Source organism: Fibrisoma montanum (assembly GCF_003583365.1).
Taxonomy (GTDB): Bacteria; Bacteroidota; Bacteroidia; order Cytophagales; family Spirosomataceae; genus Fibrisoma; species Fibrisoma montanum.
The window spans coordinates 115343-173013 of record NZ_QXED01000004.1 but is presented as its reverse complement, the minus strand read 5'-3'; the positions used below and the strand labels follow the sequence as shown (position 1 = coordinate 173013).

At 52.1% G+C, this 57671-nt stretch carries 50 protein-coding genes and 2 tRNA genes (2 of these 52 running past the window's edge); 18 read left to right on the top strand and 34 right to left on the bottom strand.

Features of this window, described 5'->3' with window-relative positions; all coding sequences use genetic code 11:
* Together DYU11_RS14750 and DYU11_RS14745 are read right to left on the bottom strand one after the other, a co-directional pair.
* Nucleotides 1-194, bottom strand: the beginning of a protein-coding gene (locus DYU11_RS14750) for a glycerophosphodiester phosphodiesterase (RefSeq protein ID WP_119668462.1). The gene continues 1072 nt to the left of window position 1, outside the view; 194 of the gene's 1266 nt are visible here — the first part of the coding sequence; its start codon is at nucleotides 192-194; its stop codon lies beyond the left edge, outside the window.
* Complete coding sequence (locus DYU11_RS14745) at nucleotides 191-913, bottom strand: hypothetical protein (RefSeq protein ID WP_229365843.1); 723 nt, start codon at nucleotides 911-913, stop codon at nucleotides 191-193. Before DYU11_RS14745 ends, DYU11_RS14750 begins: the two co-directional genes overlap by 4 nt.
* A gap of 294 nt (nucleotides 914-1207) precedes the next feature.
* Between DYU11_RS14745 and DYU11_RS14740 the strand changes: the two genes are divergently transcribed.
* Nucleotides 1208-1711, top strand: a complete 504-nt coding sequence (locus DYU11_RS14740; protein ID WP_147367942.1) for a hypothetical protein — start codon at nucleotides 1208-1210, stop codon at nucleotides 1709-1711.
* A gap of 163 nt (nucleotides 1712-1874) precedes the next feature.
* Here the strand turns inward: DYU11_RS14740 and DYU11_RS14735 are convergent, their stop codons facing one another.
* Both DYU11_RS14735 and DYU11_RS14730 read right to left on the bottom strand, forming a co-directional pair.
* Nucleotides 1875-2543, bottom strand: coding sequence for a hypothetical protein (locus tag DYU11_RS14735; RefSeq protein WP_119668460.1), 669 nt, complete (start codon nucleotides 2541-2543; stop codon nucleotides 1875-1877).
* A 446-nt stretch (nucleotides 2544-2989) separates the two neighbouring features.
* Nucleotides 2990-3062, bottom strand: a tRNA-Met gene (locus DYU11_RS14730).
* A gap of 137 nt (nucleotides 3063-3199) precedes the next feature.
* Between DYU11_RS14730 and era the strand changes: the two genes are divergently transcribed.
* The 4 genes from era to DYU11_RS14710 all read left to right on the top strand — a co-directional run bounded on the left by era (nucleotide 3200) and on the right by DYU11_RS14710 (nucleotide 7065).
* Nucleotides 3200-4132, top strand: a complete 933-nt coding sequence (era, locus tag DYU11_RS14725) for a GTPase Era (protein ID WP_119668459.1) — start codon at nucleotides 3200-3202, stop codon at nucleotides 4130-4132.
* 98 nt (nucleotides 4133-4230) lie between these two features.
* On the top strand, nucleotides 4231-5538 hold the full coding sequence (gene der / locus DYU11_RS14720) for a ribosome biogenesis GTPase Der (RefSeq protein WP_119668458.1): 1308 nt from the start codon (nucleotides 4231-4233) through the stop codon (nucleotides 5536-5538).
* A 33-nt stretch (nucleotides 5539-5571) separates the two neighbouring features.
* Nucleotides 5572-6525 (top strand): DMT family transporter, encoded by a 954-nt coding sequence (locus DYU11_RS14715; protein WP_119668457.1) that lies wholly within the window; start codon nucleotides 5572-5574, stop codon nucleotides 6523-6525.
* 231 nt (nucleotides 6526-6756) lie between these two features.
* A complete protein-coding gene (locus DYU11_RS14710) occupies nucleotides 6757-7065 on the top strand; it encodes an ArsR/SmtB family transcription factor (RefSeq protein WP_119668456.1) in 309 nt (102 codons plus the stop codon).
* A gap of 80 nt (nucleotides 7066-7145) precedes the next feature.
* Here the strand turns inward: DYU11_RS14710 and ruvB are convergent, their stop codons facing one another.
* Both ruvB and DYU11_RS14700 read right to left on the bottom strand, forming a co-directional pair.
* Nucleotides 7146-8177, bottom strand: a complete 1032-nt coding sequence (ruvB, locus tag DYU11_RS14705) for a Holliday junction branch migration DNA helicase RuvB (protein ID WP_119668455.1) — start codon at nucleotides 8175-8177, stop codon at nucleotides 7146-7148.
* A gap of 100 nt (nucleotides 8178-8277) precedes the next feature.
* Nucleotides 8278-11934 carry a PKD domain-containing protein gene (locus DYU11_RS14700; RefSeq protein WP_199736727.1) on the bottom strand — a complete coding sequence of 1219 codons (3657 nt, stop codon included), beginning with the start codon at nucleotides 11932-11934 and terminating at the stop codon, nucleotides 8278-8280.
* Between the two features lie 331 nt (nucleotides 11935-12265).
* On the opposite strand from DYU11_RS14700, the gene DYU11_RS14695 reads away from it, so the two are divergent.
* On the top strand, nucleotides 12266-13297 hold the full coding sequence (locus DYU11_RS14695; protein ID WP_119668454.1) for a PorP/SprF family type IX secretion system membrane protein: 1032 nt from the start codon (nucleotides 12266-12268) through the stop codon (nucleotides 13295-13297).
* 37 nt (nucleotides 13298-13334) lie between these two features.
* Here DYU11_RS14695 and DYU11_RS14690 read toward each other — a convergent pair whose 3' ends face one another.
* The 6 genes from DYU11_RS14690 to lpdA all read right to left on the bottom strand — a co-directional run bounded on the left by DYU11_RS14690 (nucleotide 13335) and on the right by lpdA (nucleotide 22193).
* Nucleotides 13335-14609: an aspartate kinase gene (locus DYU11_RS14690; RefSeq protein ID WP_119668453.1), complete on the bottom strand. Its 1275-nt coding sequence runs from the start codon at nucleotides 14607-14609 to the stop codon at nucleotides 13335-13337.
* A 96-nt stretch (nucleotides 14610-14705) separates the two neighbouring features.
* Nucleotides 14706-16640, bottom strand: coding sequence for a 1-deoxy-D-xylulose-5-phosphate synthase (gene dxs / locus DYU11_RS14685; RefSeq protein ID WP_119668452.1), 1935 nt, complete (start codon nucleotides 16638-16640; stop codon nucleotides 14706-14708).
* A gap of 186 nt (nucleotides 16641-16826) precedes the next feature.
* Complete coding sequence (locus DYU11_RS14680) at nucleotides 16827-17750, bottom strand: rhomboid family intramembrane serine protease (RefSeq protein WP_119668451.1); 924 nt, start codon at nucleotides 17748-17750, stop codon at nucleotides 16827-16829.
* 3 nt (nucleotides 17751-17753) lie between these two features.
* Nucleotides 17754-18533 carry a rhomboid family intramembrane serine protease gene (locus tag DYU11_RS14675; protein WP_119668450.1) on the bottom strand — a complete coding sequence of 260 codons (780 nt, stop codon included), beginning with the start codon at nucleotides 18531-18533 and terminating at the stop codon, nucleotides 17754-17756.
* A 35-nt stretch (nucleotides 18534-18568) separates the two neighbouring features.
* Nucleotides 18569-20602 carry a DNA mismatch repair endonuclease MutL gene (mutL, locus tag DYU11_RS14670; protein ID WP_119668449.1) on the bottom strand — a complete coding sequence of 678 codons (2034 nt, stop codon included), beginning with the start codon at nucleotides 20600-20602 and terminating at the stop codon, nucleotides 18569-18571.
* 193 nt (nucleotides 20603-20795) lie between these two features.
* Entirely contained in the window at nucleotides 20796-22193 is a 1398-nt protein-coding gene (lpdA, locus tag DYU11_RS14665; protein ID WP_119668448.1) for a dihydrolipoyl dehydrogenase, read from the bottom strand.
* Between the two features lie 318 nt (nucleotides 22194-22511).
* Between lpdA and prfB the strand changes: the two genes are divergently transcribed.
* Nucleotides 22512-23592 (top strand): peptide chain release factor 2 gene (gene prfB, locus DYU11_RS14660; protein WP_119668447.1). Its coding sequence is split into 2 segments (ribosomal slippage): nucleotides 22512-22571 and nucleotides 22573-23592, totalling 1080 coding nucleotides; the frame shifts between segments, so codons are not numbered across the junction.
* A gap of 86 nt (nucleotides 23593-23678) precedes the next feature.
* Nucleotides 23679-24383 (top strand): SGNH/GDSL hydrolase family protein, encoded by a 705-nt coding sequence (locus DYU11_RS14655; protein ID WP_119668446.1) that lies wholly within the window; start codon nucleotides 23679-23681, stop codon nucleotides 24381-24383.
* On the opposite strand, the gene DYU11_RS14650 is transcribed toward DYU11_RS14655, so the two are convergent.
* The 11 genes from DYU11_RS14650 to lipB form a co-directional block, all read right to left on the bottom strand.
* The gene (locus DYU11_RS14650) at nucleotides 24384-25241 is read right to left on the bottom strand and encodes a carboxypeptidase-like regulatory domain-containing protein (protein ID WP_119668445.1); all 858 of its coding nucleotides are present in this window, start codon (nucleotides 25239-25241) and stop codon (nucleotides 24384-24386) included.
* A 54-nt stretch (nucleotides 25242-25295) separates the two neighbouring features.
* Nucleotides 25296-25991 carry a DUF2306 domain-containing protein gene (locus DYU11_RS14645; protein ID WP_119668444.1) on the bottom strand — a complete coding sequence of 232 codons (696 nt, stop codon included), beginning with the start codon at nucleotides 25989-25991 and terminating at the stop codon, nucleotides 25296-25298.
* A 144-nt stretch (nucleotides 25992-26135) separates the two neighbouring features.
* The gene (locus DYU11_RS14640; RefSeq protein WP_119668443.1) at nucleotides 26136-27041 is read right to left on the bottom strand and encodes a LytR/AlgR family response regulator transcription factor; all 906 of its coding nucleotides are present in this window, start codon (nucleotides 27039-27041) and stop codon (nucleotides 26136-26138) included.
* 22 nt (nucleotides 27042-27063) lie between these two features.
* Nucleotides 27064-27684: a rhomboid family intramembrane serine protease gene (locus DYU11_RS14635; protein WP_119668442.1), complete on the bottom strand. Its 621-nt coding sequence runs from the start codon at nucleotides 27682-27684 to the stop codon at nucleotides 27064-27066.
* A 2-nt stretch (nucleotides 27685-27686) separates the two neighbouring features.
* On the bottom strand, nucleotides 27687-28658 hold the full coding sequence (locus DYU11_RS14630) for a polyprenyl synthetase family protein (RefSeq protein WP_119668441.1): 972 nt from the start codon (nucleotides 28656-28658) through the stop codon (nucleotides 27687-27689).
* A gap of 60 nt (nucleotides 28659-28718) precedes the next feature.
* The gene (locus DYU11_RS14625; protein ID WP_119668440.1) at nucleotides 28719-29546 is read right to left on the bottom strand and encodes a hypothetical protein; all 828 of its coding nucleotides are present in this window, start codon (nucleotides 29544-29546) and stop codon (nucleotides 28719-28721) included.
* 141 nt (nucleotides 29547-29687) lie between these two features.
* Nucleotides 29688-30122, bottom strand: coding sequence for a nucleoside deaminase (locus tag DYU11_RS14620; protein WP_119668439.1), 435 nt, complete (start codon nucleotides 30120-30122; stop codon nucleotides 29688-29690).
* A gap of 52 nt (nucleotides 30123-30174) precedes the next feature.
* Entirely contained in the window at nucleotides 30175-32610 is a 2436-nt protein-coding gene (rnr, locus tag DYU11_RS14615; RefSeq protein ID WP_119668438.1) for a ribonuclease R, read from the bottom strand.
* Nucleotides 32611-32685: 75 nt separating this feature from the next.
* Nucleotides 32686-33429: a 3'-5' exonuclease gene (locus DYU11_RS14610; RefSeq protein WP_119668437.1), complete on the bottom strand. Its 744-nt coding sequence runs from the start codon at nucleotides 33427-33429 to the stop codon at nucleotides 32686-32688.
* A gap of 14 nt (nucleotides 33430-33443) precedes the next feature.
* Nucleotides 33444-33848, bottom strand: coding sequence for a hypothetical protein (locus DYU11_RS14605; protein ID WP_119668881.1), 405 nt, complete (start codon nucleotides 33846-33848; stop codon nucleotides 33444-33446).
* A gap of 42 nt (nucleotides 33849-33890) precedes the next feature.
* The gene (lipB, locus tag DYU11_RS14600) at nucleotides 33891-34661 is read right to left on the bottom strand and encodes a lipoyl(octanoyl) transferase LipB (protein WP_119668436.1); all 771 of its coding nucleotides are present in this window, start codon (nucleotides 34659-34661) and stop codon (nucleotides 33891-33893) included.
* Nucleotides 34662-34750: 89 nt separating this feature from the next.
* Here lipB and DYU11_RS14595 point away from each other — a divergent pair, with 89 nt between their 5' ends.
* Both DYU11_RS14595 and DYU11_RS14590 read left to right on the top strand, forming a co-directional pair.
* Complete coding sequence (locus tag DYU11_RS14595) at nucleotides 34751-35104, top strand: YraN family protein (RefSeq protein ID WP_119668435.1); 354 nt, start codon at nucleotides 34751-34753, stop codon at nucleotides 35102-35104.
* Between the two features lie 167 nt (nucleotides 35105-35271).
* The gene (locus DYU11_RS14590) at nucleotides 35272-36780 is read left to right on the top strand and encodes a S41 family peptidase (RefSeq protein ID WP_119668434.1); all 1509 of its coding nucleotides are present in this window, start codon (nucleotides 35272-35274) and stop codon (nucleotides 36778-36780) included.
* 63 nt (nucleotides 36781-36843) lie between these two features.
* Here DYU11_RS14590 and DYU11_RS14585 read toward each other — a convergent pair whose 3' ends face one another.
* Nucleotides 36844-37356 carry a gamma-glutamylcyclotransferase family protein gene (locus DYU11_RS14585; protein ID WP_119668433.1) on the bottom strand — a complete coding sequence of 171 codons (513 nt, stop codon included), beginning with the start codon at nucleotides 37354-37356 and terminating at the stop codon, nucleotides 36844-36846.
* A 50-nt stretch (nucleotides 37357-37406) separates the two neighbouring features.
* On the opposite strand from DYU11_RS14585, the gene DYU11_RS14580 reads away from it, so the two are divergent.
* Nucleotides 37407-38894 carry a TonB-dependent receptor gene (locus tag DYU11_RS14580; RefSeq protein WP_119668432.1) on the top strand — a complete coding sequence of 496 codons (1488 nt, stop codon included), beginning with the start codon at nucleotides 37407-37409 and terminating at the stop codon, nucleotides 38892-38894.
* Nucleotides 38895-38947: 53 nt separating this feature from the next.
* Here the strand turns inward: DYU11_RS14580 and DYU11_RS14575 are convergent, their stop codons facing one another.
* The gene (locus tag DYU11_RS14575; RefSeq protein WP_229365840.1) at nucleotides 38948-39529 is read right to left on the bottom strand and encodes an HdeD family acid-resistance protein; all 582 of its coding nucleotides are present in this window, start codon (nucleotides 39527-39529) and stop codon (nucleotides 38948-38950) included.
* Between the two features lie 223 nt (nucleotides 39530-39752).
* The gene (locus DYU11_RS14570; protein ID WP_119668430.1) at nucleotides 39753-42377 is read right to left on the bottom strand and encodes a DUF7133 domain-containing protein; all 2625 of its coding nucleotides are present in this window, start codon (nucleotides 42375-42377) and stop codon (nucleotides 39753-39755) included.
* A 645-nt stretch (nucleotides 42378-43022) separates the two neighbouring features.
* On the opposite strand from DYU11_RS14570, the gene DYU11_RS14565 reads away from it, so the two are divergent.
* Together DYU11_RS14565 and DYU11_RS14560 are read left to right on the top strand one after the other, a co-directional pair.
* Nucleotides 43023-44636 (top strand): T9SS type A sorting domain-containing protein, encoded by a 1614-nt coding sequence (locus DYU11_RS14565; RefSeq protein ID WP_119668429.1) that lies wholly within the window; start codon nucleotides 43023-43025, stop codon nucleotides 44634-44636.
* A 268-nt stretch (nucleotides 44637-44904) separates the two neighbouring features.
* Entirely contained in the window at nucleotides 44905-46794 is a 1890-nt protein-coding gene (locus DYU11_RS14560; RefSeq protein WP_229365838.1) for a beta strand repeat-containing protein, read from the top strand.
* Nucleotides 46795-46976: 182 nt separating this feature from the next.
* Here the strand turns inward: DYU11_RS14560 and DYU11_RS14555 are convergent.
* Nucleotides 46977-47049, bottom strand: a tRNA-Gly gene (locus DYU11_RS14555).
* Nucleotides 47050-47181: 132 nt separating this feature from the next.
* Between DYU11_RS14555 and DYU11_RS14550 the strand changes: the two genes are divergently transcribed.
* Entirely contained in the window at nucleotides 47182-49242 is a 2061-nt protein-coding gene (locus DYU11_RS14550) for an OPT family oligopeptide transporter (RefSeq protein WP_119668428.1), read from the top strand.
* Between the two features lie 96 nt (nucleotides 49243-49338).
* On the opposite strand, the gene DYU11_RS14545 is transcribed toward DYU11_RS14550, so the two are convergent.
* From DYU11_RS14545 to DYU11_RS14530, 4 genes are read right to left on the bottom strand one after another with little or no spacing between them, the layout of a single operon-like run.
* Nucleotides 49339-49809: a hypothetical protein gene (locus tag DYU11_RS14545; protein ID WP_229365837.1), complete on the bottom strand. Its 471-nt coding sequence runs from the start codon at nucleotides 49807-49809 to the stop codon at nucleotides 49339-49341.
* Between the two features lie 17 nt (nucleotides 49810-49826).
* Entirely contained in the window at nucleotides 49827-50120 is a 294-nt protein-coding gene (locus tag DYU11_RS14540; protein WP_119668426.1) for a DUF6510 family protein, read from the bottom strand.
* A gap of 13 nt (nucleotides 50121-50133) precedes the next feature.
* Complete coding sequence (locus DYU11_RS14535; protein WP_119668425.1) at nucleotides 50134-50874, bottom strand: ferredoxin reductase; 741 nt, start codon at nucleotides 50872-50874, stop codon at nucleotides 50134-50136.
* A gap of 17 nt (nucleotides 50875-50891) precedes the next feature.
* Entirely contained in the window at nucleotides 50892-51503 is a 612-nt protein-coding gene (locus DYU11_RS14530) for a sulfite oxidase-like oxidoreductase (protein WP_119668424.1), read from the bottom strand.
* Nucleotides 51504-51651: 148 nt separating this feature from the next.
* On the opposite strand from DYU11_RS14530, the gene DYU11_RS14525 reads away from it, so the two are divergent.
* Together DYU11_RS14525 and DYU11_RS14520 are read left to right on the top strand one after the other, a co-directional pair.
* Nucleotides 51652-52818, top strand: coding sequence for an esterase (locus DYU11_RS14525; protein ID WP_119668423.1), 1167 nt, complete (start codon nucleotides 51652-51654; stop codon nucleotides 52816-52818).
* A 250-nt stretch (nucleotides 52819-53068) separates the two neighbouring features.
* On the top strand, nucleotides 53069-53551 hold the full coding sequence (locus DYU11_RS14520) for an SRPBCC family protein (RefSeq protein WP_119668422.1): 483 nt from the start codon (nucleotides 53069-53071) through the stop codon (nucleotides 53549-53551).
* Between the two features lie 38 nt (nucleotides 53552-53589).
* Here the strand turns inward: DYU11_RS14520 and DYU11_RS14515 are convergent, their stop codons facing one another.
* The 3 genes from DYU11_RS14515 to DYU11_RS14505 all read right to left on the bottom strand — a co-directional run bounded on the left by DYU11_RS14515 (nucleotide 53590) and on the right by DYU11_RS14505 (nucleotide 55873).
* Entirely contained in the window at nucleotides 53590-53877 is a 288-nt protein-coding gene (locus DYU11_RS14515) for a chaperone modulator CbpM (protein WP_119668421.1), read from the bottom strand.
* A gap of 12 nt (nucleotides 53878-53889) precedes the next feature.
* On the bottom strand, nucleotides 53890-54795 hold the full coding sequence (locus DYU11_RS14510; RefSeq protein ID WP_119668420.1) for a DnaJ C-terminal domain-containing protein: 906 nt from the start codon (nucleotides 54793-54795) through the stop codon (nucleotides 53890-53892).
* 103 nt (nucleotides 54796-54898) lie between these two features.
* Nucleotides 54899-55873, bottom strand: a complete 975-nt coding sequence (locus DYU11_RS14505; RefSeq protein WP_119668419.1) for a YihY/virulence factor BrkB family protein — start codon at nucleotides 55871-55873, stop codon at nucleotides 54899-54901.
* 216 nt (nucleotides 55874-56089) lie between these two features.
* Here DYU11_RS14505 and DYU11_RS14500 point away from each other — a divergent pair, with 216 nt between their 5' ends.
* Nucleotides 56090-57454 (top strand): M28 family peptidase, encoded by a 1365-nt coding sequence (locus tag DYU11_RS14500; protein ID WP_119668418.1) that lies wholly within the window; start codon nucleotides 56090-56092, stop codon nucleotides 57452-57454.
* Nucleotides 57455-57515: 61 nt separating this feature from the next.
* Nucleotides 57516-57671: the 5' end (the start) of a DUF6265 family protein gene (locus tag DYU11_RS14495; protein ID WP_119668417.1), read on the top strand. Its footprint extends 342 nt past the window's final position; 156 of the gene's 498 nt are visible here — the first part of the coding sequence; it begins with the start codon at nucleotides 57516-57518; its stop codon lies beyond the right edge, outside the window.

The window sequence follows — 57671 nt, the reverse complement described above, 5'->3', positions numbered from 1 at the left end:
GCCACCTGACTACCAAAACGGTCGGCCCCGTTCGTCACGGCATACACCCCCTCCATAGCCCGCCGGGTCGTAGTCGAAAATAGTCCGGCTCCGGGTAGGCTGACAAACTGATACGGCACCAGCACTTCGTATTCTTTCCGGCAACCGAAAACGAGCGCACACAGCCCTAAACACAGGTAAGCCAATGCTTTCATAGCATGAACCCGAATAGTAGTTGCGGATAGAACAGATTCCGGTCAAAGGTTTCGTAGAGCGACCAAAACTGCCAGTTGAAATCGGCATACACCGCCCGAAGGCCCAGCGTTACGTGCCGGCGGTTGTAAAAAGGCTGCTCCAGTACGAACGTCAGCGCAGCCCCGTTCACTGTCCGGGGTTTGTATTCAACAGCCAGACTACCTACCTGCGACCGGTAATACCAATCAATGATAGCCTCCGCACGTACCGCCAATTGTAGATCGCGCGTGAGTCGATAACCAATGGAGGCATTTGGGTAATTAACAAGCCCATACGCCTGGCTGTTGAATACATCTTTAAGTCTGAGTGCTCCAAACCATCCGCTTATGTCATCGCCCACCGACAGATGGAGCCGGTCGTTAAGTGGTATGGCCCACCGCAATCCAAGCGTCAGATTGCTTTGCACAATCTGCGTTTGCAACCGACTAACGATGTACAAATGCTTTGACAAACCTCGCTGCAGGTTTACATCAATGGCCGGAATGGTGATCCGGATTTCTTCGGTTATTTCAGGAGGGGTTGTTGTAAATACCACCCCCACCGAACTTCGCCACTGACCGGGTTCGGGAGCCTGGGGGAAGTAGATGCTGGGCTGAGCAGGTAACGCCTGTGCATTAGCCGCCAACGTACCGAAAGCGAACCAGGCGTTCACCAGAAAGATGCGCAGACGGATAACCACGACAAGGTAAATTGAATGAGGGATGTGTTAACGGATTGTTAACTCATGACCTAACCATAATGTTACGCGCTCGTCAACACGGCTGGCAGGGCTGAATGAAGAAATTAGTCGGTTCTGGGTTATAAAAAGTACTTAACGCAAAAAAGCCACTGATTATCAGTGGCTTTTTTGCTAAGTAGCGGGAGCTGGACTCGAACCAGCGACCTTTGGGTTATGAGCCAAACTATGTTGACTACTAAACATTTAACTTTGTGTACCCTACCCTTTCCAATGATTAAAAATTACTTCAACGTCATGAAGAGTCTATTAAAAAATCTTTGCATCGTTGGGTTCATTTTGTTGAACGCAGCTTGCCAGGAGGAGTTATTGCAGCAATTAATTCCCCCTGGCAACCGTCCTTCATCTTTAGAGGATACAAATAAGTGCCAAGCCCCTCCTATTGCCCAAAATATCATTGGCGAATGGAAATTTTTTACGCTAGATGCTATAGGGCGATCAAAAACCGGAAGTTTAACTTTTAATCAAAATCAAACTTTCACTGATTCAGATACGCTATTTTCTGTGTCACTTCCAGAAGATTATGAGAAGAGAATTTATTTGAAGTGGAGCGTAGAAACTGATGAATTTGGAGAGTATAAACCTTACGGCGAGATGGTCTGGTTAAAACTCTATGCTAAAAATCAAAGCGGTGTAACCGAATACGTACAGGGCAATTTCTTCCAAGTCGCCATCAATGAATGCAAACGGATCGAACTAATACGTCCCAACGATAAATTCAAGCTAGTTCTATTTAAGTAGTCTAAAGGTTTTGCACGTCACTTGTGTAGATCTGGACTCACAGTTCATCGCAGGTTATGTTTCAACATGAATAACTGCACAATGGTCCAACTAAGGAACGCCCGTTACCTGACGATATCATTGAAGAATTATATTATACATGTTATTATGTAAACTAAAACATTTATTTTGTATAAGGACCTTTGAAGTTTCCTTGCATACAGATCTGAGTAGGGTAAATGAGGCTATAACTGACATCTTTGTCAACGATCATAAAGTTTAAATTAAAACTTCCTTCTACTTGATGAGCTTGCGTATCCAAACGAGTAATATTGACCCAATTGTCAGCCTTTTGATCAAGGGTAATACGATCTTTTGGCGCATCACAGTCATAGGTACGAAAAGTAGGCATGATTGAAGCATCATACACTGACTGTTCAAAACGAAAACGACCAACTTGGGCTGGAACAATAAAGTGAACACTTTCCATTGAGCACTCAAAACCGTCCATCGCCGTAAAACCTATTCCCAAAATATTGGAACCAATCCGATCAAACGGAGAGGATGGGTTTTCAACAATTCGTTGGCTAATATTAGTGTAGGGCCAGTGATTCCAATTGTGTCCTTTGAATGTAAATGCATATTCTCCCATGGCCAGCACAGGCATAGGCATGTTAGTAACCAGAGGACCTTGCCAGGAGGAGATAAAAACGGGCTGATAGGTTGAAATAGGTTTGCCCGTACTTTTTATGTAAGGATACTCGCCATTATACTCTTCATGTGAAACCGTCTTATCGCTCGTGCATGTGCAGAGCGATAAGACGACCAGAAAACATAAGCCTACAAATTTCATTTGTTTGCTACTTGCTGAGTAACACTCTTAGGCATGCGTCTTGGCGAACTCCGCTTTTTGACTTATGATCTTGATCATAGGCCCGTCCAACAGCCTTTCACTCTTTCTGATTTGCTTAAATCAACTTCCATTGAAAGGCTAACGCCTTCATCAGTGCCATACAGTTGATAATTACCATATTTGCTTTTAATAGAGACGGACAACTTCTTTTCAAGTACACTTCACGACACTAAGGGGATTTCAATTACTTCCCCACCTTCAACGTCGCTGACAAATGGCTTGAAGCTATCGAGTAAAACAAGAAACTATACAAACGGCCTCTACAGGCAGAAAAAAAGAACGAACTGTTAGAGAGGTTTTTAGATATGAAGCAGTAACTGCCAGAATTGTTGTACCTAATAAAAAAGCCGTTACAGTTTTTAAGTGTAACGGCTTGACCTTCATTGTAGCGGGAGCTGGACTCGAACCAGCGACCTTTGGGTTATGAGCCCAACGAGCTACCAACTGCTCCATCCCGCGATGTTTGGACTGCAAAGGTACGACAGTTTTCAGAAAAAACAACTACCTTTGTAAAAAATTTTTTGTGACAGGCACTCTTTTGCCTGAGATCAAGTTGAGTTACCAAGCCGTTGCTATTGTCAGCGGGATCACCTAACATGAATACAGACCTTGAAAATCCGCTGATCGGCGAATTATCGCCCGATCATAAAGCCGGCTTCGTCAGCATTGTGGGTAAGCCCAACGTGGGCAAATCTACGTTGATGAATCAACTCGTCGGCGAACGCCTGTCCATTATTACCTCGAAGGCCCAGACTACCCGTCACCGCATCATGGGTATCCTGAACGGCGTGCACAACGGACAGGAGTTTCAGCTCGTTTACTCCGATACGCCGGGCATCATCAAACCACAGTACAAGCTGCATGAGTCGATGATGAGCTTTGTACGCGGATCACTCGAAGATGCCGACGTTGTTTTGTTTGTGACGGACATTTTTGAGCAGCATGACGAAAACGACGTTATCGAACGACTGCAGCGCACCGAAACACCCATACTGCTCTTAATCAATAAAATAGATTTAGCTACGCAGGAGCAGGTAACCGAAAAAATTGCGTACTGGCAGGAGCATTTTAAGGCCCAGGAGATCATACCGATTTCTGCGCTGAATGCTTTTAACATCGACAGACTGTTCGAAGGTATCATCAGTCGGCTGCCCCAGCACCCTCCCTACTTTCCGAAAGATGAACTAACGGACAAGCCCGAGCGCTTTTTCGCTTCTGAAATCATTCGGGAGAAGATTTTCCTGAACTACAAGAAAGAAGTCCCTTATAGCTGCGAGGTTGTCATTACGTCCTTTAAAGACAAGGATGACATTATCGTAATTCAATCCGAAATTTTGGTTGAACGGAGCACGCAACGCGCCATCTTATTAGGCGAGGGCGGTAAAATGATTAAGAAAACGGGGATTATGGCCCGCGAAGAGCTCGAACGGTTCTTCGGTAAAAAAGTATTTTTAGACACATTCGTCAAAGTAGAACCTGACTGGCGGCAGAAAGAGCGGACGCTCAAGCGGTTGGGATATGACGAATAAATTTTAGAGGAGGACGAAGAGGAAAGGAAGAAAGGAGAAAGGCGTACCCTACTTTCTGTTTTATTCCCTTCCTCCTTTCCTCCCTTCTCCTTTCAATTATGGCAAATATTGTAGCAATTGTTGGCCGCCCGAACGTCGGGAAATCAACGCTGTTTAACCGACTAACGGAACAGCGGCAGGCCATTATGGATAACCAGAGCGGTGTCACGCGCGACCGGCATTATGGGTATGCTGAGTGGACCGACAAACGATTTACGGTGATTGATACCGGCGGATACGTCGTTGGTTCGGAGGATATTTTTGAAGGGGCCATTCGGGAGCAGGTGGAAATCGCCATTGAGGAAGCTACCGTCCTGTTGTTTGTTGTCGATACCATGACCGGGCCAACCGGCCTTGATCACGACTTCGCCAAAGTGCTGCGCCGGTCCAAAAAACCAGTGTACGTTGTGGCAAACAAGGCCGAAACGTTTGAGCGGCAACAGGCGGCTTCTGAGTTTTATGCACTCGGACTGGGCGACCCATTCCCGATTTCGTCGCAAACGGGTAGTGGCACCGGCGACCTGCTGGACGAGGTTATTAAACATTTTCCGAATGAAGGCGTCGAAGATCCGGAGGGCGGCATTCCGCGCATTGCAATCCTGGGTCGGCCAAACGTCGGCAAATCGTCCTTCCTGAACGTACTGACTGGCAAGGAACGTAGCATTGTAACCGACATTGCCGGTACCACCCGCGACGCAATCAACACCCGCTATAAGGCGTATGGTAAAGATTTCATCCTGACCGATACGGCCGGAATCCGGCGTAAAGCCCGAATCAGCGATAACATTGAGTTCTACTCTGTTCTGCGCTCGATAAAAGCGATGGAGGAGTCGGATGTCTGCATCATCATGCTCGACGCCACCCGGGGGCTTGAAGCACAGGATATGAACATCATTGGCCAGGCGGTTCGGGCGAAGAAAGGCGTGGTCATTATGATAAACAAGTGGGATGCCGTTGAGAAAGACCACCGCACCGCCGACGTACTGCGGAAGGAGATGCTGCAGCGGATGGCCCCAATCGATTATCTGCCGATTATTTTCGCTTCCGTCCACGAAAAGCAGCGCATCTTCCAGGTGATGGAGAAGGCGATGGAGGTGTATGAGAACAAGCACAAGAAGATTACTACGTCGAAGCTGAACGAAGCCCTGCAACCGGTAATCGAAGCGTATCCGCCCCCGGCTACCAAAGGCAAGCAGATCAAGATCAAATACATGCTGCAATTGCCGACGCCTTCGCCGACGTTTGTCTTTTTCTGCAACCTGCCGCAGTACATTAAGGAGCCTTACGAACGCTTCCTGGAGAATAAGATCCGGGAGAATTTTGGATTCGATGGCGTACCCATCACAATTTTTTTCCGCCAGAAATGAACCAAACCCTCCCCACCGGAGGGTTTTTTAACTATGAACGTTCCTGCCGAAACCTCAACGACGGGCTTCTCATACTGGCTGGGTGCTTTGTTCGTCTTTCTGGCGGCATTTTGCTTTGCCATGAAAGGCATCCTGATCAAACTGGCGTATCAGTATCACATCGATTCGATCACGCTGCTGACGCTACGGATGCTGTTTGCGCTGCCGTTCTACATCGGTATTGCGTTGAATCTGTCGCGCCAAGCGGCCGGCCAATCGGCAGGGGGTTCATCTTCAGTAATGGGCAAGCTTACGCTGCGCCAGTGGGCAACGCTGGCTATGCTTGGCATTACGGGCTATTATCTGGCCAGCTTCTTTAATTTTCTGGGCTTGGTTTATATCACCGCCGGTCTGGAACGCATTCTGCTGTTTGTGTACCCAACGTTCGTGCTGCTGATGAACGCCGTTGGGTTTGGCCGTCGCATCACCCGGCTCCAGGTGCTGGCGCTGGCCTTAACCTACGCGGGCATTCTGATTGCCTTTATCGGTAATATCGAAACATCGGCCCAGAAGAACGTAGCTCTGGGCGCGCTCTGGGTAATCCTGAGCGGCCTTGTCTATGCCATTTATCTGGTTGGCAGTGATTCTATGATTTCGCTTGTCGGCTCACAGCGCTATACCTGCTACGCAATGATGGCGGCTACGGTTCCGACTGTTCTTCACTGTGCGGCTGCCAACGGTCTTCAGCTGACGGGTTATCCCCTGGCTGTGTATGGCCTGGCGCTGGCCATGGCTCTGTTTGTCACCGTCATTCCAACGTTTATGATCGCCGAAGGCATCAAGCGGGTCGGCTCGGGAAATGCATCCATTGTTGCCAGTGTTGGTCCAATTTTTACGATCGTGCTGGCCACAACCGTGCTGAATGAAACCATAAGCGTAGCCCAAATTTTTGGCACCTTGCTGGTACTGACCGGTGTCTTTTTAATCAGCTGGCGAGGTAAACGATAGATGGAATAAGTAAACTTATGAAGATATTAGCTTGCCTCTTGACAATCAAGGCGTTATTTTATTTTTGAACAATAATCGAATTTATTGATCTATAAAAGTAGCTACATTTTAGAATAGGATTACAAAATGAACCTTTGGATAAATTAAGATTCAAATCTATCAATTTACAGATTCACAACTATTGAAATTAGAGTATCTTTCACGGTACACGCACACCTAACAGTATACTGTATGGCTACTGAAAAACTAATGGACGATGAAAAGCGCATCGACAAAGCAGCTTACGTTTTGAAAGCTGTGGCGCATCCTCTGCGCATCAAAATCATTCAAATGCTGAATGATAGCAAGGAATTAAATGTCTCGACGATTTACAAAAACCTGAACGCCGAGCAATCTCTGATTTCACATCACCTGATTAACATGCGTGATAAGGGAATTCTGGACATTCGTCGGAGCGGCAAGAATATCTACTATTTTCTGGTGGATACGGCAGTTGCAGAGGTGATCGATTGCATCTACAAGAGTAAGATCCTGGCTTAAAACTAGCCGAACGGAGAGGGCCGGTTATCAATCTGAACGTAACGCATTACGTTCAGATTGATAACCGGCCCTCTTACGTATCAGTTACCGAATAATTCGCCGGTTTTGTAGTTCGGCATAATGCCAAGGTGATGGTAGGCCTTTTCGGTAGCCTCCCGCCCCCGCGAAGTCCGCTTCAGAAATCCCTCCTGAATCAGGAACGGCTCATATACCTCTTCAATCGTTTCGGCTTCTTCACCGCAAGCCGTTGCGATGGTAGTCAGACCAACCGGCCCCCCTTTAAACTTCTCGATAATAGTCGACAAAATCCGGTTATCCATTTCGTCCAGCCCGTTCTGATCCACATCGAGTGCGCTAAGGGCCATCTCTGCAATATCCACATTGATATAGCCATTGCCTTTCACCTGCGCAAAATCGCGGGTCCGGCGCAGCAGGTTGTTGGCGATCCGCGGAGTGCCCCGGCTTCGGCGGGCAATTTCGAAGGCGCCTTCCTCATCAATCGGTGTGCCCAGAATAGCTGCCGACCGCTGCACGATAGTCGTGAGCAGCTTGGCGTCGTAGTACTCTAACCGGCAGTTGATACTGAACCGCGCCCGGAGCGGGGAAGTTAGCATTCCGGCGCGCGTAGTGGCACCAATCAGCGTAAAAGGATTCAGTTTGATCTGCACCGATCGGGCGTTCGGACCCGAATCGAGCATGATGTCAATCTTGTAATCCTCCATGGCTGAGTATAGATACTCCTCCACGATTGGATTCAGTCGGTGAATCTCGTCGATGAAGAGGACGTCGTTAGGCTGCAGGTTGGTCAGCAGGCCGGCCAGATCGCTCGGTTTGTCAAGCACCGGTCCGGACGTCATCTTGATATTCGCGTTCAGTTCGTTGGCAATGATGTGCGACAGCGTCGTTTTACCCAGTCCCGGAGGGCCATGAAGCAATACGTGGTCGAGCGCATCGCCCCGCTGCATGGCAGCCTTCACGAACACTTCGAGGTTTTCGAGCACTTTAGCCTGCCCCGTGAAGTCTTCAAACGAAAGCGGTCGAAGCGCCCGTTCAATTTCCTTATCGGTGGCCGTCATCCCATCTCCCGTTCCTTTCAGAAAGTCGTTTCGCATGATGATCAGTTGGTCAGAAACCCCCGAAATAACCCATTGAAAACGGGTTATTTCGGGGACCTGTTTTGGTCAAATTTACGAAAAAAACAGGAGAAAAGCACTACCGAATAACGAGTACGGAGCCCCGTTTTGTGGTCTTTCCGCGCTCTGGAAACGACTCACTTTTATAGGAAATAACGTAGGGGTAAAGCATCGGCGGATAGGCCGTTCCTTTGTAGGTGCCATCCCATTTTTGCTCGGGACTATTGCTCACAAAGATTACTTCGCCCCAGCGATTATAAATGCGCAGTTCGTAGTCTGTTACGTATGAAGTATAGACCTGCAGCAGGTCGTTCACCCCGTCGCCGTTCGGTGTGAACGCATCCGGAATATTAACCCGTGGTTCACAACGATTAACAACACGCGTAACTACGGTGGCCGTACAGCCTGCCGGGTCTGTTACCCGAACAGCGTATTCACCCACCCGGCTGACCGTAATCGACCGGGTTGTATCACCTGTCTGCGGCCAGATGTACCTCAGGTTTGATCCACCATTCGGCGTGAGCTGAATACGGCCGTTGTCGCCTTCGCAAATGGAGGCTTCCGGAACAAGACTCACAGGCGGAGCCGGTCGGTCGCCTACCTGTACGCTACTTCGTCCAACACAACCGGTTTGCGGGTTTCGTACGACAACGCTGTACGTTCCGGGTTGATTGACGATAATTAGCCGACTGGTCTGGCCGGTGCTCCACTGGTATTGATTACTAGCCAGGGCCCCATCCTGAGGTACCAACTGCACGGTGTCGCCGACGCATCGCAGGCGGTTTGGCCCCAGACTGGCAAAGCCGGTACTGTCGAGTCCCACCCGAATGCTGTCTGAAAAGGCTTTACAGCCGCGACTGTCGGTGACCTGTACGCCGTATAACCCCGGTGCTGCCTGCCCGAACACGGCACTGGTACTTACCGGATTATTGTTCTGATCGAGCCAGATGTACCCCACCGGTGTTCCACCCTGCACGGTGACGTTGATGGTCCCGCTATTCGGAATGCTACACAGTGCCGGCCGTACGGCCGGAGTGATAGCCAGGTTATTGACGGGCGATTTCAGCGAAAACAACGTATCGGCCTCACAACCCCGTAAACTATCGGTCGCGTTGATGGCGTACGAGCCTTCCGGCAAGTTAGCCTGTCGGTTTGTTGTTCCCGGCAGTACAGCCCCATCAGCCCGGCTCCAGACGTAGATATACCGGCCGGCCGGCGTTGGCGTCAGTTCGATCACACCATCAGCCGTCGTACAGGCCGATGGGCCGGTCAGGGCTGCCCGCAGGTTGAGCTTCGGCAGTTCTGTTACGTTGATCGTGTCTGAGTTAATGCACCCCCGGAAATTCTTGGCCGTTACGTAGTATTCACCTGCTTTTGACACGGTAGTCGAGCGGTCTTTACTACCCGTACTCCATTCAAACTCCGACCAGGTTTGTTGCGGTACCGTCAGATTAACGCTGCTTCGGTAACAGAATACCGTATCGGGTCCCAGATCAAGTGGTGGCGGGGTAAAGATGCGAAGTTCGATCGTATCGCTTTCAAAACAGCCGCCATTGGCCGCAATCCCGACGACGTAATAGTAGCCCGGTCGAGTGAGGGTTATGGTCTTTTGCCTACCCGCCACAGCCCCATTGATCACCCAGACGTAGTTCCGGGCCTCTACCTGGGCATCCAGCGTTACCCCTCGTTTGTCACAGACATCCCGATTTTCCCCGAGTTCCATCTTGGCGGGGGTATCAACAATCGTGATGGTGTCTCGGATGGTTGTATCCTTACAAATTGCCCCCTGGGCGGTTCGCGTGGTGATCTGAAGACTCACCGGATAGTCGCCCGCTCGCTGATACGTATGCAATTGAGGCTGCAACGCCGTAGTCGACACCGGACGGCTGCCGTCGCCGAAGTTCCAGGTGTATGTTTCCTTTAACTTCGGACAGTTCGGACTGGCCTGAAACGTAGTAGGCGACGTGGCACAGGTATCGGCGTATGTAAATCCCGGTCCGCTGGACTGATCATTGAAGTTGTCGACCAGGTTCGGCAAACCCAACTGACTGGTTTTCCCACCTAGCGACTGGCCGTTCGGGATAAACTGCAGGCTGTCGAGCAGCCCCCCGTTCGGGTTTTCGATGGTTCCCAGCGACGTACTGCCTTCTATAGCTACGTAAATCCGGCCGTCTGGGCCGATCTGTAGCGAACCGTACTGGCGCGTGGTACTACTATCGACCACCGTTCGGGAGCCGGTTAGCAAGGAGTCTCGCTGGTTCAGATCATATTTTAGAATATACGACGCCCCCTTCTGACTCCCATCTGCGTTCGTGTCGGCCAACATCGTTACGTATAACGACTTACCGTCGGGCGAAAACTCTACGCCGTAGGCCTTGGGTGGCGCCGGCCCCAAGTCTATTGTTCGTTCAAATTTTATCGTTCCCAGCGAATCGTTGAACGTGAAGAGATCGATGGAGTTTTTGGGCGGACCGGGTACCACAACCGCCATCGGCCGGTTTCCTTCCTGACCGCCTGTTGTATCGGCCGGTCCAATTTTGATATATCCCTCGCCTTTTGCCAGCGAGTCGATTACCTGCCCCCCCTCGTAGGTTTTTGGAGTTGTGTCTTCGCTGCGGTTCAGGTTCCGGACTTCAAACCGGTTCGTACCATAAATTCGCGTAATGACCCAGTAGGTTGAATCACGCTCGTTTTTTACGGACGCCGACTGCTCGGTGCCGTTTTCCGTTACCGGAATGTTTTTCTCAACGATCGCGCCTTTGCCCTGGCTCTCCCGCATATCGACCACGCTATAGGTCAGCGTACGCTTTCCCCGAATTTCGGCGGTGGTGTAGACGTAGTAAAGGTATTCGCAGCCACGACACGTCGGTTTCGGTACGATCAGCGCCGATTGCGTCGAATTGCGGTTACCACCCAGCGGAATGCCTACCTGCGCCGTATCGCCCGGAACCAGCGACCGCATAGGCTTGCCATCAGCGTCGTAGATGGTGATCCCGTCTGTATAAAACAGCAGTTCACCTTTCGTATTGGCAATGGACGAAGACCCCTCAATCGTGCTCAGCTTACCGTCGTCGATTGGTGATGGCGTACCGCCCCCACTGAAATCCAGACCGGCATTGTTCCCAAAATACCACTTCACCCCCTGCGATTGCTTTTGCTCACCGCAGACATCCACATTGATCCGGTCCTGGTATGAACAACCCGTAGTGGGGTCAATGGCTTCCACTGAGTAACAGCCGGAACTGTCAACCTGAATGGTCTGCGTCGTGTCGCCCTTAGGATACCATTTGTAGATCAGCCCAGCCGGGGCGCCGTTCGGATACGGATCCAACGTAATAACCTCCCCCTGACAAATGGTGGTATCTGTCCGCCAGTTGCTGAAGGGCTGCGGTCGGGGAAATACGCTCACAAACTTTTCGACGGTCTGCGTCACACCATTCACAGTCCGGGTGAGCCGAACGGTAAATGTACCAGGCTGCTGATATACGTGACGAGCTACTGAATCCCGCTGCTTTGTCACGGTAGAGCCATCGCCAAAGTCCCAGACACGGGTGGTGACCCCCGCCAGGGCGCTATCCGTAAACGTGACCGAATCAGCTTTACACTCCTGATCCGGCACACACGTTCTGCCACTGAATCGAAAGCCTGTCTGCCCATACGCCGACGGAATGTTCGCCAGCATGAGCAACACGGCCCACAGCGCAACTAAATGCCTATAGTGAATAAAAATGAACATGGAGAAACATTGACTAAGCCCACCTATCAAATTCATCCCCGAGCATAACAGACTAAGGGGGCGTTACGTTATTGTAAACGAAAAGGCCGCACTAAAATTTTATCGCCTGACAGCCTGAAAACCATCCAGAAACCGGCTAAATTTATAAAAGCAGAAACGGCCTGAACCCGAGGTAGCAACAAAGGATAAGAACGGGGTCTGCTTTTACTGGCTAATGGGAGTTAACTGGTTTGTAAGAAACGATTTTAACTGTAATTCGTTTGGCTTTCGTTTCTCATAGACCCATAAACAGGTGAAATAGTTGGCCCATTCTTTGCACTACAACGTCATTATGAGTAAGAAATACATTTTTGCCGGTTTACTAATGGCTGTATGCCAACTGGCAATTGCTCAGGATCCTCAATTTACGCAGTTCTACGCGGCTCCTCAATACCTGAGTCCTGCCTTTGCAGGATCGGCGCTGGCTCCGCGTCTTACGGTCAATTATCGCAACCAATGGCCGGCCATTACGAACTACGTAACCGCTCTGGTTGGGCTCGATCATTATTTCGAGCGCTTCAACAGTGGCGTAGGTTTATTGATTCAGTCCGACAATCAGGGCCAGGGCCGTATCCAGTCGACGGATATTGGCCTGCAGTATTCGTATCAGTTCCAGGTAGGGGAACAATCGTTTGTGCGGCTCGGCCTGCAAGGCTCCTACGTCAATCGGAACATCAATTATTTCGGCTTGACGTTCGGCGATCAGTTTAACGACCGGGGGTTCATCACCGGCAGCGCAACAGCGGACCCAACCGCCCAGGGCGGATCGCCACAAAATCGCTACCTCGATTTCTCAACTGGCGGCCTGGTGTATTCCGACTGGTACTGGGTAGGCGTATCGGCCCACCACATTAACCGCCCAAACCAAAACTTTTTCGTGGGAGACCAGAGCCGCCTGCCGGTTAAGGGTAGTTTCCACGCCGGGCTTCGGATTCCGTTGGGCGGTTATACCGGCTACGGCGATGAGTGGGACCGGGAAATCAGTTTTTCGCCGGTGGTCATGTACAAGTTTCAGGGAAAATACGATCAGCTGGATCTGGGGGCATACCTGACGTATTCGCCAATAACTATTGGTGCTTACTATCGGGGTATTCCGTTCAAGCGGTATAACCAGACGATCAACAACCACGACGCCCTGGCTGCGCTGGTTGGCTATCGGATGGATAAGTTTTCGGTCGGCTACAGCTACGACGTAACCGTTTCGACGCTCGGTGCCAGCGGTGGTTCGCACGAGATTTCACTCTCATACATTTTTGAAAAACCGGAAGCTCGTCGCGGTGGCGTTCGTCGGCGGGATAAAAGACTGCCTTGCCCCAAGTTCTGACGGAGCAACGAGCTATGTAGTTCAGGCTTTCACTGTGCTACATAGCTTGTCCTAAATCCTTAACTACCAGTTGCACGGTATAACGGCTTTTCTGCTCCAGCAAAAGCTTCTTATTAATCAGCACCCGATCGACAGTACTTTGGTCGTAATACCGGATCGTGATCAATTCCAGCCCTTCGTTATAATTCACGCGAAAACTCTGACGTAGCTGTTCCAAAAGGGCCGGAACGCGACTGGGATTCTGGTCGATAACTACTGAAAAACTGATGGCGGTGTTCTGCATCAGGTTGATCTTTACTCCCGCCTGGGCAAACTGCCCGAAGACAAGGCTCAGATTATCTTCCGCAATAAATGAGAAATCTTTCGGGTGCAGCGAAATAAGAACCTGATTGATCTTGAAAATAAACGACGGGATAAGTAGATGTTGCTCGAAGTCGCCAATGGCCGTTCCTGGCTTTTCTGGTTCAACGAACGACCGGACGTACAACGGAATCCCTTTATTCTGAAGCGGTTTAATGGTTTTAGGATGAATCACTGTGGCCCCGTAGTAGGCTAGCTCAATGGCATCCTGATACGTTATTCTTTCCAGCAATACGGTGTCATCAAACCACTTTGGATCAGCATTGAGTACCCCTGGTACGTCTTTCCAGATCGTAACGCTTTCGGCATCCAGGCAATAGGCAAAAATAGCGGCTGTGTAGTCGGAGCCTTCGCGGCCAAGTGTTGTTGTCAGACCGTTTGGTGCCCGACCAATGAACCCCTGCGTGACGATCACCTCCTGCTTCGGTCTGGTGGCCACCAACGACTGGATCTGTCGGCTTGTCTGCTCCCAATCTACTTTTCCTTCCCGGTACGTTGCATCGGTGAAAACAAGCTCCCGGGCGTCTGCCCAATAAGCACTCACAGCCTCCACGTTCAGAAAAGCCGCTACGATCTGGGTAGATACTACTTCGCCGATGGAAACGATCTGATCATAAATCTGGTCAAAAGAGCCGGTAGCCGACTGGTGCAGATAAGTTTCAACACCAGCAAAGGTGTTCAGCACCGACTGAAAGTTCTCTTCGACATGGTTGCCCGCCAGGTCGCGCATGATGCCTTCATGGTACGCTCTGACGTCACCCCAGCGCCTGACTGCTTCATCGGTATCACCGCCGGCATACGCCCGCACCACTTCTTCCAGCGCATTCGTGGTTTTACCCATCGCCGACACGACAACTACCGCGCCCTCCCCCTGCGTCTGGATTATACGAGCCAGGTTACGTACACCAGCCGCTTCCTTTACCGACGCTCCACCAAACTTAAATACATTCATACTGGTACCTATATAAACGCCACAGATTACACGAACTTACGCAGAGGCCATCTGTATAAGTTCGTGTAATCTGTGGCAATGTCAAATCAACGTGTTTCAGACCGTTACTGTCCGTCCGGCAAACAACAGTTCGCGCACGGCTTCGGCTATACCCTGCGGATCAAAACCGCACTCGTGCTGCAATTCAATCTGCTCACCGTGTTCGACAACAGCATCAGGAATGCCCAAGCGCTTCACGCGGGCAACGTAGCCATGGTCGGCCATAAATTCCAGCACGGCGCTGCCGAAACCACCCATTACACAACCGTCCTCAACCGTCAGTACGCGGTCAAAGCGCTGGAAAATCTGGTGCAGCAACGCTTCGTCAAGTGGCTTTACAAAACGCATGTCGAAGTGCGCGGGCTGTATGCCCTCGCTGGCCAGCATGGTGCAGGCATCAACGGCGGAATTACCGATGTGGCCAATGGTCAGAATAGCCACACCTTCGCCATCCTGAATCAGACGACCTTTACCAATCGGCAGTTGTTCCAGGGGCGTCCGCCAGTTCGGCATAACTCCTTCCCCACGAGGGTAGCGGATGGTAAATGCCTGTTTGCCCTGCTGAATTTCGTCCGACTGAGCCGTAAACATCATGTTACGCAGTTCCTGCTCGTTCATCGGAGCCGCCACAATCATATTCGGCACGCAACGCATATACGCCAGATCATAGGCGCCATGGTGCGTAGGTCCGTCAGCACCGGCAAAACCAGCGCGGTCGAGGCAGAAAATAACCGGCAGTTCCTGAATGCAAACGTCGTGAATTACCTGATCGTAGGCCCGCTGCATGAACGTTGAGTAGATGTTGCAGAACACAACTTCCCCCTGCGTTGCCATACCGGCTGAGAACGTAACAGCATGCTGTTCTGCGATACCCACATCGAAGGCCCGATCCGGCATCACTTTCATCATGATGTTCATCGATGAGCCCGACGGCATGGCCGGCGTAACACCCACGACCCGAGGATTCTTCTCGGCTAGTTCAACCAGTGTATGCCCAAACACATCCTGATACTTAGGCGGCTGGGGCGTAGTAAACGTCTTTTTCTTGATCTCACCGGTAACCTTGTCGAACAGTCCGGGCGCGTGCCACTTGGTCTGATCTTTTTCGGCGGGTGCGTAACCTTTTCCTTTTACCGTCAGGCAATGCAACAGCTTAGGTCCGGGAATATTTTTAAGGTCGTCCAGTACGCTGACCAGATGATCGATGTCGTGCCCGTCGATCGGGCCGAAATACCGCAGGTGCAACGACTCGAACAGGTTACTTTGATCCAGCAACGACGCTTTGATACCCGATTCAACTTTCGAAACAATATCCTGCGCGCTCTTACCAAACTTGCTCATCTTGCCGAGCAGGTTCCAGACCTCATCCTTAACCTTGTTGTAGGTCTGAGACGTAGTGATGTCGGTCAGGTATTCGCGCAGCGCCCCTACGTTGGGGTCGATGCTCATGCAGTTATCATTCAGGATGATAAGCAGGTTGCTGTCGGTAGCCCCGGCATGGTTCATGCCCTCAAAAGCCTCACCGGCCGTCATGGCACCATCGCCGATGACGGCAATGTGATTGCGCTGGCGGTTACCCTGCAACTGCGACGCCACGGCCATGCCCAGAGCGGCCGATATTGACGTTGATGAGTGGCCTACGCCAAACGCATCGTATTCACTCTCCTTGCGCTTCGGGAATCCCGAGATGCCTTTGTAGAATCGATTGGTATGAAACCGGTCGCGACGGCCCGTCAGGATCTTGTGTCCATAAGCCTGATGGCCTACATCCCAAACCAGTTGATCATCGGGCGTATTAAAGACGTAGTGCAGCGCTACCGACAGTTCGACAACACCGAGGCTGGCACCAAAGTGGCCACCATACACGGATACGTTATCAATTATAAACTGGCGGAGTTCATCGGCGACACGCGGCAGGAGTGATTTATCAAGTCGGCGGAGGTCGTCAGGGGTATTGATGGTGGCTAAAAGTTTACCGGGGGTAATCAGCATGGCTGGTAGCAGAAAATCGTCTGTGTTACAACAACAAACGTATAAAGTACAATGTTTCCGTAGCTGGTGGTCCAATACCTGGGCTGCGAAGCTACTACATTTTTTAGCATTTATAAAAAAACTAAGTCCTTAATCATCCGCTATATACGCAGTTGATCAAGGACTTAGATTTTTGCAAGATTTGTTTTAATTCCTCTGACTTGCGCGGAAGAGCTTTTGCTTCTCTTCGCGGGTCAAACTCTCATAGCCGGACCGTGATATCTTGTCGAGAATGGCATCGACTTCATCCTGATCGGGTGCTGAAACAGCTGATGAGCTGCTGCCCGCCGATGCATACGTACTGGCGTGAGCACTGGTGCTGCTACGTTGACGGTACGAAACTTTCACGGCCGGTTTCGGCTTGACCAGACTCTGCCAGCCATCCATAACCCAATAGATTGGCCGCCCTAAATCAGTACCGTTCTGAAGCAGCTTCACAAAAATAAAGCCGAGGAACGTTCCGCCGAGGTGCGCCAGGTTACCGCCGGCATTAGGACCAGCCGACTGCGCAATGGATAATACAATGAAGAAGAAGACAATGTACTTAATCCGAACCGGGCCAAAAAACAGGAGGTGAAACGTATAGTTTGGCAATAAAGTGGCGGCTCCAACCGCTACCGCGAAGGCAGCCCCCGAAGCGCCCAGCATCTTAGCCGATTCGGCCTGGTCCTGAAAATAGGGGACCAGATTGTACATGAGCAGGTAAAGCACCCCACCGGCTAAACCACCGAGGAAATACAAGCCCACAAGTCGGCGGTTACCTAAGTATTCATCGATCAATCGGCCAAACCAGTACAAAAACAGCATGTTGTACAGAATATGAAAAATATCCTCATGCGTGAAGAAGTAGGTAAACAGTGTCCAGGGTTTATGCAGAAAGGCACTTAGTGTAGCGGGAATTGTTAACTGCGCCAGAATGAAATTGTACGTACCCGGCTGATTGGCCATAGTCAATCCTACTCTGGCCAGCAACAGCGCCAAAAAAACAACCGTATTCACCAATATCAATTGCACCAACGTGTTGTTGGGCTTGTTGAATTCGCTTCGAAAATCATCAAACAACCCGCTCATTACTCAATAGAAAGTTTTTCGTTGTGAACCCCAGTATTTTATCAGTATGAATGCAAACAACATGCCTCCAATATGTGCGAAGTGCGCTATGTTGTCGGCTTGCGCCCGATACACACCTGAATATAACTCATAGGCCCCGTAAAAGATAACGAGATACTTCGCCTTGATTGGTATAGGTGGAAACAATAAAAACAACTCAGTGTTTGGGAACAACAGACCAAATCCCATAATCACGCCAAAAATTGCTCCCGATGCGCCAACCATCGGCTGGTCAACCTGATTCAGATAATATCGATTAATAATCTGCAAACTTCCTTCCACAAAACGGGGGTTGTTTGGCTGTTGCTCATACTGCTCTATAAACCCGGCCACCTGATCGTAAAGCGAACTGGCCTGGGTGGTAAAAAAGCCAAGAAATTTTTCCGGCGTCGGTTCAGCCCGGTACTCCCTGACAGCCTCATATACGTCGATCATCTCATAATAGTTTACACCCGAGAATAACAACGCAGCCCCTATGCCACAGAACAGATAAAAAAACGTAAAGCGCCGGGGCCCCCACGTACGCTCCAGCATGGGCCCAAACACGATCAGGCCAATCATGTTGCTCAGCAAATGCATAAACCCGCCGTGCAGAAACATGTGCGTCAGGAACTGAGTCGGGTTAAACAGGTCTGACAGAAATGAGTGCAATCCGAATTGTTCAATAATCTGCTCGTTCGTAACAAAGTACACAAGGACATTAATCAACAACAGGGCACGGACAACAGGCGTTAGCGCAAACATGATTGTGTTTCGACAATTTACTATTAATAACCCAATTACGACTTAAATAGCCCCGCAATTTTATCCAGTGTGAGCACAGTCGTAATTGGTTCTCCGCCGGGCGTATAGCTCGGGTTCGACGATGCAACTAATTGATCTACCAATGCTTTACGTTCGGTTACGTTCAACCGGGTCACGTGCCGGGTCGACGAACGCCGGGCCAGTGACCGGGCCAACGCTTCAGACCGATCCAGTTTCAGCCGGCCGTTTCGGTCACGGGCCGTATCCTCACGAAGCTGCGCCAGCAGGTTGGCAAACAGTTCTTCTTCGCGCTCATCAGATGTCTGCACCGGTACGCCCCGAATCACGAACGTATTAGCTCCTAATTCATCAAACTGAAAGCCGAGGCTGGTTAGTTCATCGCGTAGCTCAAGAGCGAGTTGAAAGTCAACCGGGGTCAGCGTTACCGTCTTCGGAAACAGTAGCTGCTGCGAGGCTCCATTGTGCTTTGTCAGGGCGGCATGAAACTGATCGTAGAGAATCCGCTCGTAGGCACCCCGCTGGTCAATGACCATCAATCCTGATTTGACCGGCGCTACAAGGTAACGGTTCTGTACCTGCACGATCGTTTCTTCTTCCATCTCAACCGACGCCATCTGATCGCCCGGCAGGCGATTGACCCGGCTCCCGAGCGTTACGGATTCGGCCGATTCTTCCGGAACGGTAGCCGGCGCTTTGGCCGGTCCCAGCCAGTCGCCGGTCTGCTCGCCCTGAAACAATGCCTGATTCTGGTCAGGTTCATCGCTGGTGGCCAGTCCGTCGAACAGCGCCTGCCAGTTGTTGGCCGACGGCTTGCGGGGCACGTCAAAACTACCACCAGCCGCCCGGTCGAGGGACACCGATCTCGTGGCCGAACTACGTTCACTAACAGACCGCTCAGCATTAGACGCACCCGTTGCCCATGCGGGCAGCACTGGCTTCGGGCCAACGGAGTCGCCCGACCGGGATTCGATCTTTGGCGAACTCATTTCCTGCTGCGATATGCGCTGCCCACCGGACAGGAAATTCACGTCTGACTCAAAATCGAGCGAAGGAGCCAGGTTATATACGCCAACCGCCTTCCGGACGGCGGCCATCATAATGGCATACACCGACCGTTCATCGTCAAACTTGATTTCGGTTTTGGTAGGGTGGATATTGATATCTATGTGGGACGGATCAATCTCAACAAACAGTACGTAGAACGGGTGGCTGTTGTCGGGCAACGTACCCTCATACGCCCCAATTACGGCGTGATGCAGGTAGTTATGCCGGATAAACCGGTTATTGACAAAGAAAAACTGTTCGTTACGGGTTTTCTTGGCCGATTCGGGCTTACCAATGTAGCCTTTAACGGTCACGTACGGCGTCTGCTCTTCGCAGTAGGCCAGTTGTTCCCGATAGCTTTTGCCGAACATATCAATGATCCGGCGGCTCAGCTTCCCCACGGGCAGGTTATAAATCTCCTGATCGTTGTGAAACAGGGAAAAAGCCACCTCAGGATGAGCCAGGGCCACCCGCTGAAACTCATCGATGATGTGCCGCATCTCAACGGAGTTAGACTTCAGGAAGTTTCGCCGGGCCGGTACGTTAAAAAACAGGTTTTTCACCAGGATATTCGTGCCGGGCAGACACGACACGGCTTCCTGGGTTTTCAGGTCGGAGCCTTCAATACGGATCAGTGTGCCCAGTTCGTCGGCGGCCCGCCGGGTGCGCATCTCAATCTGCGCTACGGCCGCAATGGACGCCAGCGCTTCGCCCCGGAAACCCATCGTACGAATACGAAACAGATCGTCCGACGAGCGGATTTTCGACGTAGCGTGCCGTTCAAAACTCATACGGGCGTCGGTTTCCGACATCCCTACACCATCATCGACAATTTGGATCAGGTTACGCCCGGCTTCCCGGACGATCAGCTGTATTGATTTTGCGTGTGCGTCTACCGAATTTTCGAGCAACTCCTTTACTACCGAAGCCGGCCGCTGCACCACCTCCCCTGCCGCAATCTGGTTGGCGATCGAATCCGGTAACAATTGAATTACGTTCAACATGGTTGATTAGTCTCCCTGACGGCCGCTTGCCGTACTTTACAATGTACAACAAAATTAGGGATAAAAAAAGCCCCCGTCCAACGCATTTCGGTTGAACGGGGACTGTAGTTTACAGTTTGTAGTTCGTGGTTTGTAGTTTATTGTTCTTCGGACGCTAACCAGCAACGAACCACAAACTCCGAACCACAAACAACTACAAATGGATCGCTTCGCCGTAGGCAGCTTCCGTTGCGTCCTTGATCGCTTCCGACATGGTCGGGTGCGGGTGAACCGCTTTCAGGATTTCCTCGCCGGTTGTTTCGAGCTTACGGGCCGCAACTACTTCCGCAATCATCTCGGTTACGTTGTTGCCGATGAAGTGAGCACCCAGGAACTCGCCGTATTTGGCGTCAAAAATCACCTTAACGAACCCTTCCGGCGCGCCCGATGCTTTAGCTTTTCCCGAGGCCGTGAACGGAAATTTACCCACTTTCAATTCATAACCAGCTTCGCGGGCGGCTTTTTCGGTATACCCCACCGACGCAATTTCAGGCGTACAGTACGTACAGCCTGGAATGTTGTTGTAGTTCAGCGGCTCAACGTGCGGCTGACCGGCTATTTTCTCGACGCAGATGATGCCTTCAGCCGAGGCTACGTGCGCCAGTGCCTGCCCTTTCGTTACGTCGCCGATTGCGTAATAGCCTTCTACGTTGGTCCGGTAGTAATCGTCCGTTACGATTTTACCGCGGTCGGTTTTGATGCCAACGTCTTCCAGACCAATGTTTTCGATGTTGGCAACTACGCCGGCTGCCGACAGCACCACCTCCACGTCAAAGGTTTTTTCACCATCGGGCGTTTTAACGAACACCTTGCAGCCGTTGCCGCTGGTGTCGACCTTCGTCACTTCCGATTTAGTGAAAATCTCAATACCTAATTTCTTGTACTGCTTGGCCAGTTCTTTCGAAACCTCTTCGTCTTCAACCGGCACAATGTTCGGCATAAACTCAACGATGGTCACCTTGGTGCCCATGCTGTTGTACACGTAGGCAAATTCGACCCCGATGGCCCCCGACCCAATAATGAGCATGGTTTCCGGGCGCTTTTCGAGCACCATAGCCTTGCGGTATTCGATCACCTTCTGGCCGTCGATGGGTACGGCCGGTAGTTCGCGGGCGCGGCCACCGGTAGCAATGATGATGTGTTTGGCTTCGTACTCGGTAGCTTTACCATCCTGGCCTGTCACCTCAACTTTCTTACCCGGTTTTACTTTCCCGACGCCGTTGATCACGTCGATTTTGTTCTTTTTCATCAGGAACTGGACGCCCTTGCTCATACTGTCGGCAACGCCCCGGCTCCGTTTGATAACCGCATTAAAATCGGGAGCCGCTTCGCCGACCGTAATGCCGTAATCTTTTGAGTGTTTAATGTATTCAAAAACCTGCGCACTCTTCAGCAGGGCTTTGGTTGGGATACAGCCCCAGTTCAGACAGATACCGCCAACGCTCTCGCGCTCGATAACGGCCGTTTTCATGCCTAATTGCGAAGCCCGGATGGCGGCTACGTAGCCACCTGGCCCGCTACCCACGACGATTACATCGTATTGTGAAGCCATTAGTCAGATTTGTTTAGTCATTAATCGGTCAATGAGGCTCATCAGCAGATATGGCTGTTGTTCCTGACGAGAACAGACAGGAGACAATGACCACTGGATGGCCATCAATGACCCTATTTGGCGAACGCAAAGGTAGGCTGAAAAGTTGATTCCGTTACCAAACCTTCAGGCGGTCTGCTTTTGTTCTATCTTTGTTGATTAGCCGACGCCGGGCGTTCGTTCAGTGAGCGTTACCCCTTTTGTGAGGCCTGTGCGCTCAAGTGTCCGGCGACCGGTTACCATAAAAATTCAGTTTTAACACCTACAGAAGACAAGTTCATGACAACTGACCAGTTGAACGACTTGAGGGCCAGAGTAGAGGCCCTGAGGAGATATCTTTGACTACGACGCCAAGAAAGAACAACTAGCTGACCTTGAGCAGCAGACGTTCCAGCCCGAATTCTGGACCGACGCCGACCGGGCGGAGGGCGTGATGAAGCAGGTCCGGGCGCTGAAAGGCTGGGTGGGCGGTTACGACCAGCTAAAAAGCCAGTTCGACGACCTGGAAACCTTGTTTGAGTTTTACGATGCGGGCGATGTATCCGAAGAAGAAGTTGATGCAGAAGGCCGTAAGGTAGCTCAAACGCTGGAAGAACTGGAGTTGAAAAAGATGCTCAGCAACGAGGAAGACCAGCTCAGTGCAGTGCTGGAAATCAACTCGGGCGCGGGCGGTACCGAAAGCCAGGACTGGGCCGACATGCTGTACCGGATGTATATGCGCTGGGCCGAAAAACACGGCTACAGTGTCAAACAGGTCGATTATCAGGAAGGCGATACGGCCGGTATCAAGTCGGCTACGATTGAGGTCGACGGCCCGCTGGCGTATGGGTACCTGAAATCTGAGAATGGGGTTCACCGCCTGGTGCGGGTTTCGCCGTTCGACTCCAATGCCCGGCGTCATACGTCCTTTGCATCGGTGTTTGCGTATCCCCTGGTTGATGATACCATTGAGATTGACGTAAATCCGGCCGACATTGACTGGGACACGTTTCGCTCGGGTGGGGCCGGTGGTCAGAACGTAAACAAGGTTGAAACGGCCGTGCGACTACGTCACAAGCCGTCCGGTATCATCATTGAGTGCCAGCAGGAGCGGAGTCAGCTTCAGAATAAGGAAGTAGCGATCCGCCTTTTGAAATCAAAGCTGTATCAGATTGAGGTAGAGAAACGAAACGCGGCCCGCGCCGAGGTGGAAGCCGGCAAGAAGAAGATTGAGTGGGGCTCACAGATCCGCAGCTACGTACTGGACGACCGGCGCGTGAAAGACCACCGAACGGGCTACCAGACATCGAATACCGAGGCCGTGCTGGATGGGGACCTGGATGAGTTCATTAAAGCGTTTCTGCTGGAACAGGAATCGTAATTAATAATCCGTTAGGTCGAATGGCGTTACTCCCGACATCCGTTCGGGAGCGCCGTTCGTACATCAGCCAGGTTATTGTCCGGCTTATGAAGCTTTTTCTCATTCTTGCGTCCCTCCTGCTGGCCTGCGGTCAGCGCGCTGACGATCCTATCATGATTTCGACCCAGCCACCGTCCTCTCCGGCACAGACCTACTCGTTTCTGTCGCTGGGCGATTCGTACACAATCGGCGAGAGCGCATCTGAATACGAGCGCTGGAGCGTTCAACTGGCCGATATGCTCCGTCGGGACAGTGTCAGCATTGCCAATCCAGATATTATTGCCCGAACCGGCTGGACTACAGCCGAACTACAGGCCGCGATCAAGGCCAGTGGTAATCAGAAAACGTATGATCTGGTTTCGTTGCTGATCGGTGTCAATAACCAGTACAGGGGCCAAAGTACCGACCGGTATCGGACCGAATTTCGGGAGTTGCTGCAAACGTCCATCCGCTTTGCAGGCGGCCGACCGAACCGCGTTTTTGTGCTGTCGATTCCTGACTGGGGACAGTCGCCCTTCGCTAAAAACCGCGATGCCAGGCAGATTGCTACCGAAATAGACGCCTTCAATGCCATTGCCCAGGACGAATGCCGCAAGGCAACAGTTGCCTTTGTGAACATCACGCCGATTACCCGCAAAGCGGCCGGCGATGCAACGCAGTTTGCCAGTGATGGCCTGCACTATTCGGGCCGACAGATGCAGCAGTGGGCCGAAGCCGCCCTGCCGGTTGCGGGCAAGTTGCTGGCTCAGTAGTTATGAGCGGCTCCGGGTAAACGTCAGGTTCATGGACGTGGTCATACCCCGAAACTTTTTCCACCGATCCTGACTACCATAGCGGTAATAATGCGTCGCGGCCGCAGGCATTTGAATTGGCATCTGTACGGCCGAGCCTTTACCGGTACTGTCTATCCATTGCACCGACACGATAACATCGTCAGACGTTATGATCTGATACGGCAGCAAATCCACTTCCACCCATTTCCGCACGTTGCCAGCCATAGAAACGTAGATGTTCTGCGCCAACAGATTCTGCATAGTCTTCGCCCGGTACACATTGATCCGAAACCGAACGCTGTCGTAGTTCGTGATGACGTAGAACTGGTATTTTTCCAGGCGATTAATTCCTTTCGATACGTTGAACCGGCGACCTATTTCAGACCCCAGGTTCTGCCGGGGTAGCTCACTCAACGCAAAATTGGTGACCATACTGGTTCGATGACCGGTTTTTCCGAGGACCCTGACCTTACTTGACGACGCATCAATACGTACTTCGCTGAGCTGATGTACCTCTTCCTCCATCAGCAAAGGTTCACCTTTAGCCATTCGGTCAGTAAACGCGGCTATTGTTACATTCAGGGGGCGGTAACCAATCAGGCTGATTCTGACGGTATCGGTTTGTTTTACCTTGTCGGGGATGTACAACGTAAAGCGTCCTTGTTCATCGGCTACCGTACCAACCGGTGTATTCACCACGCCGATGCTCGCGTACGCAACAGGCCGCTTGTCGGTATTCATAACCTGACCACTTACAGAGGTCGTTGAATTTGCCGCTACCGAACGTATCAGCAGGGTATTTACACAAAATACTATAGCAAGCAGAACCGTTTTCATACGTCTGGCAGGGTCAATCGGTTACGGGTAAGAAGAGATAAGTTGAAAGCCTGATTACTGCACTGATGGCTTCAGACTGAACTTCGCGATGTAATAGCGTACGGTTCGGCCAATCAACATACCACCAATGATCGACGGTGCAATCCAGCCGATCATACTGGCCCACTCGGGCGCATCCGGCGGCAGTATTCGAGCCATGTTCGTGACCAGAGCCGCCGTAAACGTAGCAATGTAAGAGCCCCCCATCCGGGTAAAGTGCTGAAAAAACCAGTGAAGTTTGGGGCTGGGTTTGTCGAATTCACGCGCATCTTTCACCGCAAAAACGCCCGTCAGAATACCGAAGAAGGTGAATACGACCGCGAAAAACGAGCCCATCCCGTTTTGCATCAGCAGGTAAACACCAAAGCCGGCCATGGCTGAACTAACGAGGATGGTTACGTAGCTCAACCCGCGATCAAAAGCTGTCGGGCCCGACTTTTTTTGTTTTGTTGCCCGCCAGCCCGTCATGCTCAGATAAAAACTCAGTACGGCAATACCCGTCAGAAACAGCCGCATCATCTTGAACGGTTGCAGAACGCACAGCAGCAAAGCGGTGATGGCTACCGTAATCATACAGTAGACGTAGATGCGTCCGGCGCGGTTGTGAAGTTTACCTCCCTTGTGTGAGAACATGGGAATCAGACCAACCAGCAGGGCCGTAAAGCCGGTCGCGATGTGAGTAATCAGCAGGATTGTCAGCAGCGTTTTCATACCTGTTTTGCTTGTTCGTGTCGTCGTTGCGATGGAACAAACGTACAGCGGCTGCCCTGTTAACCACAAATCAAAGGGCTGACCTGCAACGTTTTGGGACGTTTGGCAACCCCGCAGGCTGTTTGGGAACGTAGTTGGGACGTTTTACAAGGCTTTAAGTTCGGCTACCAGCGTATCATTGTACTTGCGGGCCACCGGAATCTGAAACTGTCCGCCCAGCAGATGAAGCTTGTATCCCTGCGCATTACCCGTTACGCGCTCCACTCTATCAAGATTAACTATAAACGATCGGTGGCATCGAACAAACGGTTTGCGGGCAATGGACAGTTGGTTGATCTGGCTTTCCAGTCGGCTCAGGCTGCTTCGCAACAGGGGCTTTACCGGCTGTAACGTACCGGACGAGTCGGCTTTGAGGTAAACAACGGTGCAATAATTATCGCTGGATTCGATATAAATCAGATCGGCAGCCGGGAAGGTAAGTGAGTCCTTTTCATTTTCAGCAACCAGGTTCAGTGCTGGCCCGGAAACCGGAAGCGCTTCGCCCGGTGGCTTTTCGTCGACAACCTGAACTGGTAATCCGGCAGCAGCGCGGGTATACTTCCGCAGTCGGGCAATGTAACTGAGCAGCACCGCGCCGGTTGTTGGGAAGAGACCAATCAGAAACGTGATCAGGATCATTCCCAACCAGCCCACCCCACTATCTTCTCCTTCGTCCAGCAGCCATTCCAGGTAGAACCGGTTGCCGATAGCAATTAAAAGAATATTGCCCGTGACCAGCAGAATTTCGCGCCAGACGGTCCAGCGGTTTTCGGCAAATTGGCGCGGGAACACCCGCTGCCAGACAATAAAGTTGAAGGCTGTTATGACAAACGTAACCAGGCCAAAACCGGCTATTTTGAATAGTTTAGCCGGTGTTTGCCAGTTGCCCAGCCCAAACGGTTGAAAAACGACGAGAAACAGGCCTATAAAAAGGCCAATAGCAGCGGCCCTACGGAGTTGCCGCAACGGGTCATCATCAATCGGATAGGGCTGACTGAACAAACTGACCATACACAAACAACTACCTTACCGGTCAGAATAAGCGCCAGTTGGCAATCTGCTCAAAAAACTGCGGGACCACCGGCGGGTAGATCACGACCATGAACAGAATACCAAAAATGGCGCCGTAAAGGTGGGCATCATGGTTAACGTACCCCCGACCCCGGCGCGATTCATAGTACGAATAGGCAATGTACAGCAGGCCAAAGATGAAGCCCGGAATGCAGAAGGCAAAGTACAGACAAATGTCGGTCAGCGGACGAAACATGATACCCGCAAAGATGATCGCCGACACACCACCCGATGCACCCAGCGAATTATAGCCGGGATCGTACCGGTGTTTCAAATAGCTGGGAATGTCAGACACCAGAATACCAATCAGGTAAAACCCAATCAGATAAACAGACCCACTTCCGGGAAATAAGGCCCCGAACACCATCTCGACAAAACCGCCAAAAAAATACAGACTGAGCATGTTGAAGAACAAATGCCCCCAGTCGGCATGTAAAAACCCGGATGTCAGCAGGCGATAATACTGCCTTTTGCTGGTAATCTGGTAAGGATTCATGATCCATCGGTCCATAACGGCGGGGTCGTTCCAGCCCCAGACACTGACGGCGACGGTAACCAATATGATTATTAGGGTCGTACTCATCATTAGCTTTCTCTTTCGGCCAGTTGTCTGGCAAATTCTATTAACAGTGACTTCCGGGTCGGTTCGGCGTTAATCTGTTCGAAGTTAGCAAACCCCCGGGCAAAGTACTCATTTATGCGTGTCTCCGTAACCTCCCGAATTCCGAGCTGGTCATAGATGGAGGTAACTGCCTGCACTTTCTCGGCTTTGTCGAACGTAGTCTGATTCAGCCAGCCGATCAACTCATCCCGGATGGAGCCGGTGGCTTTCTCGAGCGCTTCAATCAGCAGAAACGTTTTCTTGTTGGCAATGATATCGCCCCCCACCTGCTTGCCGAACTTCACCGGATCGCCGTAGACATCGAGCAGATCATCTTTAAGTTGAAACCCGATGCCGATATTGATACCGCCTTCGCGCAGGTGGTCAGTCGTGGTTTCGTCGGCCCCGGCGATTAGTCCGCCCAATTCGAGCGCGAAGCCCAGAAGCACGGACGTTTTCAGCCGAATCATGTCAATATACTCGGTTTCGGTTACGTCCCAGCGCGTTTCGAAATTCATATCAAACTGCTGCCCTTCACAAACCTCGGCCGCCGTACGGTTAAAACGAGTCAACACCCTCTTCAGCTTATCGGCATCAACATCAAGCAGCAGTTCGTAGGCATTGACCAGCATCACATCACCCGACAGGATGGCAATGTTATGATTCCATTTTTCATGAACAGTCGGCTGACCACGACGCAGGGGTGCCTGATCCATAATATCGTCGTGCATCAGGGTGAAGTTATGAAACACTTCCACCGCCAGGGCCGGACGTACCGCCTTACGCCAATCGTCCGTAAACAGATAAGCCGCCATCAACGTCATCAGCGGACGTAAGCGCTTGCCACCCAGACTCATAATGTACCGAATGGGGTCGTACAGTTCGGGCGGACGTTGACCGTATTGAGTAGTTTGAAGTTCGTTCTGTAAAGCGTCAATGAAAGTGGCAGGACTCATGCAACTGGGCGGCATTCCGCTGGGTTATGGGCCAAAAATAAGGTAAAACGGCCCAAAACCCTAACCGCGCATACTCAGGCGGTAGTTTCGCTGAGCTTTTGTGCTGATGAGATGGATAAACCGCACAGACAGAATAAAATAACCGTCATTTTTGCTACTGTTTCCTCGCTGCGCACCGGCTTTGTTGAGTGGCAAACCAATTTCCGACCGCCGATCCGACAAGGCAACGGCCAACGGGCTCCTGCCGTCCTGAACGGCATAGCTCGTACTAACGTCGTCGACGTAATCGCTCATTACGTGGGTATAGCTACCTTCGAGGTGGATTTTAAATCGATCGGTAACAGCAATGGGCAAGCCGGCCCCATAGCGAATGATTACGGGCAGGCGGTTATACGTTACGCCTTCCGTCTGCAAGGGTGCTAAGCTATACGTTTCGCCTTTGTAGGTTGCTTTGGGGGTAATGTACGTAAACCCAATACCCGCAAATCCGTACGGAATGGCTTTGCGGGTGCGATGATTAACCGGCCAGGCGTCAACCTGCAGGCCAGCCCACACATCGGGGTTCAGGCTTTTGAACGACAGATTGTTGTAGGCCAGGCGCGTATTCTGCTGGCTGCCGCGAAGCGTATAGAGTTGGGTTTCAGCCCGTAGTACCAGCCGGTTTGACATGCGGTAAGCGAATGCTACGTTCAGCGCAGCTCCCAATCTGGGCTTAGCGAGAAAATCGCCTTCGTTCAGATCCCCGGCGTAGCGCGTAACGCCAACGCCCGCGTTCAGCACCCAGGTACCGGGCTTTTCCTGCCAGATGGCCGATCGTTGTGCAAACGTAGTGGATAGAGAACCCAGCCATAAAGCCCCCGAGAAGGTGGCAATCCAGTAAATCTTCATGTTTTTTAGTTACGGTTACTTTGAAAGGCGAAAATTAGCCCGCAACTGAAACACATGAAAAGATTTGGATTAAAGCCGAATTATAATCGACTAAGGCTTTACTAAACGGTGTAGTATGCTCTTTCTTACTAGATTTAACACCTACAATTCACCGATATCTTCGTTCCAGATTTCTGGCTTTTGTGCAATAAACTGGTTCATCATCTCAACGCATTCGGGCAGGTCGAGATCAATAACTTCGACGCCGTGCTGTTCCATAAATTCCCGCGCCCCGGCAAACGTCCGCGATTCGGCCACGACGACCTTCGGGATTTTGAATTGCACGATCGTGCCGGCGCACATGTAGCACGGCATCAGCGTTGAATAGATTACCGTATCGCGGAATGAACCAACCCGACCGGCATTATTGAGGCAATCCATTTCGCCGTGCAGAATGGGATTATTCTCCTGCACCCGCTTGTTATGGCCTGACGCCACCAGCTGGCCATTCTTTACCAGCGCTGAACCGATTGGAATGCCACCTTCGTCCATACTCTTTCGGGCCTGCCGAATGGCTTCCTGCATGAATTCATCCATACGATTGAGTATAAAATGAGTCCGGCCAGTTGCTTGGCCGGACACCTGTTTCTTACCGCCGTCCCCGACCACCGCGCCGGTTTTCGCCTTTGGCGGCCGTACCTTCCTTCCGTCTGGAGCCGCTGCTGCGCTGGGACGACCGGCTGCCACGAAGACCGCTTTCGTCGCGGTGGCTGCGGCTTTTCCGGTCAAAGCCAACGTTGGCAATTCGCGAAGGTCGGTCGGTCACGAGCTCAAAGTCAATACTGCGACGGGCCAGGTTCGTTTCTTTTACGCGAACCTCGACAGCGTCGCCGAACGTATACATCTTTTTGTTCCGCTGGCCAATGAGTCGGTAATTCTCTTTGTCGAACTCGTAGTAATCATCGCTCAGATCCTGCATCCGGACGAGTCCTTCGCAGTTATTCTCAATGATTTCAACGAAGATACCGAACTCCGTTACGCCCGAAATGACGCCCTCAAATGTTCGATCGGGCTCCATACGGCTCATAAACTCCACTTGCTTGTACTTGATGCTGGCCCGCTCAGCTTCGGCAGCCATCCGCTCCCGCTCTGATGAGTGGCGGCATTTGTCCTCGTACTCGTCGCGGTCGGCAGGTTTTCCTTTATCGAGGTAGTGCTGCAGCAGGCGGTGCGCCATCATATCCGGATACCGACGAATAGGCGACGTAAAATGCGAGTAGCGCCGGAATGCCAGACCGAAGTGACCTAGATCTTCTGTACTGTACCGAGCCTTCGACATGGTCCGGACGGCCAGTTGCTGCAGCATATTCTGCTCAGGTTTACCTTCGATGCTGTCCATAAAGCGGTTCATCGAATTCGACAGGTGATCGCCGTCCAGCTTGAGCTTGTAGCCCAACCGGCCGGCAAAATCAGCAAACTGCTGCAGTTTCGTTTCATCCGGTCCTTCGTGGATCCGGTAAACCATGGTATTTTCCTGCCCCGGCTTCGACAGCGAGTGGACAAACTCCGCGACACGCTTGTTAGCCAGCAGCATGAATTCTTCAATCAGCTTGTTGGTGTCCTGCCGGAGTTTTGGATAGACCGATAGCGGCACACCGTTTTCGTCCAGTTTGAACCGTACTTCAACGGTGTCAAAGTTGATAGCTCCATTTTTGAAGCGCTCATCCCGAAGCTTGTAAGCCAGTTCGTTAAGCAGTCGTAATTCTTCAAGGTAGTCGCCCTGGCCAGTGTTCAGAATATCCTGGGCTTCTTCATAAGAGAAGCGCCGATCCGAATGAATCACCGTCCGGCCAAACCATTGCTTCACCACCTTAGCTTCCGGCGTCATTTCAAAAACGGCCGAAAACGTGAGTTTATCTTCGTTTGGCCGCAGCGAACAGAGGTTGTTCGACAATTTTTCCGGCAGCATCGGCACTACCCGATCAACCAGGTATACCGACGTAGCCCGCCGGAAGGCTTCTTCTTCCAACTGCGTACCGGGTTTAACGTAGTGCGTTACGTCGGCAATGTGAACGCCAATTTCGAAGTGGCCATTGTCAAGAATCTGCACAGACAGCGCATCGTCAAAATCTTTGGCATCTACCGGGTCGATGGTGAACGTAGTGACCTCGCGCATATCGCGCCGGCCCTTTAGGTCGGCACCGGTCAGCACGGCCGAAATGGCTTCTGCTTCCTGTTCAACCTCCGCCGGGAAGGTGATCGGCAGCCCAAATTCGGCCAGAATGGCGTGCATTTCGGTGTTGTTCTGCCCGGCAATGCCCAGTACGGTTATGACTTCACCTTCATAACGCCCCCGGCTGCCGCGTGGATCAGGGTATTTGGTAAGCCGGATAATGACCTTGTCGCCATCGTTGGCATCGCCCAGTTTTTCTTTCGGAATGTAGATATCCTCATAGAGTTTTTTGCTGTCGGGCACAACAAACCCGTACGTTGGCCATACCTCGATCCGGCCGACGAGTTCCGTACGGCCGCGTTCAACCACTTCTACCACTTTCCCCTCGGTACGTCGGCCGCGGTTGCTGGAATCGGTATAGGTCACAACCCGTACCCGGTCGCCGTCGACGGCACCAGCCAGATCATCGGTAGCAACCCAGATGTCGTCATTCCGGTCTCCGCGAACGCCATTGACCGTAGTGGGCACCACAAACGCAAACCGCTGGTTCACGTGGTCAACAACTCCCTCAATGGTTCCGGCGGTTTCGTCGGCGCGGTAGCTGCCGTCTGGCAGGCGGGTCAGGGCACCTTCGTCGGTGAGTTCACCGATCAGCCCCTGCATAATCAATTTCATCTTGCGGTCGCCCACGCTGAAGTGGTCCAGCACCTGCTGGAACGTGAACGACTCATCACCGTTGACCCGGAAGAATGCCACCAGGTCATTTTTAAGTTCATCCAGGAAGGAGTCCGCTTTCTGAACGGCCTTTGCCTGGCCAGAGCGCTCCTTGCCCCGCTTCTCCAAACCCTGCTCACGGGGTCGGGTTGCAGCGGTTTTAGTCGGTTTATTTTGTTTTGGTTTTCCGTTTCTCATGTGTGTAACGCGGGCTTAGACCCGCGCTTTTTGGTAGCCAGTGTTGGCCTTCTTCGCGGGTTCTGGCCCGCATTACTATGCCCAGTCAGTCTGAACAATATGCTGCTCGTCGACAATTGGCGCACCGATCATCCGGAGGTAGACCTGTACCAGCATAGCAATTGAATCGCGGGCATACTGCCGGATTCGGTTTATGTCGCGCTCCTGATGATACACCAGGCTGGTCTGATCGCCGGTCATGTCAAGCGGTTTGGCCGGAACGCCAAGCACAGCTGCCAGCAGATCGAGCGGCACAAAATGGCGGCTTTCACCAAATCGCCAGCGATCGAGCGTATCCTGATGAGGAATATCCCAGGGCTTCTTTCCGGCCAGATTAAGCGCCGACGGCAACGTAAAGCCGTTTACCATAAGCCGACGGCATATGTACGGAAAGTCAAATTCCTTGCCATTATGTGCACACAGCACTAACTCATTGGGTGGGTAGCGGTTAACAATCTGGAGAAAATCTTCCAGAATGGCCCGCTCATCGTCGTCGGCGAGCGTTTTAATTTTCAGAAAGGGCTGATCCGACTCATCCCAGTACAATCCGCCGATTCCAATGCAGACGATCCGTCCGAACTCTGCGTAGTAGGAAGCCCGGTTATCGTACCAATCGGAGGTTGTCCAGTTGTCCTCATTGCGGAAATAAGCCGCTTTCTGTTCCCATTGGCGTTTCAGGCGTGGGTTGACGCGCTCATACGCCGACTCGGCCGCAACAGTCTTCAGATCAATAAACAGGAGGTTCTTTAACTTACGCTTCCAGGGAATAGGCTGTTGCATGGTGAAATAAGGAGCTACTCGTGCAGAATACCCTCCAGCCCCAGTGCCGGAACGGGAATCAGGTTTTCTTCGACGATGCTATCCGGCACGAAAATAAACTTTTTGTCGAAAACCTGTTCGCCAATGAAGTAACTCACCCAATACTCATTATTAAGATGAAATACATCGGGCATGATGGTTTCAATTACCTGATGCTCGCCCGGCTGCAACTCGGTAAAAAAATGCCGCAGCGTCGAGGTTTTCTGTTCTTCTTCGTCTTTCAGGCCGTACCCTTTTGAGGTCACAAACACTGTTTTGATGGGAACATCATTCTGGTTGAGCAGAAACACCTGCCAATCGTATTCGTTCATGGCGTTCAGTTTACGGGCAATCACGACCTGAACGCCTTCAACGGGCAAAAATTGAATGTCTTTTTTCATAATCACTGCAAAGACGCGGGCCTGCACCCACGCCAAATTCGCTTATAGGTGAACCTGGGCCGGCAGACCCGATTCATTCATCAGTACTTTAAATTCAAACAATGCGGTCAGGTGTTTCAGCACCTTCCGGCTTACATCGCCGAGCGGCACTTCATAGCCAAGCTCCTGCGCCAGCGACGTAACGGCTTTGTCGGTGATGCCGCAGGGAACAATATGACCAAAATACGACAAATCCGTATTTACGTTCAACGCAAACCCATGCATCGTTACCCAACGGCTAGCTTTAACGCCCATTGCGCAGATTTTGCGAGGATTTGGTCCAGCCTGACCGGTTCCATCATCGGCATCGAGCCAGACGCCCGTCAGGCCGTCGATCCGGCCGGCTGACAGGCCGTAGTCGGCCAGTGTCAGGATAATGGCTTCTTCCAGCAGCCGCATGTAGCGGTGAATATCCGTAAAGAAGTTATCCAGATCCAGGATTGGATATCCCACCAGCTGACCCGGGCCGTGGTACGTTATGTCGCCCCCGCGCCGGATTTTAAAGAATGTAGCGCCCAGTTCAGTGGCCAGTCGCTGCTCATCCACCAGCAGGTTGCTTTCGTGCCCGCTCGTACCCAGCGTGTAGACGTGGGGGTGTTCGCAAAACAACAGGTAATTGGGGGTGGGTTGCTGTTCGGCAATGGGCAGGGTCCGGTTGGCTACTTTCTGAGCCACCACCCGGGCGAACAACTGCTCCTGATAATCCCAGGCGGTTTGGTAATCAATACGTCCTAACTCCTGAACTTCTATTTGTTTATTTGAGCGACTGTTCATTGCTTTATGGCAAAGCGAAGCATCCTTCTGGTTAGAACAACAAAAAAGGCGGTTTTCGTTCGATTTTACACCGTAACTCCACTATCATCATGGCCCAGCACAACGAAACCGGCAAACAGGGTGAAGCCGAGGCCGTCCGCTATCTGCAGGACAAAGGCTACCAGATTCTGGAACGCAATTACCGCCACCAGCACGCCGAAATTGACCTGATTGCCCGGAAGAACAAGCTCCTGATTTTTGTTGAAGTCAAGACAAGGACTAACCTCAGCTTTGGCAATCCGGAGGAGTTTGTCTCCTACACCAAGACGCGGCTGGTCATGAAAGCCGCCGAACACTACATCTTTACTAAAGACTGGCACCACGACATTCGATTCGACATCGTGTCGGTGTCGCTGGCAAACGGTACGACGCAGATTCGCCATCTGGAAGACGCGTTCTATTGACCTGTCAATACGTCCCTGGTTTGTACCCGTATCGACGGGGCACAGCTCAGAGGAGTCAGATCAGAAAAGGATCAAATTTTCTTTAGCAAATAATGACCTTTTAATAAATCTTATCCGCTTGTTTTTCGTTACTAGTAGGCGTACAAGTGCGAACTATACAGATACTTATGAAAAAATCTTTTGGCTGGCGCCCGGCCCTGTTAGTGGTGGTATCCAGCGCGTTTTTACTGACTGCCTGTAAAGACCCGCAGGTAGATCCTTCATCACCCGGCACAGGCAATGCCACTGCCACCGCAGCGAATCCCTACGACCGGAATTTTCAGGGAACGGTAGCGGATGCTAATCTTAACCGCTGGATTCTTGATTCAATGCAGGTGTACTACTACTGGAATGACAAGCTGCCAGATGCCAGTACGCTTAACTTCAATCAGTCACCCAATCAGTTCTTCAGATCGCTTCTGTACAGCTACGACCGGCAGACACGGCCCGACGGCGACCGGTTTTCGTTCATGTATGACAATGCTCAGGACTTAAAGAATTCGCTGAGTGGTATTGCCAGAACGACGGGTATGGAATTCCGGTTAAACATCTACCCGTCAGGCACAAACGTGATTGGTCGGGTACTTTACGTCCTGCCGAACTCACCGGCAGCAAGAGCAGGTGTAAAGCGGGGCGATATATTCAACAAAGTTGACGGCCAACAGCTATCAACGACTAATTATCAGACCCTTCTCGACGTCAGTCAGAATATTGACACCCGTACCTATACTTTCGTTACGGCAACAAATGGTCAGTTAAGCGCTACCGGTCAGGACAAGCGTATCCAGGCTATTCAACTGGCGGAAGACCCCGTCCTGCTCGACACGACATTTACCATTGGCAGTAAAAAGATTGGGTATCTGGTGTACAACCAGTTCATCACTGGCCCGGGCGGACCAAGCGACCGGACATACGACCAGAAGATTGACAATGCATTTGCCCGTTTCAAAGGTGCCGGCATCAATGAGCTGGTGGTTGACTTACGATACAACCCAGGCGGCTACGTGTCATCGGCGCTTAATCTGGCCAGCCTGATTGGCAAAGGCGTAGACAATAGCAAAGTATTCTACCGTCAGGAGTACAATAAGCTCATCATGGATCAGTTTAACCGCGCGGGTCAGGCGGGTGGTCTGTCGAGTCGATTTGCCAACAAGTCTCAGAATATAGGCGCTAATCTTCAGCGAGTATTCGTGCTCACCTCCGATGCAACGGCCTCGGCGAGTGAGTTGTTGATCAATGGCTTGAAACCCTACATGGACGTACAAGTGGTAGGTGACACAACCGTTGGTAAAAACGTCGGTTCAATTACCATCGAAGATCGATATGCAGCCCGCAAGGTTCAGTTAGGTTTACAGCCGATTGTTACCAAGTCATTCAATTCGCTGGGTCAGTCTGACTACTCCGGCGGTTTTGCTCCGAACTCAGTGGTGTTCGAAACAAATCTGGTGTTGCCTCAACTAGGCGACATTGCCAATGAACCGCTGCTACGCACGGCGATTGGTCGGATTACCGGCACGGCGAACGGGCGTTTGGGCGTTGGTACACAGCGTGACATTCCGGCCGTCGGTTCCTCGCTCGACAGAAAAGCCGCAGGAGGGAATATGTTCTTCGACGCTCCCAAGGGCTTGTTCAAATAAGACTAAAAACCTTGATATGGACAAAAAGGCATCCCGTCGGGTTGCCTTTTTGTTTGCCCGCGATCACAGATACGGTAAAAAATCGCCAGATTCGATGAGCACTAACTGTGTCACTGGCCGGTTGTATAAATAAACCCAGGCGGTGATTGGTTGTCCAAGTAAAGTGACAGGCAGCAACTCCCGGACGTAAAGGCCCGTTCCATCGGCCGATACGTCCTCATAATCGTCGAGAAACGTCAGCATTTCCGCAGGGTGATGCAGACGAAAAACGTCGCCGGTGATAAGCGGGACGTGGTTGGTGAGAGGGACGTATGGGTCAGACGTACCGTCAGACCTTGAGCGGGTCAGGTCTGACGGTACGTCTGACCGGTTCGGACCTGTACTATTTGCCTCTGTCGGCTGATATACCGCGCCGGGATACCAGTCAACCTCGAATAATTTACCCGGCAGGTAGCCCGTGCCAACGTACGTACTGCGTTGGTGCAGATACGTAGCCGTCTCGTTATGGGCTCCCCGGCGGAGGGTTCCGTACACAAACAACAAATCCATAACAGAGGTTGAAGAGGTAGGGGGCATGGGTTTTGTAAGTTTGTATTGTAAATTTAGTGTAGCAAGCAGCAGATACGATGTACGAGAAAAATATAGGCACGAAACAAAAGGCGTTGCGGATTAACCTCGACCGGCGGATCTACGGTTCGTTTGCGGAGATTGGTGCCGGGCAGGAAACAGCCGCTATGTTCTTTAAAGCGGGTGGTTCGTCGGGAACCATTGCCAAAACCATGTCAGCTTACGACATGACGTTCAGCGACGCGATTTACGGCGTAGAAGACAGCGGTCGCTACGTGGTTGAGTCGCGGCTGATCAAAATGCTCAACAAAGAATACAACCTGCTCGAAAAACGGCTAGCCGAAAAACGCGGTGCCGACACTACGTTCTTTGCCTTTGCCAACACGGTTGTGGCACTGAATTATCAGAAAACCAACGATGGGCACGGCTGGATCGGCTGCCGGTTTCAGTTAACCCCACAGGCCGGCTACAACGACGTGATTATCCACGTCCGGATGCTGGACAATGAGAATATTTTACAACAGCAGGCTCTGGGCGTTATTGGTGTAAATCTGATTTATGGTTGTTTTTACTACGCGAAATCCCCCGAAACGCTGGTATTATCGCTGATGGACGATCTGTTGCCGGAACGCATCCAGATTGACATGATCCGGTTTGACGGCCCCGATTTTGCCAGCGTCGACAACCGGCTGATGAGCCTGCACCTGGTCAAAAACGGCTTTACGGATGCGGCACTCTTCGGGCCGGATGGACGGGTGCTGCAGCCCTCAGAAGCCCTCTACAAAAAGCACATTCTGATGATGCGCGGCCGCCTTCGCCCGGTGACGAACGTCCACATGGATATGATCAATAACGGCCTGAAGCAGTTTAAAGCAGAGGACGATGTGGACGAGAACCGGGTGGTGATGGTGTCGGAGCTGACCCTGCACAACCTGAAAGCCAACGAACAGGGGATTGATGAGAAAGATTTTCTGGATCGGGTCGATATTTTGTGCTCAATGGGGCAGACCGTAATGATTTCCAATTACCACGAGTACTACCGGCTGGTTGCTTATCTGGCGCGTCTGACCCGGCTCAAGATCGGGCTCGTGCTGGGTATTCCCAACCTGGAGTACATCTTTGACGAAGGTCATTATGAGTTTCTGCCGGGCGGTATTCTGGAGTCGTTTGCTACGTTGTTCAGCCGGAAAGTGAAACTATTTGTCTATCCTACGCTGCGCGACGAAAAAATATATACCTGTCAGGAGTTTGCGCTGCCGCCCACGCTGGAGCCGTTGTTTCAATACCTGGTTCGGAACGACAAGATTGAGGACATTCGGAACTACATTGAAGAAAACCTGCACATTTCGACCGATCGGGTGCTGGAATTGATTCAGAGTGGCGAAGATGGCTGGGAGCAGATGGTACCCGACAGCGTTGTTAAGCAGATTAAGGATAACTGTCTGTTTGGGTATCCCTGCGAGGTTCAATACGTACCGATTGGTCAGCAGGTACGCCAGCAACAGGAAGAACAGATGCCACCGGCTTCACTGGAGGCTACTGTATGAATCATGGACGTTATGCCGACTGGTTACGGCTAACGTCCATGAACAAAGGTTTCTTATCGATCTGCATTTCGGTACGACCGCTCAGCCTGTGCCCTCATCTGCTGCGTCAATACAATGATCAGCACGCCCAGCAAGATTGGGAAGATGCCTACGTAGCCAAGAGAATTGTCAAAACCGGCCGGGCGTAACAGGAGCGAGAACGCCAGACCACCCGCTACCAGGATATTGGCGAAGTGAACAACGCTTGTGCCACTTACTACACCAGCCCCACGGGCCGCCATGAAGGTATACATGGCCTGCACAGCCTGCAGGAACGCGTACATCATAGCCCAGAAGCCCAGCACATCAACAAATCCTTTAACCGTTCCGTCGGAGAACAGGAAGATGGCAACGCCGAACGCTACGTCGGCCAGCCCGTGAAGGACACCCCAGATGTGGTTCTTGTCTTTCCGTTGGTTCGTAAATGAAAAAGCTAACTGACAGGCGCCCGCCAGTGCAGCAAGGGTACCCAGAATAGCCCCTGACTGGGCCGTGTAGGCATTCGCAAAAACGAACATAACAGCCCCAATCAAGATGTAGAGTACGCCACGGGCCATCATTAGCCACCAGCGCTGTGTTGGATTTAGATTGTCCATAACATTGAGTATTATTAATTAAACCTAATCTGGTAAATACAACGCTGCGAGTAACGGCATTGTTTACGTCAGTAACCTTACGATTAGTGAGCGCGCGACCGGGCCCGGTCAACCAGGACAAGAGCCGGTTACCGAACTCCCCGACAGCAGACCTACGCGACTACGTCTACTTTATGAAGCAGGTAAAACAGGCAGGCAGGTGAAATATCCTGCCTGCTTTTGCTCATTTTTGTTGTGACAGAAAGGTAATTAACGAAGCAAATTCATCGTACGACAGGGCGTTGGCCAGGCCTGTCGGCATCATGGATGTTTCCATCTCTTTCCGGCTGGTAATATCCGCCTTTCGGATTGTGTAGACCTGTCCGGCAATGTCCCGCAACACAACCCGGGCCGACGATTCTTCGGTTACGAAGCCGGTATAGCTTTTGTTGCCTTTGGCCGTGATCAGAACGGTCGAAAAACCCTGGGATATGGATGCGTTTGGTTTCAGGATTGATTCGGCAATCTGCTCCCGGTTCATTATAGACCCAATCTGACCCATGAAGGGACCTTTCATCGGTTCATTCTTGCTGAGGCTATGGCAGGCCACACAACCCTGCTGCGTAAACAGAGTTTTGCCCAAAGCCGCATCGCCCGGTAGTTTACCAATAGCCAGCATGACATCCTCAATTGAAGCCGCACCAACCTGCCCTTTTTTACTCCGGATCTTTTCCAGATCCACTTTATTGTCTTCCTGAACGACCACCGGCGTTTCAACACCAAACTCAGGGATTTCGAGCCGGAGCCGGCTGTTCAGACCCGTAAAAAACTGCTTGTCAGCGGCTTGTTGCCATTCGTTAATCAATACCGTCCGAATGGCGGGGGACGCTTCCCACTCCATCGCTTTGTAGTACGGTCCGTGGGTATCCGGGCGGGTGCTCCACCACCACGACGCATCATACGGGGCTTCCTGTTTATACAACCGGGCGAGCGTAATCAGGATTTGGTTTTTGAGGGCTGGCTCCTTAGCCTGCTGATACGCTTTTATCAATCCGTTTGCCGCTTTGGGCGTATGCATATAGCGCAGTGCCCATAAAGCCAGCGTAGCGTTTGGCGAGTTGATGGCCTCCAGACAGGCATCCACCGCGTTCAGCGCCACCAGCGACCGAACGGCTACGTGAGCCGGTACAATACCTGCATTCGGCGTAGCGTGTGGCCCTTCACTAGTCTTATCGGGTGCCACAAACGTAGCGGGAACCGGCACCTGTACTAAAACCGAAGCCGCTTCTGGTTTCTCCAATCGCCCCAGACCCACCAGCGCAGCCACCTGCACGCGCTCCGAGGGATCTTTTGCCGCTTCGAGGAATGGGGCCAGCGGTACCTTATCGGTAAAGAGTTTGCGATCGGCCAGCGCACGCAGGGCAAACTCCCGGACCGATGCATCCTGGGTTAATTTGACCAGATTGTTGATGCCGTTTGTCTGAGCAATCTGTGCGTAGGTAAAGATACCTGCCACCCGGTTTGCCAATGGCAGCGTTTGATCGGCCGCTACGTTCCAGGCAGCTTTGGCCGCTTGCTTTGCCGGGCGGGCCAGCAACTCCTGAGACGCGTGCAGACGTAACACCGCGCTTTTGCCCGTAAGCATCCCGGCCAGTTTTTTCACCGACGCTTTTTTCAAGTCCGGAAACGCCGTATGGGTCCAGTTCTGCGGCACTACGCGTACTACGTAGCCCTTGCTGGGGTTACCCACATAGCTCGCTCCATTCCAGGCCGACAGGTACATCCGGCCTGAGCCATCTACGTCGACATCGGTGATTTGCGGCAGTTTGATAAATTCTTCTTCCTTCTGGGTAAACGATGCCTTGTCCGGCGTAACCCGGTGGATGTAGAGTTGATTACGGCCCCAGTCGGCCATCATGGGCACCTGATTATATTTCTTGGGCCACGTAGGCTCGTCCATAAACAACGAGCCGGTGCCTGAGCCACCGCCCACATCGACCAGGGCGGGAATGATTTCGTCCGTAAAGTGCTTGAACAAAACCGGATAACCATACTCGGCGGATTGAATCTGATGGCTGAAGCGAATGTTCCAGCCGCCCCCGTCGTTGGTATTGTCGCGGGTGAATAGGTTCATGTAGGGGTCAATGGCCACGTCATAGATGTTACGCATGCCGTGCGAATAAATCTCCATCTCAGTGCCATCGGGCCTTACCCGCACGATTCCCCCACCCAGCATGGTCAGCTTTTTGCCCGAGCGATCAACGGCATTGTGAAAGCCAAAGTCACCGACGGCAATGTATATCCAGCCATCGATGCCCATCCGGATGCCGTTGGTAGCATGATCGACCCCGCGCTGCTGGATAAAAGCCGTGTTACTGATGTTCTCAATCAGTGGTCTGGACGGTCCATCGGCGGCTCCATCCCTGTTCCTGTCGTCAAAGACTACCAGGTTCATTCCGCTGGCTTTGCCGGTTTCGGGCGAGAATACGGCGTGCAGGACAAACACCTGATCACCCAGCACGAAGATACCGCGTGGATTATCCACCTGCGCAAACGTCGTGTGCTGGTCAACGTCGCCGTCGTTGTCGGTGTCGACCAGCCGGATAATGCTGCCCAGATTTGGCTTTTTACCCAGGGAGCCTTGTTTATCGACACCAACAAACACCTCGCCGGTTGGCGCTACTGCCAGACAGGCCGGGCTAGGCGTCAGCTCAGGCCCGGAGAAGTTTGTAACCTGTAGATCAGCGGGATAATCCGGCAACGTAACGACACGAGTAGCTACCTCCGGCTTTTTTATTAACCCTCCAGTGTTATTAATACCAAACGTCAGCAAGAAGGCAGACAGGAAGCTGATTGAAAGCTTAAACATACTTTACAGATGATTGAAAGGAAACGAAACATTGCCTTTCCATCTAAAGCACAAAAACTATCTGGTTTTAATGGGGTATTGTGGTTTTTATTAATCTGCAATCTGGTTTTCCTGCCCTACTCAAGCAGCTTGTCTGGCAACAACGTGCCACTCATCACCGATCAATCGGCATTATGAAACACCAGCAGGTTGGCGGGTGGCTTCCATAACCCATGTTGACAGGAAAATCTAAATGCCTGTTCGCCTACGACCACATCTCCCATTTACCGGCATTGGCAGCCCCTCTCGTGTTAAGCTGGTATTGTTTGGCCATCACTTCAGTTGTCTGCACCTTCCGCTGGTCGGTTCACTGCTCCGGTAAACTACGACAGGCTTTTTGGTAAGCCGGCTGAGTTGTTGCGCGTTCACGGTGACCCGATGATGTACATAGGGCTTTTTAATTACTGATCACTTGGTTGTCACCACTGCCTGATCTTACTCCTTTCTGATACTTGATCAACCAACAGCCGCCCCAGTGAATAATTTAGTTACCGTATTAAATATATTATTTACTAAAAGCAGATTTTTTATTAAATTTTTAACTATATTATAACATTTCAGTTTTCATATATTAAAATTAAGCTCCATTTAAATCTCCTATATGTGATGAAAATTTACTTAACTCTCCTTTTTACGCTTTGGGTACAGTTTTCAATCGCTCAAACCTGTAACTGTACCTACACCATCACCAAAACCGGTTCCTACGATGGTAAAACCCTCAAGATCGGCCCCGGTGCTACCGTCTGCATCCAGGCCGGCCGCTACGACTTCCTGCGGCTGAACAACTTCGTTGGTACGCCAGCTAACCCCATCAAATTCGTCAACTGTGGCGGCCTGGTGGAGATCAACTATCCAACCGGTTCAACCACCGGCATCGCCATCCAGGGCAGCCGCTACTTCCAGATCACCGGAACCGGCGTGGCCGGACTCGAGTACGGCATTCACATCTCCAGAACCGGCAGCGGCATCTCCGGCCTCAACATCACCGGCATGAGTTCCGATTGTGAGGTGGACCATGTGGAGGTCTCCAACGCTGGCTTTGCGGGCATCATGATCAAGACCGACCCCACCTGCGACGTTTCCACCCAACGGGCCAACTTTGCCATGTACAATGTCAAGGTCCATCACAACTACGTCCATGACGTCAAAGGCGAAGGCCTCTACATCGGCAACTCGTTCTGGAACGAAGGCCAGAGCCGCACCTGCAACGGCGCCAGCGTGAAGCTGCTGCCTCACAACATCTATGGCCTTGAGATCAGCTACAACCGCACGGTCAACACCGGCTGCGAGGGCATCCAGTACGCCTGTGCGCCCGAATCGCAGGTGCACCACAACTCGGTCTTCAACTCGGGTATCGACCCCTTTGATCCCTATCAGGACAACGGTGTGCAGATCGGGGGCGGGGTCAGTGGTAACTTCTACAACAACACCATTCGCAAGGCCAAGGGCATCGGCTTGATCATCGTAGGGCATCTGGGGCCTAACAGGATTTACAACAACGTCATTGCCGAAACCGTCGCGAACGGAGTCTTCGTTGATGAACGTAAAGGAACGCTGGCTAACGTCGAGATAGCGCTGGTCAACAACACGATTTTTGCAACGGGTGAGGAAGGCGTCAAGCTTTACAACGAAACCCAGACGACAACGCTGCTCAACAACGCGGTTGTGCAGGTAGCCGGCAACCGCTACCTCTCGACGCTCAACAACAAGGTGCGCTTCACGGCTCTCAACAACTACACCGCAGCCAGTGCCAATGAAGCTAAGTTTGTGAATGCTTCAATCGGAGACCTGAGGGTAGTCAGTGGTTCGCCTTTGCTCAACACGGGCCAGAACACGAGCCGCTACGGGGTGGTGGCGGATCTGGACGACAGAGGGCGTCCGCAGGGTGGTGTCTACGACATCGGCGCCTACGAGGGTGGTGCGTCAGGAGCTCGTCAGGGCGTCACAAGCGAAGCGCTAGCCGCCGGGGCATCGGAGCTGGTGCTGGTTCGGGCGTACCCTTCGCCGGTCACGGATCAGCTGGTGGTGCGGTTGAGCAACGAGGAGCCGATTGCCGAGTTGAGCATTGTGGACAACAATGGCCGGGTGATCAGCCGCCATGCGGCCGGAACTCCGGTAAGCGAGCTGCGGCTGCCGGTCGGGCATCTGGGCAAGGGGCTCTACCTGTTGCGGGTTGGCACGACGTCCCGCCAGTACGGAGGGCGCTTCCTGAAACAGTGAATCGGGTGGCATTCTACCATACGAGCGATCTCAGATTTCCTCCCACCGACATTACTTACCAACGGCCCGACGCACTGCGTCGGGCTTTTTTCTTAATCGCTTTGACTGTCACTTTCGCTATGAAGTCGGTTGCAAAAGTCAGCCAGTTACTATCTCATCTATGTCCTGATTCTTTATTTTCTGCTTATTTATCTACTGGGTGAATAAATAACCACAATTAATGTAACTCGCTTGAGTTCACATGATTTAACTATACTAGTTTCAATATATGATCAACACGTTTATTAAACCTAACCTTTGGTTTGCTGCGTTACTTTTGGCTGGTTACACAGCCCAAGCACAGAACAATACTGTTATTCGAACCAGTCAGCCAACTCCTGGTTCAGACAACGTTCTCGTTGGTGTACAAGCCGGGAGTGATGCACAAACTGGCGCCGGTAACGTATTTGTCGGAAAAAGTGCAGGAGCTGGAGCAACGACGGCTACGTACAATACATTTGTCGGATTCGGGGCTGGTACAGCAAACAGCACAGGGGCTGATAACGTCTTTGTGGGCACATTTGCCGGCAACGCCAATACGAGCGGAGGTAACAACTCATTTTTTGGCCGATCAGCGGGAACTTTTAACACAACCGGCAATAACAACGCATTTTTTGGGATAGGGGCAGGGCAAGAAAACAGAAGCGGCTCGTTAAATGCGTTTTTTGGTGCTAATTCCGGAGGATTCAATACAACTGGAAGCTATAACAGCTTTTTTGGCTATGAATCTGGAGTGTATAACACTACCGGTGAGTACAACACATTCCTGGGCGTATTTGCCGGCAACCGAAATACAACCGGCCCGGAAAATACGTTTGTAGGACGTGCTGCGGGCACGAACAATACTACGGGCGCTCAAAATTCATTCTTCGGCTCTCTGGCAGGCGTTAACAACAATGCAAGCAATAATTCCTTCTTCGGATACAGCGCTGGAAATAATAACACAAGTGGAACCAGCAATACTTTTTTAGGGTGGTACGCTGGTTGGGCAAACACTACAACCTCCCAAAATACCTTCATTGGCAATCAGGCCGGCTTCAAAAACACGGCAAGTGCTAATACCTTCGTCGGTAGCAATGCTGGCTTGAATAACACCAGTGGTCAGTTCAACTCGTTCATAGGCGTACAGGCGGGTCAGAACAACGTCACCGGCTCATCAAACTACTTTTTTGGAACTAACTCAGGGGCCGCCAATACCAGTGGTTCGGGCAATTACTTCCTGGGCGATAACGCCGGGGGCGGCAACATCACTGGAGGCTTCAACATCTACATCGGCGCCAACGCTGGTAACGGCGCTAACGTCAATGGTTCTAATAACCTGGCTATCGGCTTTGAATCGGGTCGCAGTAACGTAGCGGGCATCAACAATACCTTCATCGGTTTCCGGGCTGATGCCGCTGCCAACGGCCTAAGCAACGCTACAGCTATCGGTAACAACGCCAAAGTGAGCATATCCAATGCCTTGGTGTTAGGCGATGGGGCCAACATAGGCATTGGTACTACCGCCCCTTCTACGAAGCTGCATGTGGTTTCTGCGACTGCCAACACCTCGGGGCTGCGTTTGCAAAACCTGACTAGTGGTTCGCCAGCTAGTGCGCTGAACCAGACCAAGTTTCTGACTGTAGACGGTTCAGGTAACGTCATCCTAGCCAGCACCAACAGCAGCGCCCGGGAGGCCGCTAGTGAGAGTCTATGGCAGCGTAATGGCCGCTATCTAACCAACATAGACGACAACGCCGTCATTATTGGCTCGAACGTGACCAAAACACCGTCCGGCTACCGCTTGTATGTGGCCGATGGAATTTTGACAGAGAAGGTGAAAGTGGCTATAAAGAACACAACCGACTGGTCAGACAAAGTTTTTGCGCCTACCTACCCGTTAAAGTCATTAACTGAAGTAGAGCACTACATCAAGGCTCATCAGCATCTGCCGGGCATCCCTTCGGCTGAAGAAGTAGTCAGGCAGGGCGTAGATGTAGGCAAGATGGATGCCAAGCTACTGGAAAAGGTCGAAGAACTAACTCTGTATTCGATTCAACTCGAAAAAGCCAACCAACAGCAGCAAGCCGAGATTAATGAGTTAAAGAGATTAGTTAATCAGCTTCTTCAACGCAAATAAGGATCAGCTTTAACACAAGAAAACCCGTTCGTCAAAGACGGGCTCTTTAAAGAAAGTTCTTCCATTCTTCAACGACACAAAGCTTACTCGACAGCGATATTAATTGGTAATTGATACAACATTGAATAAAACAGCCACTTGCAGTTGCATGCAAGTGGCTGTTTTATAAGGATTTCAATCAGAGCGGAAGACGAGTCTCGAACTCGCGACCTGCAGCTTGGGAAGCTGCCGCTCTACCAACTGAGCTACTTCCGCTTCTTATGTACACAAATATCGCACTGTCTGCATAAAAGTCAAGGGATTGACCAGGGCTGTTGAATAAATTCAATTGTTCCGGGAAGGGTTTGCCGGAAAAGCGTTATTATTTCACTGAAATTCTCCGCTTACATGGAAACCAAATCCGTACCTGACCTCAAACCCTTTGTTCCCGCGACCGAATCGCCGGCTGAATTTACGCTCAAGGCGATTATCACCGGTGCTGTTTTCGGCATACTCTTTGGCGCTGCTACCGTCTATCTATCGCTCAAAGCCGGACTCTCGGTGTCAGCTTCCATTCCCATTGCCGTATTGGCCATATCGCTCGGCCGGCGGTTCCTGAACACTACGATTCTCGAAAATAATATCATTCAAACAACAGGATCAGCCGGCGAATCCATTGCATCCGGGGTTGTTTTTACGATGCCCGGTTTTCTGTTTCTGACCGCTGGTGAAAATGGCCAGAGTGTCGGTGCCGACTTCTTCAACTACTGGACCATTCTGACGCTTGCCATTCTGGGCGGACTGGTGGGCACCCTGATGATGATCCCGCTGCGCCGGTCGCTGATTGTGCAGGAACACGGCACCCTGCCCTACCCCGAAGGTACGGCCTGTGCATCGGTATTGATGGCCGGAGAGCGGGGCGGTAACTTTGCCAAAACAGCCTACCAGGGGCTTGGTGTAGCCCTCCTCTACGCTGTGTTGCAGAAAGTGCTGCACATCATTGCCGAAGTGCCCGTCTGGGCCACGAAACAGGCCAATCGCTTTTTCCCATCGGCGCAGGTAGCGGGCGAAATTACGCCTGAGTACCTGGGCGTCGGCTACATCATCGGATTCAGGATTTCGGCGGTACTCGTCGGTGGCGGAATCCTGGCCTGGCTTGGCCTGATTCCGCTGTTGGCCTCGCTGGTACCGGGCGAGATTATCGCGGCTCAGCTTCAGAAGCTCGGTTATCTGGCCGATGTTAACGTAGCTGGCGGCCCGGGCGGCTGGAACCCGGAGACTAAAACGTTCGGCGATACGGCCGCGGCCATTTACCGGGCCTACATCCGGCAGATAGGTGCCGGTGCCGTAACGGCGGGCGGATTCATGACGCTGTTGAAAACGATCCCAACGATTATATCGTCGTTCCGGCAGAGTTTTACCCGGAGTAGCGTCGATTTAAGCGCCGAGAGCAGCGCCGTTCGTCGAACCGAACAGGATTTATCCATTCGGGTTGTGGTGTTTGGCAGCCTGATTCTGGTTGGTTTGATGGTTATCCTGCCGCAGGTACCGGGCGATACGTTGCTGACCAAGCTGCTGCTGGGTATTCTGGTCATTGTCTTTGGCTTTTTCTTCGTGACGGTAGCCAGCCGGATTGTCGGCCTGATCGGGTCAAGTTCGTCGCCCGTGTCGGGTATGACCATCGCCACCATTATGGGAACGGCCCTGGTGTTCATCGGCTTTGGATTGACCGGAAAAGCGTTTGAACCGGCCGTTCTGGTAGTGGGCAGTATGATTTGCGTGGCGGCTGCTACGGCCGGTGCTACGTCGCAGGATCTGAAGACCGGTTATCTGGTTGGCGCTACGCCTAAATACCAGCAGATGGCCCTGTTTGTGGGGGTTATTGTCTCATCGCTGGTGATTGGTGCAACGGTCAAAATTCTGGATACACCAACACCTGACTTACTGGCTCAGGGCATTACGCATGCCATCGGCAGCGATAAGTTTCCGGCTCCGCAGGGTACCCTCATGGCTACGCTTATTAAAGGGCTGCTGTCGTTTAACCTCGACTGGCAGTTTGTGCTGGTAGGAGCCTTTCTGGCGTTTGTGTTTGAATTGGTGGGCGTAAGTGCGCTGGCGTTTGCGGTTGGTCTGTATCTCCCGTTGTCGACAACGCTGCCAATTTTCATTGGGGGGTGTGTGAAAGCCTTTACCGACTGGAATGCCAAACGGCGGAACATCGTCGAAGAAGACGCCGACCTTGGACGCGGCAATCTGTTTGCTACGGGTCTCGTAGCCGGTGGTGCGTTGGCTGGGGTACTCGTAGCTTTGCTTTCTGTTAATGATTCTATCTATAACGCTCTGTCGAGTTTAACGCTCGAACCGGCGCTGGCGGGCGCACTGGGCGAAGGGGGCTATATGCTGCTGGGTGCGTTGGCTTTTGCAGGATTGGCCGTTGTTTTAGGGCGAGTAGCCTCTAAACCTAACTAGTCTAAAGCCGGCTCAACCAGGCTTTGTAAACCTGGTTGAGCCGGCTTCAGACTACCGGTATCAGTTGCGCATCAATTCCCTCTGAACAGGAATGACTTACTGACAATCGGTTTTTGCCAGTACGTACTCGTAGCTCTGCGCCGGGTTTTTCAACACCCAGACGCCCTGTTTCTCAACCCGCTCGCCTTCGCGCCAGACGACAGAATCACCTTTCATCGTGAAGACAACCTCGTACGGCTGCGTTACGCCCTCTCCCGTTCGCTGCCATTGCGCCGTGATCTGGTTATTCGCCAGTGTTCCCCGGATGGGACCGCGGGCCTGGTCCTTCTGATAGGGCAGCACGGTCAGTTCGCCGGTAACGATGGAATCCCCCGTTGTGAGCGTAAGCATTGTGGTATCCCGCCCAACTACCTGCCTGTAGCATTGCCTGCTGCTCGTAGCCGGCGAAACGGCATCCATGACGGAATCAGTCACAGCCGCTGTTTTTCGTTCCGTTTCAGACGATCCACTGCGGCAGCCGAACGCCAGCAGCGGTAGAAAAATCACAAAAAATCGCATCGGTTTCATGATCGATAGAACGTAGTTTACCTGTTTGTCAGATCGATTTCGCTACGGGCCATTCCTTCCAGATTCACGATAACAGACGTAGGAGTCTTCACGATCTGCAGGACCAGTCCTTCGCAGGTTGGGCAGCGCAGCACGATCCCCGGCCCTCTGACATAAGCTATTAACGACGCAAACACGCCATCCTTCCGGCAGTGGCGGCACTGTGCCTGTAGCAGCGTAACGTCGAACCCCATAAGCATTTGCAGATCACCGGCAACGGCATTGCCATCCAATCGGAGCGCTTCGTTAATCGTATCGGTTTCCGGGTTCATGGCCAGATTGGTTTTACGTACCGGTTGGTCCAAATCGTTCGGTTCGAATCGTGTCGGCAGGCAAGCCCAGTTCAGCCAGCGTGTTGGCTACCTGCTCCACCAACAACGTCGGCCCACAAATAAACGAAAACGGCTGGGTTGCAAACCGGTTCAGTACGTCCGTCAGAATTGTCCGGTCAATCCGGCGATGGTAGCCGGTCCAGCCGGCCGGGGCCTCGCGGGTGTACGTCAGCAGCAGTTCAAACTGCGCGTCCTGCTTCGCCATCTCCTCCAGTTCGGTCCGGTAAATGGCCTCTTCGACCGATCGCACGCTGAAAAGCAGCCGGGTTGGATTCGTGGCCCCAATTTTTGTCCGGTGCCGAAGCATAGCTATGAGCGGAACAACCCCTGAGCCACCGGCCACCAGCAGCAGCGGCTCATGTTTCATAGCGTCGCGCCAGACAAAATACCCACCGATTGGCCCCCTGACCTCCAGCTGATCACCTACCGTAATTCCTTCGTGTAAATACGCTGACACCTCGCCATCGTCAATCAGTTCGACAGTCAGGTCGATTTCGCCCGTTTGTTCGGGGGGAGACGCAATCGAATAACTGCGCTGTGCCTGATAACCATCTTCCGCGGTTAATCGCAGATCGTAGTGCTGACCGGGCAGGTGAGGTGTCCAGTGTGGTAAGGCTAACGTAAACGTTTTGACACGGGGCGTTTCCTGCACGATGGACTTTACTCGTGCAAGCTGCCACTGAATTCGCTCCATAGGCTCCGGTGGGTGGCTTAATCATCGCTACGATACCGTTGTTCCTGCCAGGGATCGCCGTACATACTGTACCCGCCCCGTTCCCAGAAACCGGGTTGGTCATGCTCCATAAACCGCAGCCCTTTTATCCATTTGGCGCTTTTCCAGAAATACAGGTGCGGCACCACCAGCCGGGCGGGCCCACCGTGTTCGGGAGCCAGCGGCAACCCTTCAAAGCGGAATCCGATAAAAGCCTTACCATTGCGCAGGTCGTCGAGGGGCATGTTCGTCGTGTAATCGCCATACGAATAGGCCATCACGAAGCGAGCTTCAGGCTTTACCGTAACGTGTTCGAGCAACGTATCAATGCTGACGCCTTCCCAATGGGTGTCGAGCTTCGACCACTTCGTTACGCAGTGAATATCGTTCGTGAACGACTGATGCGGCAGGGCGTTAAACTCATCCCAGTTCCACCGTACCGGCGATTCAACCAGTCCTTCCAGCGTGAATGACCAGGTTGTGAGTGGAATACGGGGCGTTGGACCGGCGGTCAGCACAGGAAAATCGCGGGTTTCGTACTGGCCGGGCGGAATCCGGTCACTGGCTGTCTGATCGCGTTTACGCCCAAATCCTTTGTTGAAGAAAGCCATAAGGAGGTTGCTGCATGGTGGAGACTAAAACACAGGTGTTTACCTTAGCAAGTATAACAAAATATACGTCAAAGTGTCCCACAGTCTGAGAATGGGTATAATCCGAAACGCCCTGCTTTTTAACAAAAACTCTTAACCCTTCAGCCTTATGTCATTTAAACTTTGGGAGCGCTTTACGAAGGTGCTGCTTATCATCATTCTGCTGGCTGGCCGACAACTTATGGCTCAAACACCTCAGCGGCAGCCAACCCCAAATGACACACTCACGTCACCACAGGTACTGGCCAACAATCGGGTGGCCATCCGCATCTTCGCGCCCAAAGCCAGCGAGGTGATCGTTTCGGGCGATTTTCTGGGCGGAGGCAAACCACTCAATCTGACCAGAAACGACCAGGGCGTCTGGTCGGTAGTTATAGGGCCGCTCAAACCGGATTACTACAGCTACACCCTGACGGTCGATGGCGTGCGTACGATGGACCCTAAAAATCCGGTCATCAAACAGGGCATCAGCAGCCTCGAAAACATGATGGCCGTAACAGGCAGTGAAACCACCTTCGAGGAAATTCAGCCGGTGCCGCACGGCGAAGTACGCCAGGTCTGGTACCAGTCCAAGTCGCTGGCTATGCCCCGCCGGATGCACGTCTACACCCCGCCCGGCTACGAGCAGGGCAAAACCAGGTATCCGGTGTTTTACCTGCTCCACGGCGGGGGCGATGATGATTCGGGCTGGAATACCATTGGCCGGGCCGGTTTCATTCTGGACAATCTGATCGCGGCCGGTAAGGCCAGGCCCATGGTCGTGGTGATGCCCAACGGCAGTATGCCGATGCCGCCATCTTCCAGCATGGCCGATTTTGCGCAGCGGCTTCCGCAAATGCAGGAGATGTTTGCGAATGAGCTGGTTAATGATGTGATGCCTTATGTAGAAAAGCATTACCGTACGCTGGCCGGTCGTGACAAACGAGCCCTGGCCGGCTTGTCGATGGGCGGCATCCAGACCCTGAACGTAGCCCTGCTGCATCCCGAACTGTTCAGCTACGTTGGCGTGTTCAGTTCGGGCTTCTTCGGCGGCACAGCTAACGAAGCCGGTACCCGATACGCCAAAACGCTGCAGGATCCGGCGTTCAGTAAAAACAACAAGCTGTTTCTGTTTCAGATCGGAAAGGATGATTTCCTGCTGGAATCCTGTAAACAAACCATGGCCCTGTTCGACCAGCACAAGATCAAGTACCAATACAAGGAAACCGACGGCGGACATACCTGGATCAACTGGCGGCAGTATCTTAATGAATACGCCCCGCTTCTGTTTCAGTAAGCACCTTTCTGCCAAGGGCTTTGCAAAAAACCTGACCGGTCGACCGGTCAGGTTTTTTGTTGGTAACAACTTCGGGGCGGCTCGTTGACTCCCATTTAATTACGGTTCAGCGGCTGACTTTTCCGGTTCGATGGTTTTGGGCTCGGGCTCCGTCGGAGGGCACCTTACCTTTACCATACAATTTGTTTAACCTCCTCTGCATCAATATCATAAAACAACAAACACTTTAACCACAAAAACTACCATCAACATGATCAGCATTCACGTATCCGAAATCATCGAACGCCCTGTCGGCGAAGTATTTGCCTTTGCAGGCTGCGCCGACAACGACTCATTATGGCGCACTGGTCTGAGCGCCCGCTGGCCGATTGTGTCTGGCCCGCCGGTTGCAAACATGCTAATTCAGGAAACCGTCACGTACCTGGGCAACCGGTTTACCATGCAGGGCGTAATTGAAACGGTAGAGGCTGATGCCCGGGTAACCTTCCGGTCGACCAGAGCGACAATGCCCATGTGGGGGCAGCGGCTGTTCGAACCGGTGGGCAACCACACCTATTTTACGTATGAGCTTACTCTTGAGCCGACCGGTACGTATGGGCTTCTGCCTGCACAAACGGCCGACTTGTTCACCCGCCTGATCAGAGAGGATGTAGGTACGTTGAAGCAATTGCTGGAAAGCCGGAACGAGACAGGCCATGAGCAGGTGGCTGTTATGGAGCTGGCCATGGCGTAAAGCAGCGATGGCCAGCCGTAACGGCTGGCCGTGGTTGTTCAGTGCTCATAGAAAGCCAGCCGGTTTTGCAGTTGAACAACCTGATGCTGCAGGTGTTCCAGCTGATCGAGCAGGTTGATCACAATATCAAGATCATCCGAATGAATGGACAGGTCCTGGTGCAGTCTAACCAGTTTCTCCAGCCGGGCTACGTGTTCGGGATGAACGTACACGGCCTGATCAATCAGGGTGGTCTGTATCAATCCACGTTGCTCCAGCAAATAAATAAAGCTGACTTCGACGTGGTGGTAGACGCAAAATTCATTGACCGATACTAAAGTCTCCATACGAATTACTGGTTAGAGGGCGGCTAGTTTTCGGAATAATTCTTTCTGCTCTTCTGTCAGATTCGTCGGCAGTTTTACCTGCCATTGCACGTACAGATCGCCAAAGGTTCCTTCCTGTTTATAGACCGGAAACCCCTTGCCCTTTAACCGTATTTTCGTTCCGTTCTGCGTGCCGGCCGGTACGGTTACCCTGACTTTCCCGTCGAGCGTTTCAATGATTTTTTCGCCACCCAGTACCGCCATGTAAAGATCAATTTCTTCGTCTACGAACAGATCATCCCCTTTACGTTTATAGCGCGGATCGTCGGCAATGACGAACGTAATGTACAGGTCACCGTCCGGACCACCGCTTACACCGGGGCCACCGTAGCCGGTCAGTTTGATCTTCTGCCCGTTTTCCACACCGGCCAGCACCGTAATGCGGATGGTTTTACCACGAACGGTCAGCGTTTGCTTATGGGTAGTGTATGCATCCCGCAGGCTCAGGTGCAGTTCAGCTTCATAGTCGGGCCCGCGGTACCGGGTTTGGCGCTGACCACGCCCTGCCCCAGCCTCCTGCCCAAACAGCGACGAAAAGAAGTCCGAGAAATCGGATCCACCAAAGCCCTCCGAAAAATCAAAATCGCCGGTGGTGCCCTGGGCGTACGACCGTCGTTGCTGCTGCTGCCGTCTGGCTTCTTCAAACTGATCGGCGTGTTGCCAGTCTTTGCCGTACTGATCGTATTTTTTACGCTTGTCCGGGTCGCTCAGCACTTCATTAGCTTCGTTGATCTGCTGAAATTTTTTATGAGCCTCCGGATCGTTCGGGTGCAGATCCGGGTGATGCTTCCGGGCCAGTTTCCGATACGCTTTCTTTATGTCATCCTCCGACGCATCGTTCGGTACGCCCAGGACGCTGTAGTAATCGATAAAGTCCATACGAGGAAGTTGGTAAATTCAGGTTTTCTGCCGGTTTCAATGGTCGTTTGCCAAGGGTTGCCCCCTGACAAACAATCCGTTGTGTAAACAAAATTCACCTCCCTTACCGTTCTTTATTTCGCGCGCCCTCAATTTTGTGCTCGGTCGGAATAACCGCAACGTCCCGTTCGCGCTCAACCTGTTCGACGTACACAGCGTAATCGGCAGGTTCGATCTTCACCCCAAAGTGGTTGGCATAAGCCTGCGTAAACTCGGCACCGAAATACAGAATGGCGGCTGTGTAATAGATCCAGACCAGAATAACAATCAGCGAACCGGCGGCTCCGTAAGCCGAACTGGTGGTTGTGGTTTCAACATACAGCCCGATCAGGTAGCGGCCCAGCATAAACAACAGAGCCGTAAAGAAAGCCCCCCACCGTACATCCTTCCAGGCAATTTTGGCGTCGGGCAACACTTTGAAAATGATTCCAAAGAGAACGGTTATGACCGCCGTACTGACCAGAAAGTTGAAAGCGCTGATCAGCAATACGCCAATTTGCGGAACGTACCGCGTCATGAAATCACCTAGCGCCAGCACAAGCCCGTTGACGATCAGCGACACCAGCAGCAGAAACCCAAGACTAATAACCAGCGATGAAGACAGCAGCCGGTCTTTGAGCAGCTTGAGCCAGCCCCGTTTCGGTTTTGCCTTTACTCGCCAGATGAGATTAACCGAGTCCTGAATTTCGACAAAGATCGATGTAGCACCGATCAGGAGGGTAACGATACCAATGCCCAGTGCCGTATTGGTTTTGCCCGACAGCTCCACGGCCTTGATCATATCCTGGATCTGTTTGGCTGCCTGGTTGCCCACCAGGCCGTTGATCTGCGAGAAAATCTGTCCCTGAATCGCGTCTTCGCCCAGAAAAATACTAATCAGCGACATCACCAGAACCAGCAGGGGAGCCAGCGAAAACACGGTATAATACGCCAGGGCTGCGCTTAGCTTCAGACAACGGTCATTCATAAACCCATTGTAAGAGTCCTTCAGCAGTATCCAAAGGCTGGAAAAAAAGTGACTAATGGATTGAGTTGCCATAACGTTCAACGATAAGTGAATGACGATACCGCCCGGACATTACTACTTGGTTTTCCGGGCCATAGATGTCCTGTCTTCAACTATGGTTACCTATGTGCTGTTTAATCCGTTGAAAATTTCAATTATGCGGTCAATAGTTTTACAACTTTCTGACTATGTCAGGCATACTGTATAAATTAAGCGGAATTTATGATGACCAAAACGACCTGATACAGTATGAAGATTACGTTTTCCTTTGGTTTGGCCTTACTATCCACCACCTTATTGGCTCAGTCGCCGGACTCGGCCGCCATTCGCAGGCTGTTCAGCGAGACGCTTACAAACGGCAAATCCTACGAGTGGCTGCGGCAGATCACCAAGCAGGTCGGCCCGCGGCTCAGCGGTTCAACCGGGGCGCAGAAAGCCGTTGACTGGGCCAGACAAACAATGGAAAAAGAAGGATTCGACCGGGTTTTTCTGCAGGAAGTGATGGTGCCGCACTGGGAGCGCGGACCCCGGGAAGAAGCCTACATCCGGACGGGCAAGCGGAAACTGACCGTGCCCATCGCTGCGCTGGGAGGCTCAGTCGCCACGCCACCCAAAGGCATCGAAGCGGGCGTAGTTGAGGTAAAAAACTTTAAGGAACTGGAAGCTTTGGGCGCGGACAAGATTAAGGGCAAAATTGTGTTTTACAACCGCCCGATGGACCCAACCAAACTCAACACGTTCGAAGCATACGGCGGAGCCGTCGATCAGCGGGCCAACGGCGCTACGTTTGCGGCCAAACTTGGGGCTGTAGGCGCTATCGTCCGCTCGATGACCACCGCCCAGGATGATAACCCGCACACGGGTGGCATGCGCTACGGCGTTGGTGTGCCGCTCATTCCGACGGCTGCCATCAGTACCAACGGGGCCGACGCACTCAGCCGCCTGCTCAGGGAAGACCCGAACCTGACGTTCTATTTCAAACAAAACTGCCAGAGCCTGCCCGACGCGAAATCCTACAACGTAGTGGGCGAAATCAAAGGCTCCGAAAAACCAGACGAAATTATCGTTGTTGGTGGCCATCTCGACTCGTGGGACCTGGCAGAGGGTGCCCACGACGATGGAGCAGGCTGCGTTCAATCCATCGAGGTACTGCGGATGATGAAAGCCCTCGGCATCCGGCCCAAACGAACCATCCGGGCAGTAATGTTCATGAATGAAGAGAACGGCCTGCGGGGTGGCATTGGCTACGCAGACTACGCCAAAAAGAACAACGAGAAACATATCGCGGCCGTTGAATCTGACAACGGAGGCTTCACGCCCCGCGGCTTTGGTGTGGTCGGTACATCTGAGCAGAAGGCCAAAGTTGCGCAGTGGAAAAACCTGCTGGCTCCATACGGCCTTCATGAGATCGGGCCCGGTGGTGGTGGTGCTGACATAGGGCCACTGGCGCAGTCAGGCACGGTCCTGTTTGGCTTTAAGCCTGATTCGCAACGCTACTTTGATTACCATCACACGGCCATTGACCGGTTTGAAGCCGTCAACAAACGGGAGCTCGACTTGGGCGCGGCTTCTATGGCGGCCATTGTTTACCTGGTCGATCAGTATGGATTGTAGCCGAAATGCGGTAAGTATAGGCCACTTTTTTTAACTTCCTGAAGTACAACTTAACAAATTCATGAAAACCCGTGTAAGCCTTTTCATTCTTTGCTCCGTTTTCGCTGCTGCCGCTTTCGGGCAAAGCCAGCCGAAAACCGGTACGCTCAACGACATCAAGTTTCTGGCCGGTCACTGGCTGGGAACGTACAACGGCGGCCCGATTGAAGCAGACTGG

Coding starts and splice junctions, on each gene's coding strand:
- DYU11_RS14700 (WP_199736727.1), bottom strand. CDS start 11,934: ATGTTCATTTTTATTCACTATAGGCATTTAGTTGCGCTGTGGGCCGTG.
- era (WP_119668459.1), top strand. CDS start 3,200: ATGAATACAGACCTTGAAAATCCGCTGATCGGCGAATTATCGCCCGAT.
- DYU11_RS14620 (WP_119668439.1), bottom strand. CDS start 30,122: ATGGATGAATTCATGCAGGAAGCCATTCGGCAGGCCCGAAAGAGTATG.
- DYU11_RS14655 (WP_119668446.1), top strand. CDS start 23,679: ATGAAGCTTTTTCTCATTCTTGCGTCCCTCCTGCTGGCCTGCGGTCAG.
- DYU11_RS14585 (WP_119668433.1), bottom strand. CDS start 37,356: ATGCCCCCTACCTCTTCAACCTCTGTTATGGATTTGTTGTTTGTGTAC.
- dxs (WP_119668452.1), bottom strand. CDS start 16,640: ATGCTGATTACCCCCGGTAAACTTTTAGCCACCATCAATACCCCTGAC.
- DYU11_RS14550 (WP_119668428.1), top strand. CDS start 47,182: ATGGAAACCAAATCCGTACCTGACCTCAAACCCTTTGTTCCCGCGACC.
- DYU11_RS14740 (WP_147367942.1), top strand. CDS start 1,208: ATGAAGAGTCTATTAAAAAATCTTTGCATCGTTGGGTTCATTTTGTTG.
- DYU11_RS14560 (WP_229365838.1), top strand. CDS start 44,905: ATGATCAACACGTTTATTAAACCTAACCTTTGGTTTGCTGCGTTACTT.
- lipB (WP_119668436.1), bottom strand. CDS start 34,661: ATGAACAGTCGCTCAAATAAACAAATAGAAGTTCAGGAGTTAGGACGT.
- DYU11_RS14635 (WP_119668442.1), bottom strand. CDS start 27,684: ATGAGTACGACCCTAATAATCATATTGGTTACCGTCGCCGTCAGTGTC.
- DYU11_RS14590 (WP_119668434.1), top strand. CDS start 35,272: ATGAAAAAATCTTTTGGCTGGCGCCCGGCCCTGTTAGTGGTGGTATCC.
- DYU11_RS14575 (WP_229365840.1), bottom strand. CDS start 39,529: ATGGACAATCTAAATCCAACACAGCGCTGGTGGCTAATGATGGCCCGT.
- DYU11_RS14640 (WP_119668443.1), bottom strand. CDS start 27,041: ATGGTCAGTTTGTTCAGTCAGCCCTATCCGATTGATGATGACCCGTTG.
- DYU11_RS14525 (WP_119668423.1), top strand. CDS start 51,652: ATGTCATTTAAACTTTGGGAGCGCTTTACGAAGGTGCTGCTTATCATC.
- DYU11_RS14510 (WP_119668420.1), bottom strand. CDS start 54,795: ATGGACTTTATCGATTACTACAGCGTCCTGGGCGTACCGAACGATGCG.
- DYU11_RS14680 (WP_119668451.1), bottom strand. CDS start 17,750: ATGAGCGGGTTGTTTGATGATTTTCGAAGCGAATTCAACAAGCCCAAC.
- DYU11_RS14580 (WP_119668432.1), top strand. CDS start 37,407: ATGTACGAGAAAAATATAGGCACGAAACAAAAGGCGTTGCGGATTAAC.
- DYU11_RS14690 (WP_119668453.1), bottom strand. CDS start 14,609: ATGAATGTATTTAAGTTTGGTGGAGCGTCGGTAAAGGAAGCGGCTGGT.
- DYU11_RS14565 (WP_119668429.1), top strand. CDS start 43,023: ATGAAAATTTACTTAACTCTCCTTTTTACGCTTTGGGTACAGTTTTCA.
- DYU11_RS14530 (WP_119668424.1), bottom strand. CDS start 51,503: ATGGCTTTCTTCAACAAAGGATTTGGGCGTAAACGCGATCAGACAGCC.
- DYU11_RS14625 (WP_119668440.1), bottom strand. CDS start 29,546: ATGAAGATTTACTGGATTGCCACCTTCTCGGGGGCTTTATGGCTGGGT.
- lpdA (WP_119668448.1), bottom strand. CDS start 22,193: ATGGCTTCACAATACGATGTAATCGTCGTGGGTAGCGGGCCAGGTGGC.
- rnr (WP_119668438.1), bottom strand. CDS start 32,610: ATGAGAAACGGAAAACCAAAACAAAATAAACCGACTAAAACCGCTGCA.
- DYU11_RS14545 (WP_229365837.1), bottom strand. CDS start 49,809: ATGAAACCGATGCGATTTTTTGTGATTTTTCTACCGCTGCTGGCGTTC.
- DYU11_RS14595 (WP_119668435.1), top strand. CDS start 34,751: ATGGCCCAGCACAACGAAACCGGCAAACAGGGTGAAGCCGAGGCCGTC.
- DYU11_RS14630 (WP_119668441.1), bottom strand. CDS start 28,658: ATGAGTCCTGCCACTTTCATTGACGCTTTACAGAACGAACTTCAAACT.
- DYU11_RS14695 (WP_119668454.1), top strand. CDS start 12,266: ATGAGTAAGAAATACATTTTTGCCGGTTTACTAATGGCTGTATGCCAA.
- DYU11_RS14520 (WP_119668422.1), top strand. CDS start 53,069: ATGATCAGCATTCACGTATCCGAAATCATCGAACGCCCTGTCGGCGAA.
- DYU11_RS14505 (WP_119668419.1), bottom strand. CDS start 55,873: ATGGCAACTCAATCCATTAGTCACTTTTTTTCCAGCCTTTGGATACTG.
- DYU11_RS14650 (WP_119668445.1), bottom strand. CDS start 25,241: ATGAAAACGGTTCTGCTTGCTATAGTATTTTGTGTAAATACCCTGCTG.
- DYU11_RS14570 (WP_119668430.1), bottom strand. CDS start 42,377: ATGTTTAAGCTTTCAATCAGCTTCCTGTCTGCCTTCTTGCTGACGTTT.
- DYU11_RS14710 (WP_119668456.1), top strand. CDS start 6,757: ATGGCTACTGAAAAACTAATGGACGATGAAAAGCGCATCGACAAAGCA.
- DYU11_RS14645 (WP_119668444.1), bottom strand. CDS start 25,991: ATGAAAACGCTGCTGACAATCCTGCTGATTACTCACATCGCGACCGGC.
- DYU11_RS14540 (WP_119668426.1), bottom strand. CDS start 50,120: ATGAACCCGGAAACCGATACGATTAACGAAGCGCTCCGATTGGATGGC.
- DYU11_RS14610 (WP_119668437.1), bottom strand. CDS start 33,429: ATGCAACAGCCTATTCCCTGGAAGCGTAAGTTAAAGAACCTCCTGTTT.
- DYU11_RS14500 (WP_119668418.1), top strand. CDS start 56,090: ATGAAGATTACGTTTTCCTTTGGTTTGGCCTTACTATCCACCACCTTA.
- DYU11_RS14735 (WP_119668460.1), bottom strand. CDS start 2,543: ATGAAATTTGTAGGCTTATGTTTTCTGGTCGTCTTATCGCTCTGCACA.
- ruvB (WP_119668455.1), bottom strand. CDS start 8,177: ATGCGAAACGACTTTCTGAAAGGAACGGGAGATGGGATGACGGCCACC.
- DYU11_RS14675 (WP_119668450.1), bottom strand. CDS start 18,533: ATGTTTGCGCTAACGCCTGTTGTCCGTGCCCTGTTGTTGATTAATGTC.
- DYU11_RS14715 (WP_119668457.1), top strand. CDS start 5,572: ATGAACGTTCCTGCCGAAACCTCAACGACGGGCTTCTCATACTGGCTG.
- DYU11_RS14605 (WP_119668881.1), bottom strand. CDS start 33,848: ATGAAAAAAGACATTCAATTTTTGCCCGTTGAAGGCGTTCAGGTCGTG.
- der (WP_119668458.1), top strand. CDS start 4,231: ATGGCAAATATTGTAGCAATTGTTGGCCGCCCGAACGTCGGGAAATCA.
- DYU11_RS14535 (WP_119668425.1), bottom strand. CDS start 50,874: ATGGAGCGAATTCAGTGGCAGCTTGCACGAGTAAAGTCCATCGTGCAG.
- mutL (WP_119668449.1), bottom strand. CDS start 20,602: ATGTTGAACGTAATTCAATTGTTACCGGATTCGATCGCCAACCAGATT.
- DYU11_RS14515 (WP_119668421.1), bottom strand. CDS start 53,877: ATGGAGACTTTAGTATCGGTCAATGAATTTTGCGTCTACCACCACGTC.